Raw genomic sequence first — 57671 nt, 5'->3', positions numbered from 1 at the left:
TTGGCAATATCATGAAAAATAGCTGCCCAACGAAGCCATAGTTTTGTAGAATGCTGTACCAGGTTGTCCAACACAGCAAGTGTATGAAGAAAATTATCTTTATGGGAATGGCATCCAATTTGTTCTTTCCCTGAAAGCTTTTGCAATTCTGGTAGTACAATGGATAGCAGATTGGCATCGAATAAAAGTTTAAATCCATAAGCAGGCCTATCGGTAGCCATCATTTTATGTAACTCTTCGGAGATACGTTCCTGCGCCACAATACCCAATCGATCGCCAGCAGCCGTCATGGCGGCGCGTGTTTCTGGTGTGATGGTAAAATGCAACTGAGCCGCCAAGCGAATGGCACGCATGATGCGCAAAGGGTCATCGGAAAAGGTTTGCCTGGGATCACAAGGGGTTCTAATCAGCCGATCTACCAAGTCTTGCTGTCCGTTAAAGGGATCTAATAACTGACCATATGTTGCTTTATTTAGGGAAATAGCCATTGCATTAATGGTAAAATCCCGGCGCATTTGATCATCAGAGAGTGTACCAGTGGATACACTGGGATTGCGAGAATCCAACAAGTAAGATTCTTTTCTAGCACCTACAAACTCCACCACCCATCCATTCCACTGCAACATGGCGGTACCAAAACTTTTAAATAGGCTAACTGAAACACCTTTATCTTGTGCTACAGCCTGTGCTAGCACCATGCCATCTCCTACACAGACAATATCAATATCTTTAGAAACACGCCCCAACAATAGATCTCGCACAAATCCCCCTACTACATAGGTCTCTAGTTGAAGCGCATCGGCCATCTCACCGATCTCACGTAAGATTAAATGATTGGCTATCCCCGCTAATGGCACCATAACCTCCTTACTTTTTATACTTTTCAAGATGCTAATTTTTTTATTACGTTCCCTAACAGTACACACAACTAAGCAGCAGAGGGCAAGCTGCCCGCTGCTGCTATATCTACCGCTTCTTTTTCCTCGTAAAAGACTTCTTCTATAGATTCGGCTACCTTGTCTATCACCTCTTGATTATTGAGTTCAGAAAATTTACGTTTTATTGCAACTCCTACTTTATTGCCATGACAGGCACCATATACTTTGATACGTTTAAAATTTTTCGTAGCCAACCCTTCTGCATGTTGTGTAGCAACAGGCAGTAACATATCATGCTCACATTGTGCATCGCCTCCAATCAGCTCTGCATAAGTAGCATTGAGTTGAGCCAATTCGTGGGACAGAATAGAAGATGGGAGTGGCGCAAAAAGCTTAGAAAAATCGGTCAACACACCAGCAATAGCGGTAATAGGCAGATCGATTTCTTTGAGAGCTGATGGAATATAGTCACGAATAAAATAGTGACCTGGATCTAAATTTGCAGCTCCTAGATATTTTTTTTCCATGATGTATGGAACTAATTTTTCATATAGCCAAGGCCATGAATTTGCGAATCCTGGCATAACTTTAAAAAAATATCCCCTTACAGCCTTGCTATACCCTTTCTTTATACGATTTAAAGTTGTTTCTATCTTGTCAAATTGTTCCTTAAACTTTTTGATATTTTTGATATAGTTCATTATTGGTGCGCCTTTCCAAGGGGTACCAATAGTAACCAATTTATCTATAAAGATTTCATCTTCGCTCTCCAAACGGCTACCATATTCTTTAGCAAGGGTAAAAGCGCGTAGCCCCCCTTGGCTATGGCCTACTAATACAATATGGCTACCGCGGGGAACTCTTTTTTTAATCTCTTCATAAGCCCGTTTAGCCTGCTCCTGGATAGAGAACTCGAGAGTAGGAGAAGGCTCCAAGTGACCCTGTTTATTAGGGTCTTTATTGACACATTTTAAAGCCAGTATCTTAGCATCTGGAAATTTTTTTTGTAGGTCTGCCTTCATTTTCTCAAAATCATAAGAGAGTCTATGTAGTCCATGAAGAAACAAAATTACCTGCAGAACCTCTGGCACTTTAGCAACACGCCCTGAATTATTTACTTTTTTTGTAGATGGTTCAAAATCATCTGAATCATTTATATTTGATACATCCGTTGGTGCTTGTTTATTGACTTTTTGAGAGAGACACATGCCTTTTAACGGAGCTTGTGGAGCCAATAGAGATCCTTGACTTGAACTAGAGGGTTTTTCATTTTTATTCTGGCTTCCAGAACAATTTCCATAAACACAACCCATATTTAGGGCGAAATAAAGAATGAAACCAGATCGGTAAATGCAAATAAGGAACTTACGAAGGCCTATGGTATGGTGCATGCTGGTAAACCTGCTATAAATAAAGTAAAGATGGTTGATCCAATAAAATGATGTAATAGCTCCCCAACTGGGCAAATATAGCACTTTTGATCTATTTTAGAAAAATTTTGGGTTGCTAATCTGTCATAGCTATCTTGAAGCCGTTGCAGTAAGCATTTATTCTTTACTATAAAACTTGTCTTTTATTTTAAGAATAAACTACAAAAAGGTTCAATTCTATTGATTTTTAGGTATTTATGCTTAAAACTTTTGTACAGCTTCAGCAGAAACGCTACAAAAAAGTGTACTGGGATAGTAAGCCTATCTTACCACAAGATAGCACCTACCTAAAATGGAAAAGAAAAAGTATCTATTCACGTCACTGGTTAATAATGAATTGTATTCCACTTTTTTCTTGATAAAAAAGTGGACAAAAAATCAAGCCCTCGGCAAAAAGTTCCGGAAGCCACCCCTTACAGATGGAAAAACAGAAGTCGCCCGCTGCGCGGGCTTCAAAGGAATCTGTTTTTCCCAATCATCTGCAAGGGGTGGCTTCTATTTCGAAACTTTTTACAGGGGCATTTTATCACTATGGCCATAGTGTTGAACAGATACAAGAAAAATGTCTCGCTTCTGTTGAAATGATCACACATCCTGTTTGCTAAGAGGAATCGCTATCAAAAAAACTAACAGAAAGCGCTAATTCCTCTGCAAAGCTCCAAAGTTGATTATTCAAGTTTATACAAGGCTCTTTATCTTTTTCCATTTTTTGCATAAGCCTATATCGCTGCATTTCAAATTCTATTAGCCTAGACCAATACGAACTAGTTGAAACTGAATTATTCGATTGACTTTTACCATTTAAATCCATGCATATATAATTAATCGCAGCACCTAAATAGCTTTCAGGACTAGGGGCTAAACTTGATACTACCAAACCATTTCCTCCTTTGCCTTTTATACCAATTTCGCGCTCAGCCAACACTATATGTTTGCCTTGGCTACCAGCACTATTATTATTTGCATCAAATCCATTAAATATCATATATATACTGCTTAACTGCTCCTTAGTAAGGCCAATAACATGCCCTAACACTAGAGGAATGCAAGCAGGGTATTCTATAGAAGCAAAAACAACCACCTTATAATTTTGCGCTAAAAGATGCGCAATCAGAGACTTAAAGCCCTCTAGATCATGAACACCCTGCCTGATGCGCTCTAATCCTGCTTTAGGATATTGACCCTCCAGAACAACAACATCGTTACTAAGCGCTGTTTCATTACAAAGAGCTATCGCATGATAACAATCACTATTAGAATGTTTATTACCAGACATGATGATGGGAGATGTCTTGGCCCCATCACCTTTTATACATTTTTCTAGACCAGCTTTCCCTTTCTCAAATAAGGCATACAAATCAATACAGCATACTTTTGTATATTCTTGATGCCCTTGCTCAGCTTGTTCTTTAATCCCTCTCTCTGAGCCATCTTGATGCCGTGGCAGACTATTGCTATTACCCATAGGCAATTCACTACTTAAAATAGTACATTGGATAAACTGAGTTATAGATACCAACTTTAACACCAACACTTTTATATATTTCTTACCCATAGCTATATCAGTTAAAAGATAAAAACAGATAGAGTCGAATAAAGCTATCCTTTCTTATGAGTTATGGAATAAAGCATATAAAAGCAAGATGCATGTGCAATACACACTACACTAGCGTAGTATGATTGTTTATATTACGGTACAATTAATCTATTGACTATGATGCAGAAAATTTTCTATTGACCATAGAGGGGATACGACTGATTGGAATGGCCTTGCATCAAAGGTGGGCTAGCACATTGTGTGTGGCTAGCATGGAGGCGATGTTATCCAATATTTTAATTGCAGTTTTAGCAATTTTCAACTCTGAATGCTACCTATAATACACTAAAATATGCTAAATTTCAATTTGCTTTTACAGTTCTTAAATTCTTGTGCAAGGACTTTAGCCGCATCGGCACCTATATTATTGCTATCAAGCTTAATCTCCCTAACTTGCGTCTCCTTTAACCCCTTTGCAAGGGCTCTAGCACCAACAACTCCTATGTTATTATTATAAAGACTAATCTTTGTAATCTGCGTATGCTTTAATCCTTGTGCAAGCGTCCTAGCACCAGCATTCCCTATATAATTACTACCAAGGTCAAGCTCTGTAATTTGAGTATCCTTGAGCGCTGGTGCAAGTATCATAGCGCCAGTATCCCCTATATCATTGTGACTAAGGCAAAGTTCTGTAATGTGAGTATCCTTGAGCACTGGTGCAAGTGCTATAGCGCCAGCATCCCCTATATAATTGCCAGTAAGGTTAAGCTCTGTAATTTGAGTATCCTTGAGCACTGGTGCAAGTGCTATAGCGCCAACCTCTCCTATTACATTATCAGTCAGGTCAAGTGTTGTAATTGGAATATCCTTTAGTACTTGTGCAAGTGCCACAGCTCCAGCCTCTCCTATTACATTGCGGCGAAGGTTAATCTTCCTAATTTGAGTATCTTTGAGCACTGATGCAAGTGCCCTAACACCAGGGTCTCCTATCCTATTACCATCAAGGTCAAGCTTTATAATTTGAGTATCCTTTAACCCTTTGGCAAGGGCCTTAGCGCCAGCTGCTCCTATAAAATTATTAGCAAGGATAAATTCCCTAACTTGCGTATCCTTTAATCCCTCCACCAAGGCCTTAACACCAGTATCTCCTATTCCATTTTTATCAAGGTCAAGCTTTATAATTTGAGTATCCTTTAATCCTTGCGCAAGGGCTTTAGCGCCAGCATTTCCTATGTGATTATCAGTCAAATTAACCCTTGTAATTCGGGTACCTTTTAACCCTCTTGTAAGTACCCGAACCCTAGCAGGCCCTACATCAGGATGGCTAAGATCAAGTGTTATCACTAACCCTTTTGCAGATTGCACATCAGAATAGTGCCATTCATAAATACCAACTTCTGTAATTTGTGTATCCTTTAATCCTTGCACAAGGGCCTTAGCGCCAACAGCTCCCACCTTAGTTTTACCAAGGTTAAGTGTTGTAACCTGTGTACCTTGGAGTCCTTGTGCAAGGGCCTTAGCACCAAGGTCTCCTACATTGGTGTTACTGAGGTCAAGTGTTGTAACTTGGGTATCTTTCAGTCCTTGTGCCAGTGCCTCAGCACCAGCATCTCCTATGTTGGTATGACTCAGGTTCAAGGTTGTAATTTTGGTATCTTTCAACAGTTGTGCAAGTGCCTTCGCGCCAGCGGCTCCTATCTTATTGCGGCTCAGATCAAGCTCTGTAACTTGCGTATCCTTCAATCCTTGTGCAAGAGCCCTAACGCCAACTTCTCCAATGTGATTGATACTCAGGTCAAGCTTTGTAATTTGCGTATCCTTTAATCCTTGGGCAAGAAAACTAGCTCCAGCGTCTCCCATATGATTGCCATTCAAGGCAAGCGTTCTAACTTGCGTACCCTTTAATCCTTGTATAAGAAGATTAACTCCAGCAGCCTCCATAGAATTACCACTCAGGTCAAGGGTTGTAATTTTTGTATCTTTCAACACTGCTGCAAGCGCCTCAGCGCCAGCAGCATGTATGAGATTAGAATCAAGGTTAAGTGTGGTAACGTGCGAGCCCTTTAATCCTTCTGCCAGTGCCTTCGCGCCAGCGTCTCCTATGCTCGTACAATATAGTTCAAGGGTTGTAATTTTTGTATCTTTCAACACTGCTGCAAGCGCCTCAGCGCCAGCATCTCCTACAAACTCGCAAGCAAACACAAGCTTTGTAATTTGGGTACCCTTTAGCCCCTGCGCAAGGGCCTCAACTTCAGCGACTTTTATACGCCCTTTAAAAAAAGTAAGTTCTGTAATGGTAGGATCATTTTTTAATGCTTCTAGCTTATCCTGTATAGCAGGAAGCGATATGCTAAGAAAAAATGTGTGTAAAAACAGAGGGATTGTTAACATACAAAATAGTGCTTAATGCTTATGCTAAGCATATATAAAAAAAATGCCATACAGTGAACGATCACTGCATGGCAAAAAAAAATAAAAAGATGGCAACTACCTACTCTCCCGCGTATTACCGAAGTACCATCGGCGCTGCTGGGCTTAACTGCTCTGTTCGGAATGGGAAGAGGTGCACACCAGCGCTTTCGTCGCCTTTATTTTTAATACTATAATTTTATAGGTTGATAGATCAACCATTTACCACCCTAAAACAAGAGTGTAATTGACTACTGTAAAAGCAAAATCAAGAAAAAAACAAGAAACATTCGGGTAATTAGTATTGCTCAGCTTTGCCATTTCTGACTTTACACCTGCAACCTATCAAGGTCATCATCTTTAACCACCCTTATTGAAGTCTCATCTTGAGGCGAGTTTCGTGCTTAGATGCTTTCAGCACTTATCTCTTATAAACGTAGCTACTCAGCAGTGCAACTGACGTCACAACTGATACACCAGAGGTTTACCCAACCCGGTCCTCTCGTACTAAGGTCAGCCCCTCTCAAACTTCTAACGCCCGCAATAGATAGAAACCGAACTGTCTCACGACGTTCTGAACCCAGCTCGCGTGCCACTTTAATGGGCGAACAGCCCAACCCTTGGAACGTGCTTCAGCTCCAGGTTGTGACGAGCCGACATCGAGGTGCCAAACCTCCCCGTCGATATGAGCTCTTGGGGGAGATCAGCCTGTTATCCCCAGAGTACCTTTTATCCTTTTAGCGATGGCCCTTCCATTCGGAACCACCGGATCACTATATCCGTCTTTCGACTCTGCTCGACTTGTTTGTCTCACAGTCAAGCACCCTTATGCTATTGCACTCTACGTACGATTACCATCCGTACTGAGGGTACCTTTGAAAGCCTCCGTTACTTTTTAGGAGGCGACCGTCCCAGTCAAACTACCCACCAAACACTGTCTCCTTCTTCAAAAGGATTAGATAACACATAAATAAAGGGTGGTATTTCAACGACGACTGCTTACGCAGTCTCCCACCTATCCTACACATTATCTACATATTATCAATGTTAAGCTATAGTAAAGGTTCATGGGGTCTTTTCGTCCCATTGCGGGTAGACGGTATCTTCACCGCCACTCCAATTTCACCGAGCTCGTGGCTGAGACAGCGCCCAGATCGTTACACCATTCGTGCAGGTCGGAACTTACCCGACAAGGAATTTCGCTACCTTAGGACCGTCAAGGTTACGGCCGCCGTTTACTGGGGCTTCTATTCAGTGCTTTAGCCTTGCGGCTTAACACCTCCTATTAACCTTCCAGCACCGGGCAGGTATCAGACCTTATACTTCATCTTTCGATTTTGCAAAGTCCTGTGTTTTTGGTAAACAGTCGCCTGGGCCTTTTCACTGCGGCCTATTGACCCTCCTAAAAGAATCAATGAGGCACCCTTTCTCCCGAAGTTACAGGGCTATTTTGCCGAGTTCCTTGGCCACGAATCACTCGAACACCTTAGGATATTCTCCTCAACTACCTGTGTTGGTTTGCGGTACGGTTAGCTAGCACCTAACAATTAGAGGCTTTTCTTGGAAGTATGCTTAGGGTCATTATCTACGCTCCCGAGGGATTGTAGTACTATCACCTTCGACAAGCATGGTGGATTTGCCTGCCATGCCTATATCTACGGGCTTTAACCTTCTAATTCGTCAGAAGGCAGACCTTTCACTCCTTCGTCCCCCCTTCTCTATTACTAGCTAGTATCGGAATATTAACCGATCTTCCATCGCTTACGCCGTTCGGCTTCAGCTTAGGGTCCGACTAACCCATGGATGACAACCATCGCCATGGAAACCTTAGTCTTACGGTGTAATGGTTTCTCACCATTATTTTGGTTACTCATGCCTACATTTTCTTTTCTAATTAATCCACCAAGCATCACTACTTAGCTTCAGCTCAATTAGAATGCTCTCCTACCCCTTGCTACCTAAAGCAGCAAGGCCATAGCTTCGGTAATATACTTAATGCCCGTTCATCATCGACGCTTTGTCGCTCGATCAGTGAGCTGTTACGCACTCTTCAAATGAATGGCTGCTTCCAAGCCAACATCCTGACTGTCTAAGCAACTAAACCTTCTTAGTTCAACTTAGTATATATTTAGGGACCTTAGCTGATGGTCTGGGTTCTTTCCCTCTCGGATTAGGACCTTAACGCCCTAACCCTCACTCCTAAGCAAAACTGATAGTATTCGGAGTTCGTCTGGACACGGTAGGTTACCCCCCTAGTCCTATCGGTAGCTCTACCCCTATCAGTATACACTTAAGGCTGTTCCTAAAAACATTTCGGAGAGTACGAGCTATCTGCCGGTTTGATTAGCCTTTCACTCCTACCCACAGCTCATCCAAGGACGTTACAATATCCACTGGTTCGGTCCTCCACGTTGTTTTACCAACGCTTCAACCTGGCCATGGGTAGATCACCGGCTTTCGCGTCTAACTCCTCTGACTAAAACGCCCTATTCAGACTCGCTTTCGCTTCGGCTTTTCCTTTCAAAAGGATTTACCTTGCCAGAAAAGATTAACTCATAGGCTCATTATACAAAAGGCACGCCGTCATTTCATGCTATAATCAAAGCTATAATAATACTTGCGTATACATTATACTTTACAAAAAAACTCCGACTGCTTGTAAGCGTATGGTTTCAGGAACTATTTCACTCCCTTATTCAGGGTACTTTTCACCTTTCCCTCACGGTACTTGTTCACTATCGGTCTCTTAGGAGTATTTAGCCTTACCGGATGGTGCCGGCAGATTCAGTCAGCCTTTCACCGGGACTGACCTACTCAGGATACTAACTAAACAAATACTAATTACCTTGACAGGGCTTTCACCTTCTATGGCTTATTTTTCCAAAATAATTTAAGTTTTTAATATAAGTTTATAATGCTAGTCCTACAACCCCACAGCAGCCGAAACTGCTATGGTTTGGGCTAATCCACGTTCGCTCACCACTACTTATGGAATCACTATTTGTTTTCTCTTCCTCTGGGTACTTAGATGTTTCAGTTCTCCAGGTTTGCCTCTCTTCATTAATTTAAAGAGATACCCTGCATAAGCAGGGTGGGTTTCCCCATTCAGAAATTTGCGGATCAAATCGTACAACCAATCCCCGCAACTTATCGCAGTTTATCACGTCTTTCATCGCCTCTAAGAGCCAAGGCATCCTCCATACGCCCTTAATTATTTCTTACTCGCTCTTGAAATGGAAATATGCTGAATCCCTAAAAGGGACCCGCCTACCCTATTTTGCTTTTACAATAAGTCAAAGAACATCTTTCGAAACCTAACGTAGCATTACTTAAGACCTTAGCACCTTTATGCTAACGCCTTCAGTGCTTTGCTCTCTTCTACGCTGAATCGTACTACAAAGGTATAGCTTTTTTTTTAAACCGCAAATATTTTTTCAAATAAATGATCAAAGAAATAGGTAGCCTACCTTGTGCTTGTTTAAGCAGCTGTTGCTTTTTCTCAAGCTAAGGCCATGGGGTGGCGTAAACAAAGCAATAAAGCACTTGCTCACAACCAGGAATTGGCATAAATTCGATGGTTAATTGAAAGCGTGTTTTTTTACTTGAAAAAGAAATCAACGCCAGAATAAAACTGTTAAAAAATGCTAGAATCTAAACATGTTGTATTGGTTGATCATAAAGATAACATACTGGGTATACAAAATAAATTAGAGGCACATCACGCCCATACGCCTTTGCATAGAGGAGTCTGTGTATTCCTCTTTGACCATAACAAAAGATTACTATTACAAAGAAGAAGCAGCCTAAAAAAAACCTGGCCATTGTTTTGGTCTAATAGTTTCTGCGGACATCCTCAAATTACTGAAACATATGAGCAAGCCGTACACAGGCATAGTCAATTTGAGCTAGGCATTAGCCTACAAGCGCTCTATCATGTAGCTGATTATTGTTATCAATGCACCATGAAAGGTAGTAATATAATGGAATATGAAATATGTCCTATTTATATAGCACAATCAGATGAAACAATCACCATAAACAAAGCAGAAATAGAAGAGGTACGGCTCCTAGAATGGTCTGAATCTATTAACTTCTTAAATGCACACCTAGCAAACTTTACACCATGGTGCATAGAAGCATTCGATATAGTAAAAAGTTCTAAGCTTTTACAAAAAATTATAGAGATATGAAGCTGCTGAATCTTACATACCATATAGACAACTCAAGCCAATGAAACAATATTTAAGCTTACTGCAACATATTTTAGTAGAGGGAATTGACAAAGAAGATAGGACGGGAACCGGCACCAAGAGTATTTTTGGCCACCAGATGCGGTTTAACTTAGATGAGGGATTCCCATTGCTTACCACTAAAAAAGTACACCTCCATTCCATTATTCATGAGTTGCTCTGGTTTTTAAAGGGAGATACAAACATAGCTTATTTACAGCAACATGGGGTTACCATATGGAATGAGTGGGCTACTAAAGAGGGTGAACTAGGCCCTATTTACGGGCACCAGTGGAGGAGCTGGCCTACAGCAACAGGGGAAAAAATTGATCAAATAAGCACCATTATAGAGGAAATCAAAACACGCCCTGACTCACGCAGGCTATTGGTCAGTGCATGGAATGTAGGTGAAATTCCTAAAATGGCTTTGCCACCTTGCCATGCTTTTTTTCAATTTTACGTAGCAAATGGCAAACTATCCTGCCAATTCTACCAACGTAGTGCCGATGTTTTTCTAGGGGTTCCTTTTAATATTGCATCTTACGCGCTGTTAACCATGATGATGGCTCAAGTATGTCAGCTAAAGCCTGGTACACTGATTCATACGCTAGGGGATGCTCACTTATACTATAACCACTTAGAGCAGGCAAATTTGCAACTCAAACGCATACCCTACGCACTGCCAACCATGCAACTCTGCAACCGGGTAACAGATTTGTTTGATTTTACTTATGAGGATTTTACATTGCTTAATTATATGCATCATCCAGCTATTAAAGCCGCTATTGCAGTATAATGATCTACCTTTTGTATCTATTCACGTCACTGGTTAATAATGAATTGTATTTCACTTTTTTATTGATAAAGAAGTGGACAAAAAATCAAGCCCTCGGTAAAAAGTTGGGGCATTTTACTACTATGGCCATAGCGCTGAACGCATACAATGGCTAACCCATGACCAGCCCCGCATCTCCTTCGATGAAAAATGGCGCCCTAGTAAAACACTAGCACCTGAGCGATATATTTTTCATCGGATTAGAAAATCGTTTGTTTGAAGCCCGCTTGCGGGCTGAGTTCACGATTTTCCCGATGAAAAAGATATCGATTCAGCTATTTAGTCGGCCCTGAAATATTATATATTTATTTGTTTATGAATATAAAAAACCGTATATTATAGTATATATAATAACCATTTTTAGAGTTTTTTTGTATAAAACCTTGCAAAATAGGGATGAAATCTAAGAGGATAAATCATTCTTGTGGTAGGCTTTTTGAGCAACGCTTATCTGGGATTCTTAATCCCCAACACGCCTTATTTCAGTTAGCTGATTCCATTCCTTGGCAATCCTTAGAATCAGATTTAGACCGCAGCTTTAGCTATGGACCCGGTCAACCTCCTTTACCTATTCGTTTGATTGTAGGCCTACTCATTATCAGTCATATGTACCAAGTTTCTGATGAGCAAGTAGTTGCTAGATGGGTAGAAAATCCTTATTGGCAATACCTTTGTGGCTATGATTATTTTCAGATTAAGGCAGCTTGTCACCCTAGTTCATTAACTCGTTGGCGTCAAAGATTGGGAGCAGAAGGTCTTAATAAGATCTTATCGATGACTATACAATTAGCCATTAAAAAAAAGTAGTCTGCCCAAAAGAACTTGAAAAAGTGATATCCGACACTACTGTAATGGAGAAAAATATTCGCTATCCAACTGATTCTTCGTTGCTTAATAAGGCTAGACAAAAACTAGTGGCTATAGCTAAGAAAACAGGCGTTAAACTCCGTCAAACCTACCAACGTCTAGGGCCAGCTATCAAACGTAAAGTAGATGGCTATGCACATGCTAAACAGTTTAAACGTTTAGCCAAAGGCGTTAAAACATTAAAAAACTATCTTGGTCGGGTGGTAAGAGATGTAGAACGCTCTATACAATCGTGTGATGAAGCAATACGCACCCAGTTTAGACATCTGCTTTCTATAAGTAAAAGGATTATTAACCAATCAAAAAAAAGTAAAAATAAAGTCTATAGTATCCATGAACCTGCTGTTTACTGCGTAAGTAAAGGTAAGGCTTTAAATCCCTATGAGTATGGTTGTAAGGTGCAATTTACGCTCACCCATAAACAAGGCTTGATTGTATCAACGGAAGCTTTACATCCTAATGAATATGATGGACATACCTTGCATAGAAGTTTATTACAAGCAGAAAAACTATCTGGTACTCAGGTAAAACACGTCTTCGTAGACAGGGGTTACAGAGGTCATAATATACCTAATAGTCAATGTAATATATTTATAAGCGGCTCTAAAAGAGGTATAACGCCTAGTCTCAAAAAAGCACTAAAAAGAAGATCTGCTATTGAACCACATATTGGTCATATGAAATCTGATGGTAAATTAGCGGTTAACTACTTGAAAGGAATATTGGGAGACAAACTCAATGCTATTCTATGTGCTATTAGCCATAATCTACGCCTTATTACAAGAAAAACATTCCTAATACCCACCTAATCAGGTAAAATAAAACCTATAGCACTAAGATGCTTTATCCTGAACTAACGTATACAGATACCAGGATTAGAATAGATACAGAACATGAAAAAATTGAAATGGGGCAGGTGATTATTTTTTTAATAAATAACTTGAAGTATGAATACTTCAGGGCCGACTATTTACTATCGGGCCAGACTTTTTATCGAAGGAGATAAGGGGCCCAGCTACAAGCATGAATAGATACAAGCCCTTTGTCGCATTAAGAAAATTTATACCTTCATGATTAGCTGAAAGCTACCATCATTAACAGGAACAATCTGACTAATGGTATTATAAATAATTGGATCATTAATGCTTCCATGTCCAAATCTATTCGTTTTAAACACTGGAATAGACAAAGTAGATGCAAATTGATTAAGCATTATCATCATATCCTTATGATCAGACCCGCAACTACCAAATACTATAGCCTTTACATCTTTTAATAAACCAGCTTGCTCAAAATGGAGTAACGTGCGATCCAATTGATAAGGTTTTATTTGCGTATCTTCTAAAAAAAGAATTTTACCGGCTGTTTGTATTTGCCAACTTGTACCAATGCCTGTTTGGAGCACTGTTATATTACCACCTGTAAGTTTGCCGTTCAGGGGACTATTGGACCGAGCTGCCGAATTCATTGCAGCTAGTTGACTAACAGTAACCTGTTTGACTTTTCCGGAAATAATCTCAGCTATCTTTGTGAAATTAGCACGATTTTTATCACTTCTAAGCATTTCAATCATGCCACTGCCATGAATGGTTTTCCAGCCCCATTCTTGGGTCAGGAAAATATGGAGCGCAGTTATATCACTATATCCTATAAAAAATTTCTTTCTAGTAGGTATTGTTAATTTCTGTAAAGCAGGTATAAGCTTAGCAGAGCCATATCCTCCACGCAATGTCCATATTACATGATTGGGATCATCAAACAATGCATCCTTTAAGTATTTAAATCTTCCTGCATCACTATTAGAATGAAAAGGAGAATGCCTTCCATCAAAGCACCCCTTTGGTATATGTAATTTGAATGAAGCAATACTTTTCAAAACAGTTAACTCACCTTTATTGAGGCCTGAAGCAGGCGCAACGATTGTAATGGGTATGTTCTTCAATAATTCAATAAACTTCAAATTATTTTTTTCAAATTCTACACTTGAAAAGTTAGATAGCAAAAAGAAAATAGTTAATATGAAGCATCTAGGCATAATGGTCAATATTTAAATTTATTGAGGAAGACTTCTAAAAATGATAACTTACGGATAAACAACATTCAGGACACAGCCTATGAAAACTATGTCTTCAAAATCGATCCAACCATGTGCAAGCACAACAGATAGCCCCATAATCTACTATACCTATATAATAACTCAAATCGGTAAGCTATTATTAATAGCTAGCAATGGTAAGCTAATTGGGCTTTATATCGAAGGACAAAAGCATTTTCCTGTTATACAACGCTATTGGCAATATAATGAACATATAGCCGTCTTTACCAACACAAAGATACAACTGGATGGCTATTTCACCTTAGAAAGGATTTCGTTTCATATTGATTATAAGTTATATGGGAGCGATTTTCAAATAAATGTATGGAAAAGATTGGCTGCAATCCCCTATGGAAAGACATTAACCTATAAAACATTTTCCTCTTTAGCAGCTTATCCAAATGCAATCAGAGCAGTAGCTTCAGCTATCGGTAAAAATCCTTTGTCTATTATACTTCCTTGTCATAGGGTAATTAGAAGTGATGGGTCGCTAGGGGGATATGCTGCAGGACTAGATGTTAAAAAAAGATTGCTCACATTAGAGCACATGCAATAAAGCAGGCCATTGCTTTGGGCAATTATTTTGTATCTTATTTTTATATAGTGATAGATAAGTTTACGTTAAACAGTTGGCACAAGATAAAAAGATGAAAATTGGTTTGCTTGCAGATACCCATGGGTGGTTGGATCCTAAAATTTTTGATCACTTTGAAAAATGTGACGAGGTATGGCATGCAGGAGACATTGGTGACCCTGAATTGCTCACCGCATTTGATCGTTTCAACCATTTTAGAGCAGTATATGGCAATATTGATGACTGTACAATAAGACAAAAATACCCTGAGTTTCAAGAATTCAAATGTGAACAAGTGCATATATGGCTCATACATATAACTGGTTATCCGCCTTTATACACTCCACAGGTACGTGCCAAGTTGAGCAAAGCACAACCTGATATTTTGGTGGGTGGCCACTCACATATCTTGCGGGTAATGTATGATATAAAACGACCTCCTCTGCTTTACCTTAACCCTGGTGCCGCTGGACGCCATGGTTCTCATTATATGCGTACCTTATTGCGTTTTGAAATAGACAACAAAAAGATTAGCAATATAGAGGTTATAGAGTTAGGAATCAGGGGAGCACTAATAAACAATAACTAACCATTTAGGATGATGCAATTTATTGACACCCATGCACATGTATATGACCTTACATTACCACTGGTTTTAGAAAACGCACAAAAACATCATATCAAAAAAATCTATATGCCCAATATAGATGAAGAAACCATCGGAGGGCTGATGGAAGTAGCAGGAAGATACCCTTCTTGCCTACCCATGATGGGCATCCACCCTTGCCACATCAAACAAAACTTTTCCAAACAGTTATACTTAGTAGAACAATGGCTTGACAAAGCTGCGTTTATAGCAGTGGGTGAAATTGGTATAGACCTATATCATGATACTACTTTATTTGCAGCACAACAGGAAGCATTTAAGATTCAACTTGATTTAGCCAAGCGCCACCATCTGCCTCTATCCATTCATTGCAGAAATGCTTTTAGGGAAGTTATTGAAGTATTGGAAAAAGAACAGGACGGTAGTCTAAGAGGAGTGATTCACTGCTTCACAGGCAGCTTACAAGAAGCAAAAAAATGTATAGCACTGGGTTTTTTGCTAGGGATTGGTGGGATTATTACGATACCTAAAAATGGGTTAGCCGAAACAGTAGCCGCTATAGATCTCAAACATTTGGTCTTAGAAACAGACAGTCCGTATTTAACGCCAGTACCTTTTCGGGGAAAACCCAACGAGCCAAGCTACCTACGTTATACAGCAGAAACAGTTGCAGCAATAAAAGGAGTAACCTTAGCAGAAGTGGCATCCATCACCACACAAAATGCTGAAACAATCTTTGAGCCAACGCTCAACCAGCTTCCATTGTAGTTTTTATTATTGATAACCAAGGAAATTTAACGCATCTATTCACATCACTGGTTAATAATGAATTGTATTCCACTTTTTCCTTGATAAAAAAGTGGGCAAAAAATCAAGCCCTCGGTAAAAAGTGGGAGACCTTTTTTGTATCTATTCACGTCACTGGTTAATAATGAATTGTATTCCACTTTTTTCTTGATAAAAAAGTGGACAAAAAATCAAGCCCTCGGTAAAAAGTTGGGGGACCTCACCCCTTACAGATGGAAAAACAGAAGTCGCCCGCTGCGCGGGCTTCAAAGGAATCTGTTTTTCCTAATCATCTGCAAGGGATGAGGCCTATTTCCCCACTTTTTACAGGGGCATTTTTCTACTATGGACATAGCGTTAAACGCATACGCTACGTTTGGCTGAAAAAACAAGTGGCTAGTCCATTACCAGCCCCCGCGTCTCCTTCGATAAAAAAATGGCGCTCTAGTAAAACACTAACACCTGAGCGATATCTTTTTCAGCGGATTAGAAAATCGTCTGTTTGAAGCCCGCTTGCGGGCTGAGTTCACGATTTTCCCGCTGAAAAATGTATCGATTCAGCTATTTACTATCGGGCCAGACTTTTTATCGAAGGAGATAAGGCGGCCAGCCAGAGGCGTGAATGGATACTTTTTTACATGGAGCATTGGTATACGCAGCACTTATGGCCACCGATAAAAGATTTGGCGCGCAGTAAAGGCAATGAAACAATCTATTGTTCAGCTATTTACTATCGGGACAGACTTTTTATCGAAGGAGATAAGGGGCCCAGCTACAGGCGTGTAATGAAGTTCTTTAAAAAACTAGAAGAAATGCGTTTTCAACCACAGTGCTGAGTAAAAAATAAGACAAATTCCTTAAGTTGACGCCATTGGTTGAACACATACTGCTTTTTGAGAAAAACAATACCCATAGTAACGAATGGATACCTTGAAATGTAGGTAAATTAATTGAAAGATATTTGGATATCGAGAGATTGTTATTAAACAAGAGAAAATGAAATAGGGAAAATACTTTCCCCTACTCTTGCTTTAAAAACCGCTTGATTTTACTACTTTTTTTCCAGCATCATATGCCTTAGGGCATGTTTTTTTAGCAAAATTTTTGAGCCTTCTCCAGAAACTGACTTTATTTTTCATTGTCTGCATAAGATTAACATTTGCCTTTAGTTTACGCAAACTATCTGCTCCATTTGCAGCTGCTGCAGCTGCAGCAGCACTACCCGCTACACCAGCGGCTGCAATGCTACCCGCTTTCAAACCACTACCTTTCCCTCCAGCTCCACCACTCACTGATCCAGCAGCCACATTATTTTTTGTAGATCCAGCCGCACCACTGCCCACGCCATGACTACTACCACTTGTGCCAGCTTTACTGGAATGGCCACCTACTTCTGCAGGAGGAGTAGTCCGACCAGACTGCCCTGAACCACTAGTTAGTGATCCACCACTTGCAGCACTTCCAGATTGACTTGCCCCTAGAGCCGGCCCATGACCTCCTCCCCCAACGCCCCCCCCACTGCCACCAGGTCCATTACCCGCAACACCGCCTTTTAAGCTATTACCAGAAGGACCAGCACCAGGGTTAGCACTATAACTAGCAGAACGACCAGTACCAGCGTCATAACCAGCATCATAATTGCTCGAAGGAGCCGCGCCAACAGTGGAGAGACCTCCACCAGAAGGTGTAGCACCCGTGCTGGCACTATAAACCGCTCCCCCAGTGCCATTCGACCCATGATAGATGGCATCAGGACCTCCATCGTAGGCACCAGGTGGTGCACCGCTATAGGCGCCACTCATACCATTAGGCGTTGGGGCAAAAGCCTCCTGGTTAGATGTAGCTTGACTAGCAGCCACCTTACGACTTGCAGTTGCATTGGCACCAGATGGCTTGGTATAGTTACTGTCTACACCTGCAGCAGCTTTTCCCTTACCTAAAGGAACCAGCTCCTCTAATACAGATATATGCGCCTCTGCTCTAACCAGTGTACCATCTACTTGAAACATAGAATAAACGATGTCTAGCGCTACCAACCTGCCTTTAAAATCAATCTGCCCCCAAATCACACGAATGTAATTAGGGGCATTATTCTTTTTATGGACACTATAGGCAACATCTTGTAACTGCTTGACCTGTTCCATTACAGCAATGGCATTGCTACCAGGCATAATCCCTGTATTATCAAACAACAGACTAAAGGAGAGTAGTTTTGGAGGAGAACCACGGTATTTAAGCAAGTTAGCACCCGACATTCCTTCAGGCACATGGTAGGACACTGCACTTTTAATCGCTAAATTTTCTGGATTAATAGATGTAATAAATTCCCCTGTAAAAGAGGAAAATTTATTGTCACTACATGCTTTAATAACTAGTTTACTAACTTTACTCATAACTATAGAAAGAAGTTTATTTTACCTTGCTTCCCGGTCTTCCAATAGGCGTAAAAAATCTCGTTCTAACGCCAATTTTTGCTGCTCCGTAGGGTGCATTGCAAAATTACTTGGCAAGTTTTTAGCATTGTCCACTTGGTTATTGGGTTCACAAACTTTAAGCTGGATCAGCAGCTCTTTAATTACAACAGACATAATTAATAAAATTAATTTTGTAGACCAAGCAGATGAAGCATTATCGATATTACTTTGTCCGTACAAGCCTAGAATAGCCAATCGTAATGGTTTCCCCTATTCCAAGATCTGTTTGACCATTTAACTGGAATGGCGTAATGGCTATGCCCTTTGGATAGACATCCTCTATCTTCCACTGTGCCAGAATCTTGCCTTCCTTGTTAAGGACCAAAATATGGGCTTGTGTAAGCTTAAAAAGGCCTTTATCAATGGCCTCCTCGCACCAAACGGTCATTTTCGTTTTACCCTCTATTAATGGCCTAGTCAAGATTAAATCAGTAGTCTCACATGCATTGGCTCTATAATAGGGCCTATTAGCTCCTCCAGGCAGATAGGGCTCCATATTCAAAGAATTATTTAACCCTTCTATCTTATAGAAATATTCAGGGGAACTACCATCTGTTACACCCAATACCTCTACTTGAAAAGAATGCGAGTGGACTAAATTAAAATCAGCCATAAAATCAGCACAAGGTTAAAAACATCATATGATTACTTTTTATCTCGCTATACTAATCCTTGTAAAGTAAAGCGTATACGAACATACCCCTTTTCACCTGTAGTTTCGTTCTTCCTATCCAAAAACAAGCTTACGCTTTGTACGATCACATCATTTAGCGTTTTTTTTGTATCTATTGATCCGTCTTTTTTATGTACACAAAGGGTAAATGGTTCTGGATTATACTTATCCCCAGACACTTCTTTAACCAAATCATGTGCTTTTGATAACAAATCTTTGCTCGTTATACGGGGTAAGAAATCTACGGTGAAAGTTGCAATTTTTGGAGCACTGCGTTGATTATAACGAAGTGGTGCAGAGGATGCCGTATCATATACGGTTGCCTGGGTCGATGTTTTTTGATTTGGTATACCAACAACCAAAACACTACAAGTTTTACTATCAAAACCTGCTTTATTAAAGTGTTTATAATCAATAGTTACTCTTTGCATAATATCTTTCTGTGAAATTCTAGTTAGTTAAACTACTTAATATATTCTAAAAACTCAATCATAAATGCAGTACGCTATTGTTTAATCACAAAGCTAACTGGATCATAAACAGCAAGTTCAGCTGTCACTACAGGTATTTGAGTTTCAGGATCTACATCCTCGCTCTTCTCACAAACATACCCTTGGAATTGTATATGTGCGAATGGCTTATCATCATTGGTTGCAAAACTAAAAAGCATATTTTCCACATATTTTTTAGGATCATTTTCCTTACTGGCATCTAAGTTTTTTTCTACTTTTTTAATATCATCATCAAATTTTCCATCTGGTGTTTTAAGTATAGAAACTTTAATATCAGCCTTTTGTCGAATCTCTCCTCCTTTACATATAGCATAAGCAGACTTACCTTGTGCATTAACTGATCTAATATACTCGGATCCATTTTCTATGGTAACTGCTATATGGTAGTCCGTTATACTAACCTTTGAGGAGCCCAAATTAAAATGGACTATAGCAGGTACTAATAAGTTATCAGCCATGGTTATTTCAGTTTTAAATATTTTTCAAATTATAAGCAATAATCTTTAATAAATATAGGGGGGAAAATACCCCCTATATACACACAGGTGCATGTTTAACCATCTGCACCCATTTTTTGTTCAAAGGTGATCACAATAAACTCAGCTGGTCTAGGAGCCGATACTTTTACTGAAATACGCATGATGCCTTCATTTACATCATCTTGAGACATGGTCTCACCCAACCCACAAAGTACGGTGAATGCCTCTGCAGGACTTGCACCTACTAAAGCACCTTGCCGCCAAAGATTGGTTAGGAAGTTGGAAATCATGCCCTGTACAACTGCCCAAGTAACAGGAACATTTGGCCTAAACACAACCGAAAATGCTGCATTTTTGATAGATTGCTCAATCAGAATAAACAACCTTCTGACGTTAATATACCGCCATTCTGGACTATTGCCAGCCAAGGTTCTCGCTCCCCAAACGACTGCAGCACCCGCTCCTTTAAAGGTCCGAATGGCATTGATCGATTTCCCGCTAATACCATCTACATTCAGTGCTTCTTGCTCTTCATGGGTAATTTTAACCATCGGCTCCACCACAGAGTTTAAGTTTTGATTGGCTGGTGCAATCCATACCCCTCTGGCTTTATCTGTTCTGGTGTAAAGTCCAGCCATAGCTGGAGCAGCTGGAAGAATATTTAACCGATCTGCAATAGTTTTACGCAGCAATTTGTACTCCTTACTGGTATTCTTTAGCCCAGCATCCCAATAGACTTTCTCTTTCTCTGTAGAAGCGCTCATTAGATTAGAGAGCATTGCTTTGTGCTCTTCTTGTAATACACCCTTGAGCGACTCTAGATCAAAATTTCTATAATCAATACTATTCAATGGGATAATGTTTGTTTTAACCCATGGATAATAGGCGGCACCATAACTCAAATTATCTAATCCAATATATTCACGAAACCTGTTGACATATTTATTTTTATCCTCTATAGATAATTCCTTGTTGCCACCCCATATATCAAATAATGCGACTTTATTCAGATACTTGCCACAATGTGCCAACCCATAGGTCTGCACCGCATAGTAAGAGGCATCTTCTTCATCTAGTAAGAGTGAGTCTGGCATTAACAACATAGTGGGCACCTCTTCTCCAGCTAGCGTATCTATACCTTGTTTGAATACATCTGGTGTAATTTCTAACTGTACATTTGGATCACCATATTGACCAACAGAGACAATAAAACAATCTGCACCACCATTATCAAAGAATAGCTTCAAGCTATTATATAGATAAAATGTAGAGTTTGCACTCTGCTCCATGAGATAAGATTTGCCATTCATCACCAAATCTTTATCCCCACTGGTTACCTCCTTAATGGTATAGACAGGGACTGCTGGTCCTCCAAAAAACAACTCATATTCAGAAAGTGAAGAGATCTGAACCGGCTTCATATGAAACGACTTCCCATTAATTTCAGCCCTTTCAGTGAAACCTATAAAAGCAGGAACTGCAGTTGATACTTGAACCACGGCGTTGGCACCCGTATCCTTCTCGACGATGTACACGCCGGGAGTTTTTAAATTTTCAGCCATTTTATTTGATTTTATGAATTATATAACAGTTAAAATTAAGTTTAAACTAAACATATACAACTATATCACTATAGTGTTTCTTTTTATTAACCTTATCCTTTTTGAGCGAATCAAAAGTAGGATAAGGCAATTTCTCTAATAATATGGTTGCACCTTTTTCGCCACCAAGTTTACAAAGTGAAAAAGAACGATCATATTGATCACAAAGCTCCATGGGCATGGTAGATTCTGCACAATAGGTATTAGGAAACTCTGTAGAAACCTTTACTTTGCCAAAGTAAGAGGCATCTCCTTTAGAGAGAATACCCAAAGATCCACCAAGCCGCTTGTTGGTATCTACTAAATAATATCTCCAAAAAGTGGAGCGGTTTTGAACCTTAATGGTATAGGTAATAGGCTCAACAAAAAGAGGCTCTTTTTGCTTGGATATCGCTTGGCCTAAATGGTTAAGATCTATATCAATCAGCGCAAAAACATTCCCACCTGGCCCGGTAGGGTAATGGGCTACTTCCTCAATCTTAACCAAATCAACACTACCCATAAAGGGTTTGCTGTGCAGCCAATTATGATGGTGTGCATGCCAATTATACAAATGGTAGACTTGGCCTGTTGAATAACCAGACTCTAATTCCAAAAGATTCAATGCTTGGCTATTCTTTAATGTCATCACAAAAGAAAGGGTAATGCCATCTGCCTTTTTTTGAAACAACTCCAACGGATGATCATAATCCTGCGAAAGCCATATCAGCTCTATGCCATCTAGGTGACGCAACATGCGCACCCTGCGTGCAGCCATCCAGGAAGCGGTAGACCTGGTTGGTTCTATATCGAAATCATTGCAGGCATTATTAGACTTATAGTAATTATTTGAAATAGTTATTCGAAATAATTTTGTGGTAAATGCCATAACGATTACCTTTCACGTGATGAAAATGCTGATACTACCTTTAAACCCATCGTAGCATCTCCTATAAATATCAGCCCCACCTTATAGAGTAAAGAAGGACTATAAGGAGCATGTAAGCTTTCCCAAAGCATGGCCTTCTCTGGTGGAGTCATTTTAACCAACTCGACAGAAAAACTCTCAATCCCTATTTCCTGTAAAATAGGCGTATTAGAGCCATCAAAGTGTGATTTAGTTTGAAAAAATGCTGCCACATAAGCAAGTAATTCTAAATTTTTTAACAGGTCAGATGGCTTATAGTCAATAGAAAACAAAAAATAAAGATTAAATGCTTCTGGCACTTTGCGTACAATAAAACCATCGCCCTGTGGCACATACTGCGTAGGATTGCTGCACAATTCTACAGAAGTGATATCCACCAATCGCATCATAATGCCTTTCGAGGACTTGCTTTCTGCTTGCGAATTGCCCAGAATCGCCAAGGATATAGCCGGCCCCTTTACATTCGCCTTAGATTGAATGTATTGATTCGCCTCAGATAATATAGTACTAGTGCAATGATGTAGCATTGTTAGCCGCTTTATTGCCCCTCTTTCGAAACGTGATTGCCAATGGCAATTTTAAAACCAGTCTATACCCTTCAAAGTAGAGCGGAGCATGCTGCAACGCTCGACCATACTGCTCTCCAAAATTGCCCCCTACAAATAGCTTTCGAAAGCGGGGTGTTATTATTTTAATGATCTGTACCCGTAGGCCCATTTATTGGGTTTACGAGGTTGGCTACTCCTTGCATCGATCCACTTAAATGAGCCAAGAGGCTTTATTGCCTAATATATTACATTTTTAAATCACTTGTTCACTCAAACTCTTAAAGAGTTATCATTTTTAGCTTAAAAGTCATAAAAAAACATTTACAACCATAGACCTTCTGCAAAAACTATTTGTGATCAGCAATTTTATATCCTTTATGTTCACTTTATGTTCACCATTCGATAGGTTCACAAACTACCATAACCTGGTTATCAGCTATTGAGGTAAAACCACTACTGACTGAAACGGACGATGATGTTGCTCCAACCGTATAAGTGATCTTCCCTGCTGTTAAACTACTGACAACAGGAGCATGATTGGGAAGCACCTGAAATGGACCAAGTGTACCTGGCAACATTACACTATGCACCTCTCCATTAAAAAGTTTACCAGTAGGCGATATGATCGATAAGTTCATCCTTGGCTTATTTACTATTTAGCAGACAGTCATCTACAGCCTAAACAGTTGATTTCTTTTCTGCTGCTTATGGGCGAAAGGTAATCAAAAGGTTTTTTAAAAACAAATGCAACTAAAGGCTCAATGGCGTCAACTTAAGGAATGAATGTTATTAACTATTAAACAGAATAGCATTTTTGCGAATGTATTATTTAATATACCACCCTATTTTTAGCCGCTTAGAAAAGATTGGGCACAGAATAAAAATAATAAAAAGATCTATTTTGCATCGAAAAAAACAGAAATCGCCCACTGCATGAGCTTCAAACAAGCTATTTTTCTGATCCACTGAAAAGCAGCGTACTCAAAGACCCAAGTTTTACTGAAGCACCGCATTCCTTTATCGGAGCACACAATAGCTTTTATTACCACAATGGTGAACATACGACATACTATACCATAACTTTATTGCAATAGATAGGCAATGTTTTTATATAGTTTTAATAACTACCGAACAGGAAAATGAGCAGCAGCGCCTCGCTGCAAACGTTGAATATGCGCACAAAAATCAACAGCAATGTAAGCAGCAGAGACAAAATGAGTAGCAGCAGCAACGGCAGCAACAACATCAGGATCAACACAACCGGCAGCAACCTCACGACGAGCAAGAGAAGCCTCATGACAAGCAACAGCATGAGCAGAGACAACAGCAGCATAACCGTCATCAACAGCAGCAGAAGCAGCATTGGCAGATTCAGTGTAGTTACGAAGAGAAGCAAGACGACGGGCGTTATTAGCAGGAGCAGAAGAAGCACTAAGGATATTAAAGCAGCAACGAATACACACTCTAGCAGCACGTGCAACACGACAAGCACCCTCAAAAGCAGCAAGAGAAGCATTAGCAGCACGGACAGAAGAGGCATAAGCAGCAGCAACCGAGGCAGAGGCAGAAGCAGCACGAGCATCAGCAGCAGCAGTCTCAGCAGCATTAGAAGCATCACGGGCAGCATCAGCAGCATGACGAATACCAGCAGCAACAGTAGCAGCAATAGAAACAGAATCAGTAGCAGCAGCACGAGCAACAGCAACAGAAGCAACAGAACGCATACTAGCAGTACAAGTAGCAGCACAAGCAGCAGCAGCAGCAGCATTTTCAGCACTAGCAAGATAATGATGAGTAGCAGCAACAAAATGAGCAGCATCAGCAGCAAAATCATGAGCAGTAGCAGCAGCAGCACGAGCATTAGCAGCAGCACGGGCAACTTGAGCAAAAGCAGTAACATAGCCAGCAGTATAAGCAACATAAGCAGCACGAGCAGCAGCAGCATAAGCAGCAGCAACAGCAGTATAAGCAGAAACAGCACGAGCAACAGCAGCAGCAGCAACAGCACATTTAGAAGCAGCACGAACGTAAAGAGCGGGTGCAACAATATTATCCCCAAAAGCACGTGCAACAGTAGTATCAGCACGGGCAATATCAGCACGGGCATCAGCATTAGCATGGCTAGCAGCAACCTTCTGAGCAGCAGCAATAGTGTCAGCCTCCTGCTGAGCAGCACTGGTAGCATCACGAGCAGTTTTAGCTTGATCATCAGCAGCAGTTCTAACACCAGCAGCAGAATGAAAAGCAGTAGTCAAATCATCAGCAACAACAGAGGGGGCAGCATCAATAGCGGAACAAAAATTGGAAATAAATTTATCGGTAGAAAGGGAGATTAAATCAGCAGCACGTCTAAGGTATGCATGAGAATCAGTAGCAGACATAGAATCAGCATTGCAACCCCTACTAGGATCATTAAGCATGGTATGGACCTTCAAACAAAACGATGGGGGGCCAGGAGCTATATCTTGCTTAACGCCAGTGTTACAGCTACACAATATTAGCAGCCACAGTAGCAAAACTTTCTTATGTTCCATGCCTTTCTTAGATATATGCTTAGCATTGCAAGAACTACAAAATAGCTTACAACCAACTTTTTTCTATACTATTATTTGCATGTTTCAAATAATATGCTAAATAATAAACACACTTAAAATTTAACAATATTAATCGAAAATAAATAGCCATATAGATATTTATTTTAAAAATTATGTTAGTAAGCAAAAAACAGCACCTATCAATTGCCCAACACAACAACCAACCTTTATAGGATTATTTTTTGATTTTAAGCTGATTTTATAAATAGGGTGAATCGTGATAGAAAGGATAAAGTTAGGAAAGTGTATGGGCTTAGGTTGCTTAAGCGCTATAAAGGGTCGTTGCTTATTAAGATTTTGTAACTAGGCCTCTTTTAAAACTTGATTTTAACAGCTTATTAAAGGCTTACTTGTATGTGGCATATACAGCTGAATAGGCTAGAATGCTGGATTGTACTTCTGGTACATTGCGCACTGCAAATAGATTTCGAAAGAGGCCTAATGGACATTCTGATTGAATGTTTACTTACGAAAGTACTTGTCTCGTACGTAATGGAACAACAAATAATTCATTGCAATCATATATAGTACTATTGCAATGGCAAAACCAGTTTTAAATGATATCATAGCAAAAATAATAAAGCGTTGTATTAAAAAGAAACAACCACATTAATCTACAATTATTGCCGAAACAATCCAAAGAAAATGATGGGATACTACATGATGCTATGGCAGATGGCATCTTATAGGGTCCAATATAGCCAACCTTAAATACGCTTTTCTTGTCTTAAACGGTTCCATTCTCGAATAAATAAACCTGTTCTTAGAGAGTTACCTGAAATAACAATCTCCTGCAGGTTGCATGTTTCAAGAATGATCTTAATAAGGCTGGCGGATAGTGGAATGAGCTTTAAGAAAACAGGCTCAATAGCAAGCTTGCTTTTCCAAACATCTACAGGAGTTGTTAGTATAACTTGATAAATTTTAAAAAATTGTTCTGTAGAAACCCTTTTTATGCCACTATTTATTTCAATAGCTGGCAGGTTGTAGTGGCAGTTATACAACATCAATAAGGTACGGAAGGCGCCAGAACTACCAATGAGTTGGCTAGGCTTGTAGCGATTCATTTCAACAAAAAGAGGGGGTAAAATGCTGCGGTAATAGTCTTCTAAAAGGGCTACTTGCCTGGGTGTAATAGGGTCACTATAGGTAAATTGAGCAGCAACACGCCGTATACCCAGTGCAAAACTTCTTTCCCATAATGGTTTTACATGATTAAAGATAATGCACTCAACGCTCCCACCTCCTATATCCATAATTAAACCATGGCCATCTGTTAATGCAAAGCAGGCGCTAATGCCATGATAAATTAAAGTAGCCTCCTCTACACCAGAAATGATCTCTACTTCAATATCGGTTGCAAAACGAATGGCTTCAATGATATCCACTGCATTGGGCGCATCTCGCAAGAGGCTTGTAGCCTTGGCAACAATAAAGCTAATACCATCCATATCCAGCTTTTTTTTAATGGCTACTAGGGCATCTACAATGTTTTTTTGCTCTTCTAATGAGATATGCATCACATACAAGGGCTGTTGCACCATAGCTTTTGTAATTTTTTCTTCATAAAGCACTGTATACTTTTCCTGGTCAACTGCCCCAACTAAAACATTTATAACATTAGTACCTAAATCAATAACAGCTAATTTTGACATATCATTAAAATTAAAAGGCTGTTTATTGTATGGAACACAATACAACTAAACAACTATCTTCTTTTCTAAGAAAAAGATACTCCATTTTAGGTATAATGTAACATCAGGTATTAATTTATTTGCTATTTTCCCATATCCTGGAATGGCATAGTTCAATACTCGATTACCATCATTTTGCGTGCAATGGAGAAGATAGGCGACCCCAAACTGCATCCCTCCATAAAGCTGCGCCACTAATTTGTACTCAGACTCCCCGATACACTTTATCCAACCTGCTACCAAAGGTTTAGAGGTAAGGGGTGTAGCTTCATTACAAAAGGTGGTAAGGTTAAAGCGGCTCTGTCCATAAGCGATACCAAAATAAGCATTGGTCAATGGATTGAGATGCATTACATATAGCAGGGCTGCTGCACCATAGCTACCTTGTGACCTATATAATGCATTACCATGGATGCGCTCTTTAGGTTGATCAGATAGATAGCCAAGCGCAACAGATAACTGTAGAGGAGCACGGAAATGGAGATCCACGCCTCCGCCATAACGCTTTTGTCCATTGGGCCACATATTCCGTAAGAGTGTCAACCAGTTTACTCTTACGCCAACCTGCTGTACAAGAGGGGTATAGCTAGGTGCCAACATGGGTTTAGGAACAAAAAAAAGCTGCATAAGGTCTATAACATTACTATGTGCGATTTTGACCAATGGCAAAGCCTCCTGTGGAGGCTGCAAACCGTCTGCATCTAAGGGTGCTTTTGCTGCTTCCAGAGCAGGGTCTACTTTTTCTAGGCATATTGCTTTCGAAAGAGGTCTATCATGTGGATTTGCCCCAATAACGGCAACACTCAGCCATGTATGGACAACGATCATGCATAAGACGCTTATTTTTAGTGGGTATTCCATAGTTACAATATCAATATACGTATGTCTAAACTTAGCCATGACACTTATCTCCGAGCATGGCCATAACCCATCTTTCTTTTTGATGCATATCCTTATATAAGCCTATGTGCTTAAAGTTTGCACAACATAGTAAATCTACAACCTTTTCACCTAATGCTTCATTAATTTCTAAGCAGAGTGTACCATTTAGGCTCAAATGGCACGCTGCAAGTTGAATGATCCGTCTATAGAATAGAAGCGGGTCGGCATCATCTACAAACAAAGCTAATGAGGGTTCATAATCTAGGACATTTGCATGCATGAAGGCCTTTTCTTGCATACGCACATAGGGCGGATTGCTAACAATTAATGACCAATGGGATCGAGGAAGTGGATCGGCTAGAATATCAGCTTCTATAAAATGGACTGCTACACCTAACTGGGCGGCATTATATGCAGCAATTGCCAACGCCTCTTTGCTTATATCCATTGCATCTACTACCGCTTGTGGAAACCGCTGTTTGAGTGTAATAGCAATGCAACCACTACCGGTTCCTATATCTAGAATAGAAGTAGGATAGGCAAGCTGGTTCATTAAAAATGTAACCCATTCTTCTGTTTCTGGCCGTGGAATAAGCACTTCCGGTGTTACTTTAAAAAGGTTTCCAGCAAAATAGGTGGTGCCAATAACATACTGAATGGGCTCATGCTTTTTTAATCTACTGATTGCATCCAAAAGCTTTTGCTGCATAGCAGGTGAAATTTTGCACAATGGATTTAAGATATAGTCTGCTCCATCTACTTGCAAATAAGCATCCAACAATTGTTGAATCATCGCACGGCATGCTAACTTGTTTGGTATGGCCACCGCTAGCGCCTGACACAATAGATCTGATAACACTCGAAGGGGTATGACCACTTCAGAGGTTGCTGCATTAGAAAGTAGATTCATTAGATTTTTACCATATACATTGCCAGATTGCTAAAAGCTGCTTACGCCTTTTATGCCACCCTGCTGGTTACTTTTTCGAACTTGTAGTGAAAGTACATATAAGCAGGCTACTTTCAAAGAAACCAAGTATAGTATTAAAAACAGTTAAAATTAACAAGCCTAAATTGCTTTTTTAAATATTTTTTTATAAAATTGTGGGTTGTATTTTTTATTTAGCAAACCACTTAGCCATTATGTTGATGCATAGGCACAATCAATCTACTCTGGTGGCCCACGAAGAGGGCGAAACAGCTATTCTAGTAGCCCTGGTTACGCCCCAGCAACCTTGTACCAAAACAGAAGAATACCTTACAGAGCTGGCCTTTTTGGCAGATACTTGGGGATTAAAAATTGTTAAAAAATTTATGCAAAGGTTAGATTATCCCCATGGGGCTACCTTTGTAGGTAAGGGAAAGGTAGAAGAAATAGCTGCTTTTATAAAAACAGAAAAGGTTGATTACGCTATTTTTGATGATGAGCTTTCTCCCTCGCAAGTACGCAACCTAGAAAAATTACTATCTTGTCAGATATTGGATAGAAGCTTATTGATCTTGAATATTTTTTCCATGCGTGCCCAAACCAAACAGGCTAGAACACAAGTGGAGCTGGCACAGTATCAATATTTATTACCAAGGCTTACCAGAATGTGGACCCACCTTTCCAGTCAAAAGGGGGGCAGTGCGGGTATGCGTGGCCCTGGGGAGAAAGAACTAGAAACAGATAAAAGAATTATTCAAAGCAAAATTACCAAGCTGCGTGAAAAATTAGCAAATATTGCACAACAATGTGTAACCAGACGCAAAGGACGGAGTGATCTGATACGTGTTGCATTGGTAGGATACACCAATGTAGGCAAGTCTACTTTGATGCAGCTGCTATCCAAATCAGATATCTTAGCGGACAATAAGTTATTTGCAACTATAGATGCTACTGTACGTAAGGTAGTATTAAATGGGCACCCTTTCTTACTGACCGATACGGTAGGGTTTATTCGAAAATTGCCCCACACATTGGTAGCGTGTTTTAAATCTACACTAGAAGAAATTAAAGAAGCAGATTTATTATTACATGTAATAGATGCAGCACATGATGGTTTTCAAGAGCAAATAGGTGTAGTCAATCAGACTTTAATAGAAATAGGTGCAGAAAATCTACCAAGAATCTTGGTATTTAACAAGATAGACATCATCAAACAAAATAAAGAACATATACCAAGAGGTATACACACCACAGATACCCCATTAGAAGTTGCCTTACGAACAGGCACATATAGCCATACTGTTGATGATTATACTGCAGTTTTTATCTCCGCAACAAAAGGCCTCCAGATAGATCTTTTAAAAGAAACTATTACCAAAGCAATAGAGCAAATTCAAGCAAACAGGTATATAAAAGCCAGTTATTAACATTGCTTTGGCCCGCTACTCTAAGTGTTTATATTTCCAATGTGCTGCCTCCCCATGCTCTGCTATATAATCCATTCGCTCTGTGCGTACTTGCATTTCTAACCTTCCATACTGACAGGTTTCAAAGGTAAGATGGAGCGATTCATAACTACTATCCCTTGGTGTACTAACCCAATCTCTCATAATAGTGCAGACTGGGCTATAGAGGTCACTAACAATGCTAAGCACCCTCCAGCAAGCTATCTTTTCTTCTTGTAACGTTTTACCATCCATACCTGTTAAAATGATTCTAATAGCAGCAAGGTCATGTATTTGATCCACATCAACCTTTAATCTTTGCACTTTATTCCAAATAGAATAAATAGATTTAATCCGTTTTTTTAATATAAAATCAATACCATGTGCTTGCACTGCTGAATAGACTTCCTCAGCAATAAGATTTAACTTTTGTTGCCTTTGACACTTGGTCATACCAAGCTTAGCCGTAATAGAGTAATAACTAAGGGTATCTGTATGCTTTAACCAAAAATCTGCCAATTTAGCTTGAATGCTATATAACCGCATTCTATGCGAAAGTGGAATGTAAACACATTTTAGATCCAGTAAGAGCTTTCGGCTAGAGTTGTAGATCAATTCTGAATCTAAACTCACTAATGAGACACCGCTAGCGTTTACGCGAATGATGTCACAAATTTGTAGCAAAATTGCTAAAATACGGGGAGCGGATACATCAGGTGCATGATGAGAAGCTAGCATCGCACCACGACGCAACTTGGAACGCTTTAATCCATTAAGTTCAACCAGTATAGAAACTATTTTTAAGCCAAAACGCCTTTGAATCGCTTCTTTCCGCATCAAGCCTTTTAAGAAGGGTGGCGCTAAGATTGCAGCAATGGCAGTAGAAAGTCCCAAAGACATCTCCGTAGCAGCAATAGTCGCTACCTGAATAGATGCCCTTAGAGCAGCCTTGAATGCTTTTGAACTTGTCGGCCCTGCAAAGCTTTCTGTCCATGCACAAGCTTCCTGTATTTTTGACCAGGTATGCTGCATATCCTCTGCTCTTCCAGAGACTGCTCTTACAAGCTGATGTAGGTTCCAATCATTCAGGTCAAGCATTTCATTTCTTTTCATGACTCTATACAATCAAAAGTTTTTACATAAACCAACACCATAAGCGATGGTGTTTGGCTGATGCCTCACTTCAAGTAAGGCTTACCCCTCTTCAAAGTTACAACTTTATAAATTTGTACGGCACACAAGAGAAGAAGAAATACTTCAATTTTGGGAACCCTCTAAAACGAGTGAATGATAATTTTAAACAAAGTTTATTAGAATTACAAAAAAATAAAGATGAAGAAGACAGTACTTCATAGTACCTAGGGCCGGAATCGAACCGGCACGATATCACTATCATTGGTTTTTGAGACCAACGCGTCTACCAATTCCGCCACCTAGGCAATAAAAAACAGCAGCTATCCAAATAAAAAAAGAGCCTGATAGTGCAATATATAAAGATCTATTCTAAAGTGAACAGATAAGAGGTCGCGAGTGGGATCGAACCACCGTAAGAGGTTTTGCAGACCTCTGCCTAACCACTCGGCCACGCGACCCAACAGTATTCAAGCAACTATTCTTGATCTTCTGCTTTTGTATTTTGCTCTAGTTTTTCCTTCAAATCAGCAAAAGCTTCAAATCCTCTAGCAGATGGTGCTTTGTCTGCTTTTGCGCCTCCTTTCGTTTTACCCTCAGCTTTGACCTCGATTTCTGGATTAAATAGAACTTGATGGGACAAAATGATTTTTTTATCTCCTTTAGAAAACTTGATGACTTGTAAATCCAACTCTTCTCCAACTTCTGCTTCTCCCCCATCTGATTTCATTAAATGCTGTTGCGGAACATGGCCTTCTATACCATGCGCCAATTCAACCACAGCACCACGACCTGGAGTTTTTTTCAGAATGGTGCCTTTATGTAGCGTACCTATTTGAAAAATCTTTTCACAAGCATCCCATAGGTTTTCTTGCTTTAAGCCTAGTGAAAGGCGTCTATTTTCCCGATTAATGCCTAGTACAATCACTTCTAACTTTTCGCCCAACTTGAGTACGTCAGCCGGGTGTGCCACCCGCTTGGTACCAGAAAGACGCGAAACATGCAACAGCCCCTCAATACCAGGTTCTAGCTCTATAAAAGCACCAAAATGGGTTAAATTGCGGACAACACCTTCATGGGTGGCTCCTACTGCATAGGTAGATAAGAATGCCTCTTGTTCCCATGGATCTCCCGTTAATTGCTTAATACCCAAGGATATTTTATGGTTTTTCCGATCCAACGACAATATGCAGGTATCAATGGTATCACCTACTTTGTAGTATTCATTGATGTCGCGCAAGTACTGAGACCATGAAATATCTAAAACATAGACAAAGCCCTCAATACCAGGCATCAACTCTATAAAAAGACCATAATCGGCAATATTGGTTATGGTTCCCTTAATAGTAGATCCTACCTGCATGGTTTCTGGAAGAGCATCCCATGGATGATCTTGAAGCTGCTTCATACCCAAAGAAATACGCTTCTTATCTTCATTAAAGCCAATGACCACCACACGTACCTTTTCGCCAAGTGTGAAGAGTTCCTCTGGATGGTTTACCCTACTCCAGGACATATCTAACTTATGGAGCAAACCGTCTACTCCGCCCAAATCAATAAAAGCACCAAACTTGGTAATGTTCTTTACATATCCCTCTAGAATTTGACCTTTTTCAAGCTTGCTCATGATTTCGAGCTTCTGCCCTTCTAGCTTCTTTTCAGTAAGCGCTTTATGCGAAACGACCACATTATCATTGGCATGGTTGATTTTAATGACCACTACATCAATGGTCTTGCCTACAAAAATATCAAAATCTAAAACAGGTCTTATATCAATTTGTGAACCTGGCAAAAAGGTTTCAACACCACAAACCTCTACAATCAATCCTCCCTTGGTTCTGCGTTTGACAAGTCCTTCTAGCACCTCCCCATGCTCCAATGCATGTTGAATTTTCTCCCAGGCCCTTACCAATTTTGCTTTTTTACGAGAAAGTACCAATTGACCTTTGGCATTTTCTGTTTCTTCTATATATACTTCGACCTCATCTCCAGGTTGTAATTCAGGCAGATCCCTAAACTCAGAAGCAGCAATTAGCCCATCGGATTTGTATCCAACCCCTACAACTACATCTTTATTGGTGATGCTTATCACCGATCCCTTTACTACTTCATACTGATTAATAGCGCTTAAGGTAGCTCCATATATTGCAGCGATATCTACTCTTTCTTGATCTGTATATGCACTGCCTAATTTACCAGCCTTGTCATATTGATCCCAGTTGAAAACTCCTTCTGTTGCATTCATAAGGACGCGGTATTGACTTTATTACTTAAAAAACAGCATTAAACTATTCGTTTTGATACTGCTTTACGTGATTAAAAAATGAAATTAACTATACAACCTCTATGTAAGCGGCATGCGTTACGCACCAACCTTGGCTTACAAGCTATAAAGTTACGAAAAAAATATAAAGACCAATCATCTGGGTTGGGATACTTTGTCGAGTAAATACTTTTTGTTTACATTGTTATCAACAGGGGGCTGCCAAAAAGTATCCATACAGGATCCAACTATAGATCCCCAAATATCTCCAGCTGGCCCGGCAACCCATGAACCCACACATCTACCAATAGTATTACAATTGACACAACTACGTAACCCATCTAGTAGTAGTTTGCACAAACTACAACCCGCATAAGCATACTGCTGCTCCTGCTCATCAATGGAGTGAGGCTGTTTCTGCTTACCCACATTAAAACCTATAATTTGAGATAATAGCTTCTCGCAACAATGTTTAATCTGAGAGCCACCATAAGCGCCAAAAGTAAATACAGCCGAAGCAAAAAGCGAAAATACCCACCCAGGTAGTACCTGGTTAAGGCCTAGGTATGACCATACATATGGAACCATAAAATATCCAGAAATATATGAAAACCAATTAGAAAAAGTAACGAAATTACCTTCGAAGGTATCACAAGCCCGAGACACGTCACATAGGGATATATAATACAACCGAGAAAAAAAGCTAGATAGGCATGTATAACAAACCTGAGGCAAAAAACAGGGCTGCTTATCTTGCCGACTAGGATAGTGATATAGCCCTTCAGTATTGGCATTATCATGATTTATCTTATTGCACCCACACTGGTCCACCACATCCCCTTGTCCAAGCAGGCCAGTATTATTCCTAACACCGCTACACCCACCTAATAGCGATATAGATAAGAACAACAAAAATCGTATAGCATTACCTTTTAAACTACTATATCTGGCGATAAGCCAATTTATTGAATTTTTTATTATGCTTGTATTTTTTATCATAAATTTATGCTGAATAAAGCATATGCATACTTGTATCTATTATCTATCCAAGCCAATACTTAAAGCTGTGCGTACTACAAGGATAGTGCTACCTAAACGGCCTAAAATATCAGGAAGCCACCTCATTATCTACATCGGGCTCGGCATTCCTATGCTTAGCCATGCATATATTTTAGGATATCCTTAACATGATTAATAGAGTAAGTAACATAAGAGGTAGAGGTAGCATATATAATAGCATTATAAATATTATCGCAAATCTGCTGCGTAACATTCCCAATGGATGATCTACTATGTATTGCATCAGGTGAAATATTGCTAAAAGCATGGTCAGCAACAGAGGCCACCAGAGAGGCACCATTACTAAAAACAGAAATACCAGATGCTTTTTCAACACAGCTTCCAGCAACACCTATAACACTCCTACCAATATTACCAGCAGCATGCCACCGCTTACTGGTAGCCTTACGAACCATCATTAAATGACGCCTGAAATCAGGGCCAGAGCAGTAAGCACAGACAACCTTGCTACACTCTCTTACTATCTGTTTACAGAAATCTTTACCAATAAACCGTGGTATATAATACACTATCATAGAATCAGCAGACATACCAAGCATATGAATCAAAGCATGTATCAAAACATCTCTTAAAAGGCTAGCTGTATAACTTTCAAATGAAGCTACATACATGTCCTTAACACACCCTAACAACACCATAAAATCTAAATGCTTATGCATGCCAGCACCAGCATTAGGTGCCTTATAAGCAACCTCATAAGGCTCAGTTAAACTATTCAAGAAATCAGGGTCAACAAAGCACCGGTACACAAATCCCCTAAAATGCGCCAGTTGTTTCTTACAAGAAGCCGTAAGAGCATCACGAAAAAGCCCATAAAGACTATCCGCCAACTTTTGATGCGTATAATCAAACAAACAGTCAGGGGTAGAACGAGATGAAGGAAAGTGGCAGTCAAAAAAATAAGCCAGCAATGACTTAACAAGATCACCTTCGAGTTTAGATAGACATGATTTTTTAACAAATATCAATAGAGGTGAATTTTTGACAAACGAGATAAAACCATCATTGCCATTATTACCAGACTGAGGAGCCAAAGGCATTTGTTGTGTTTGCGTATAGGCTGGCACTTTATCCTGGTTTGTATGCACTACTTGAGCCGCTTCAAACGACTTGCAACCCAAGCGGGCGCTTGTCAGGCCATTGCATCCAGTTAATATCAATACTAGAAAATAAAAAACAAAGTGTGTTATATTGTTGTTTGTTTTCATTTTATTAATTACATTTAGTTGAATAATGATAGGCTAAAGTTTATTGCTAAGCTGAAGGCGATTCAATGCTTATTAATAAAGCCTATCCATGGTATCTGTTCAGGAAACAAAAACAGTTTAAAGGGTGAATGTTATGGATCGTTACAGGGACATTTTACTACTATGACCATAACCTTGAATGCATACTCAAATTTTTTATCGGCAGCCATCAGCAAGAGACCATACTAACGGGCTATACACACAGCTACAGTACAGTGTACTCCTTAACTTAAGGCTGTTGGTTGAATGAAACAAGCCTTGCGTAAAAGGGGCATAAAAGCAGACCTAGAGAAGTGGAATTACCTAATTGTATCCATTCATCACTATGGCTACGTTTTTCTGAAAAAGAAATAGGCTAACCCATTACCAGCCCCGCATCTCCTTCGATAAAAAAATGGCGCTCTAGTAAAAGACTAACACGTGAGCGATTATTGTTCAACGGATTAGAAAATCGCCTGTTTGAAGCCCGCTTGCGGGCTGAGTTCACGATTTTCCCGCTGAACAATATATCGATTCAGCTATTTACTATCGGGCCAGACTTTTTATCGAAGGAGATAAGGCGGCTAGCCAGAGGCGTGAATAGATACCTACTTTCTCACTCCAACTTTTTGGAATATCTTTTTTAGGCAGTGTTATGAGAAGGATAAAAGGTATGAACGAAAATTATTGACCGCCATCCTCAGCATCATAATAAACACCACACTCTTCGTCATCCTCATCAGTATCGATGCCACTATCAGGATCACCTTTAGGCTGATTACTAGAAGATTCATTGACTTTAAATGTAATCACGGTCAAACCCTCTTCGGTCTCCTTACCAAAATCATAACTCGAAATATCAGGAGTCGCAACATCAGGAACCTTAGTCCAATAGTTATAAAAGGAAGAAGCAAGAGATGTAATGCCATAACAAACATTAGCCACAACCCACCCAAGACTATTGAAAACATAGGGTGTAGCCAGTATTACACCACGAGTAGCTCCACTAAAAGTATGCTTACCAATAGGGGCCAGAATAGCACTACCATAATACGCACCTTTGCTAGAACCATCCTCTATACTTTTCACAATGGAGCCACTGCTACCAACAGCACACACCCCACCTCCCATAGCACCAACTCCTCCCCCAACTGCACCTCCCAAAACACCTCCAACTACCTCACCAAGGTAGCCAGCAATATCAACAGAAATATTAGCTATGGAAGGATTGTTACTTACTGCACTTTCCCCTCCTACAATTTGCCCTACGGCATCAGTAGTAGATTTTTTAGGTGTGAGTGTATCATTTTTTATGTCATTGACAGATTGTAAACCCTGAGGTGTTTCACTTTTGTTTGATAACTCCCCCTGCTTAATGAACCCAATCTGCCTAGCACCACTGCATCCAGCCAACCCTAGTGCAGGAAGGTAAAGAACACTTATAAATAGATACTTTTTAAGGTTTTTGCTCATTTTTATTTAAATTATTCATTTAACTGGCACATGACGCCAAGCCTATTATAGATTACCGCCCCCAATTCTTAAATCTCTATCCATTGATTAAGCTCCAGGGAAATAAGAAACCCAAATTTAGATAATTTTTCTGAGCTATCCAATTTATTTTAACGCACTTCCAACTTTTCCGTTACGCTATTTCGCTTCTAGCAGCGCCTGTTTATCAAAAATCTTCATAAGTTTCTCTTTCAGATCTACCGCTTTAAAACAATTGGCAAAACCATTGGCTTCTGTTTGAAAGCCATTTTCATCTGGGTTTTCAGCAGCATTGACACAAGTTACCAACATGCCCAATGCTAGGTCTGCATTGTTGGCAATAGAGGTAAGCCACTTTTTAGCTTTTTTAAGCATTTCTTCCTTATAGCTGACCACTTCACTCACCAGGCCCATACGCTCTGCATCTTCTGCACCAATACGCTTACCAGTCATGAGGTATTCTAGTGCTTTGGTCTTTCCTAATAACTGCGTCAACCGCTGGGTGCCGCCAAAACCAGGAATAACTCCATAGGCAATTTCTGGAAAAGCAAAAATCGCATTCTCAGAAGCAAATCGAAAATGGCAAGCCAATGCCAGCTCAAAACCAGCACCAAATGCATAACCATTCACAGCAGCTAAAATAGGCTTAGGACAATTTTCTATAAAAGCCAATACCTCTTGGCCATTTTCTGCAAACTTTCTTGCATTCAATTCACTTAACTTGAGTAACTCAGAAACCTCCGCTCCTAAAGAGAAAATTTCTTCTCCTTCTCCAGTAATGATTACGCCTTCTATGGCATCATCGTCATATACTTCTTGAATGACATTACGCAATTCAATAAGCCTTTTATCTGTTAAAGTAAAAGATTTTGAACCGGATTTAAAAGTAATGGTCAAAATACCATCTTCTAGACTACTTTGTAATGATTCTGTTTTTTCCATGCTGGATGCAAATTTGTTTTATAGCTTAATTAACCAACCGGTATGCAATAGGCACATTGCACTTTTTCTATCTAAGCAGCTGTATGTTCCATCTATTTTATTCCAAAGCTAAAAACCATACTACCCAAATATAAAGGATATTTAAATTTAAATAGTGCAACTTTTTTTGAATAGTAGCCTGCATCCTATTTTAACCATTAAAGGTGAATCACTTCTCCATAAGCAGCAGCCACTGCTTCCATAATGGCTTCTGACATAGTCGGGTGGGGATGGGTACTATTTTGAATTTCATATGCAGTAGTTTCCAACTTACGTGCCACAACTACTTCTGCAATCATTTCTGTGACATGGGCACCCACCATATGTGCACCAAGCCATTCCCCATACTGGGCATCAAAAATTACTTTTACAAACCCTTCTGGCGTACCAGCTGCATGTGCTTTGCCAGAAGCAACAAATGGGAAGATGCCTACTTTAATATCATAACCGGCTTCTTTTGCAGATTTTTCTGTATAACCTACGGAAGCTACTTCAGGTTGTGCATAGGTGCAAGCGGGTAGATTCTTGTAATCCAATGGCTCTGGTGTAAGACCTGCTATTTTTTCTACACAAATAATCCCTTCTGCCGAGGCTACATGGGCTAAAGCGGGCCCTTTGACAAGGTCTCCAATCGCATAAACCCCATTACAACTGGTCCTATAATAGGGATCTACCGCAACCTTACCTGCTTCCATAAGAATTCCATTCTCTTCTAAACCAATATTTTCTATATTAGGCTGTACACCAACGGCAGCAAGGACCAAATCGCTTCGAATCTGTAGATCGCCTGATTGGGTAGCAATATGTACTATAGGGGAAGCTTGCACCACCTCTACTTTGGTAACTTCTGCAGCCGTATAGACCTGCATACCTTTTTGAGTAAAAGATTTGAGGATTTGTTTGGATACATCTTCATCTTCAAGGGGCAATAAATAGGGGCTACACTCCACCAAAGTCACTTTGGTGCCTATTGTATGGTAAAAGTAGGCAAATTCACATCCAATCGCACCGCCTCCTACAATCACGATAGAGGCTGGTTGAGTCGTGCGTGCAAGTGCTTCTCGGTAGCCTATAACATGGGACCCATCAATAGGGAGATGCGGCAACTGACGGCTTCTTGCACCAGTGGCTAAGATAATATGTTGCGCACGGTAAAGGTGGGTAGCACCGGTTGGTGTGGTAACGGAAGCAGTACCATTGGGAAGCAGCTTGCCACGCCCTTCTAAAACAGTAATTTTATGCTTTTTAAAAAGATGGTGAATGCCCTTGCTCATAGTAGCTGCAACATCCCGACTCCGCTGCATCATGGCTTTAAAATTAGGTCTAACTTGAGCTACTTCAATACCATAAGCTGCAGCATGGTTCAAATAATCCAATACCTGAGCACTTTTTAACAATGATTTTGTAGGAATACAACCCCAGTTTAGGCAAACACCACCCAACGCTTCTTGTTCTATAACAGCGACTTGCATACCTAACTGAGCAGCCCTAATAGCAGCAACATACCCACCTGGACCACTTCCAATTACAATAAGATCATATTCCTGAGACATAAATTAGTTGTTTACTTCCGGTCTCTTTTGAAACTCGATTGCTAAAGAGGCCTACTATATATAAAAAAAACTACAACTTGCGATATGCTAGACAATTATAGTTAAAAAGCAACTAATGTACTACACCCAGTTGCTCCTTTATCGTATGAATGGCCTGATTCTTTTCTGCCATAATCATCAGCAAGTCAAAAGCAGTAATGACTGTATCACCTCTGGGAATAACATATACGCCATTGCGTTTTATAAGGACAATCAATACATTTTCTGGAAAGCTTAATTGTACTATTTTTTTACCAATAGCAGGGGAATCTTCTGGAATCATCACCTCTATTAATGCACTGTCTACTTCTTGAGACAACTGAATGGTAGGTTCATGTTTTTCCACTTTGGGTGCTTCTAGTTGTAGCCACTTGGCAAGGGGCGAAAGTGTGGTGCCTTGAAATAAGATAGAAGTAAGCACAATAAAAAAAACAATATGGTAGATCACATCTGCTTGATGAATATTATCCAGCAATGGATAAGTAGCAAACACAATCGGAACCGCCCCTCTAAGACCTACCCAAGAGACAAAAATCTTATGGTTTAAGTTTAATGTTTTAGAAAAAAACAAGGAAATAAAAACACTCAGCGGCCGGGCTACAAACATTAAAAAGATGGAAAGCAATAGGCCAATCCCAGCTATAGGTATGAGCTTAGCAGGATACACCAACAGCCCAAGCATAATAAACATAATGATTTGCATCAACCAAGAAATGCCTTGACAAAATTGAATAATACTTTTTTTATGTGGGAAATCTTTATTCCCTAAAATCAATCCTACAAGATAAACGGCAAGAAAGGCATTGCCATGCAAAAAATGTGTAGCTGAATAGGTAAAAATAACAACAGCCAGCATCAAGCCGGGGTAAAGCGAACGGTTGGCAAGACGCAAGTTGTCCAACAGTAAAAGCATGATTTTACCGACTAAAAAACCAGCTAGCCCTCCTACAACCATCTCTTGAATAAAGATAAAAATAGCTGACATGGGGCTAATGGCCTGTTTGGTAATGAGTAATGTTTTAAACAAAAACATTAAAAACCAAGCCATTGTATCGTTACTTCCAGATTCTAGCTCTAATAGAGGACTGAGATTGGCCTTGAGGTGCATGTTTTTAGCGCGAATAATTGCAAAGACAGCAGCTGCATCTGTAGAAGCAACAATTGAGCCCATCAGGAGCCCTTCTAATAAAGTAAATTGTATGCTACCCCCCCAGAGGGCTGTAATGCCCCAAATAAATAGCCCTACACTAAAGGTAGTAATTAAAATACCTACAGTGGCCAACAATATACCATTCCAAAGAATGGGGCGTATATGCTTATACTCGGTTTCTATACCCCCTGTAAAAAGAATCAAACTCAGGGTAATAGCACCCAATAATTGAGCAGCTATGGGATTATGAAAATCAATATTGCCCAATTTTTCATGACCTGCCGCCATGCCTACCAACAAAAAAATAATCAATGCTGGAATACCCAATCTGGTAGACAGCTTGGTAATCACAATACTGAGAAAAAGTAAAAAAGAGCCGGCAATAAGTAAGCTTTCTGGAACTATATGCATCGATTTCTATGTTAAAACATAAGACCTTCTGCAAAACCTATTTCTAATGGCAATTTTGGTGTCGAAGCTTGTCTATACTCCTCAAATACATCTAGTATGCTGCGGTGCTCGACTACGCTTCTCCTAAAAATTGCTGATCACAAATAGATTTTGCAGAAGGTCTATATAAGCAAGTTCCATACAACTGGCATATGATTGGTATGCTAGATGATGGTCTTTGTAAGTAAGGTAAATTTACGTAAAATTAGTTCATCAGACCTCTTTTGAAAGTCGATTTCTAATGGCTTTAAAAGATATCTAATAGAAAAGAATGATATAAATGCCTTAGCATGCTTAACTTTGTAATAATTTTTTTAACCTTATTTCAAGCTTAGCTTAGCACAAGCAAATAGGTTACGCCAAGGCATCTTATGCGTTATTTTATATATATATCCTATTTTGGTAAAGCCTATAGTGGCTGGCAGATTCAAAAAAATGCAGTTGCGGTGCAACAGGTAATAGAAATGGCGCTTGGCAAGCTGCTAGCTACTGCAGTGGTTGTTTCAGGCAGCAGTCGAACAGATAAAGGGGTCCATGCAGTGCAACAGGTAGCCCATTTTGATCTCGTCACACCAATAGATCCTACCCATTTAGCCTACAAGATGAATAGGATTTTGCCATCTGATATCAGCATTAGCGCCATTCGGCCAGTAATAGCGGATGCCCATGCCCGTTTTGATGCAAGCCATCGTAAATATGCCTATACCATCGTTACAGAAAAAGATCCCTTTTATAGAGACAAAGCAGTCTGGTTGCGCCGCATGCCACCGCTTACCTTATTGAACCAGATAGCAGCTATGTTTACCGGGAAAGCTGATTTTGAATTTTTCAGTAAGGTAACCGATGCAACAAAGGGTTTTATGTGTAATGTAGAGGAGGCTTTTTGGCTGCAGACAGATTACAAGGTTGTTTTTTACATAAAAGCAAATCGTTTTTTGCGAGGTATGGTGCGAGCGATTGTAGGGATGATCCTGAAAGTAGCAACTGGTCAAATGGATGTAACCACGTTAACACAACTCATTAGACACAAACCTGAGGTCCGTCCAACACTTACTTTAATGCCACCACACGGCTTAACATTAATGGAAGTAGGGTACCCAGAAGCCTTATTTATACAATAAAATGCATTATAATCAAGATCCTATTGTTGCACTAGCTACACCACAAGGTGTTGGTGCCATTGCCGTAGTGCGCCTATCTGGAAAGGGGGTCATTGAAATGGTCAACCAACTATTTTGTGGAAGTGATTTAACCCAACAAGCCTCCCATACGATCCATTTTGGCCTCATAAAACAGGGAGATGTTACAATTGATGAGGTATTGGTTTCCATTTTTATTGCGCCCCACTCCTTTACTAAAGAAGATGCTGTGGAAATTTCTTGTCATGGTGCACCTTTTATTGTCGAACAATTGATCCAATTGCTTGTAGCACAAGGTGTTCGCATAGCGGAGCCGGGTGAATTTACCAAAAGGGCGTTTTTAAATGGACGGTTTGATTTAGCTCAAGCAGAAGCGGTAGCTGATTTGATTGCAGCCGATAGCAAACTAGCCCATCAAACTGCGCTGCATCAAATGCGCGGTGGCTTTTCTTTAGAACTACAAACTTTGCGTAAAGCATTATGCCACTTTGCAGCAATGTTGGCACTAGAACTAGATTTTGCAGAAGAGGATGTTGCCTTCTTAGACAGAAAGGATTTAAAAATCTTAGCTGGTGCATTGATTGAAAACTTAACGCCACTTATAGATAGTTTTAGCCTAGGCAATGCTATCAAACAGGGGGTTTCTGTTGTGATTGTGGGCAAGCCCAATGTGGGTAAATCAACCTTATTGAACCAACTATTACAAGAAGAACGGGCCATTGTTTCGCCTATAGCAGGTACTACACGAGATGCCATTGAGGGAACATTACACTTAGGGGGCATACGGTTTAGGTTTGTGGATACAGCTGGTTTACGGGAAAAGACATTAGATTCCATAGAAGCAATAGGCATTGAACGCACCAAGCAGCAACTCAGCAAAGCCTGTGTAGTGCTCTACCTAGTTGACCTCTCCCATATGACCTTGAAACAAGCAGAAGAAGATTTAGTTGCATTGGGTTTGGAAGGCTTGCCGCTACTTAAAATTGGCAATAAAATAGATCTTGCGCCAGCTGCTGCGCTAGAAAATTTTAAAGATTATTTGCTGATTGCCGCACAAGCTGGTAGGGGGATCGCAGAACTTAAAGGTAAACTTTTGGAATTAGTAGCGCAAAAACCTACCGATGGGTCAGCCACTATTATAATCAATATACGCCATTGCGACCGATTGCAAAAAAGTAAAGAAGCATTAGAAGCTGTGGTTACAGGACTTGGGGAAGAACGGTCCAATGAGTTACTGGTAGTGGATATAAACCGTGCCCTACAGGCATTGGGTGAAATTACGGGAGAGATTACGACAGAAGAGATTTTAGGAGAAATTTTTTCTAAATTTTGTATTGGGAAATAATAGTATCTATTCACGCCTGTGGCTGGTCCCCTTATCTCCTTCGATAAAATGGAGTATTGGTATACGCAGCACTTATGGCCACCGATAAAAGATTTGACGCGCAGTAAAGGCAATGAAACAATCTATTGTTCAGCGGAAAAAACAGAACTTGCCCACTAATGTGGGCTTCAAACAGGCTGTACTTTGGTTTTTAGCTAATTTAATTGCTTCTTTAAATGTTTTTTGTGTCAAATCAAGTTTTTTGTCAATGAAAGCATAGTAAAACCACCCTTCCTCCCCCTATTTTCTATTTTAGTCTGCAAGAATCCTATTGTATAATTCAAAAACCTTGTATATATTAATTTTTTAACACTACAACAACACATTTCGTCATTTTACATACCCATGACCTTAATCGTCCTGTTTTGGATATTATATAAATTTGCCTTAGTTTTTATTTTTTCTTGCACTGGAAATCAAACAAAAAAGACTTTACACATATTCCGAACAAGTTATATATTGGATCAGCAAATAAGCAATAAAGCAGCATCAAATCTCCCTGCTGGCAAACGAGCTAGAGTAGCGCTACAAAATTTTTCTTTGGGCGAAGAGGGATCAAGCCAAAATAAAAAAAGGAAACCATCTGAGTATCCACTACCGCCTGATCTAATCCTCAATAAAGAAAGCGCAACTGTTCAAATATCATCAAGCATACGCAATAATCATGTTACCGCTACTGGTACGGAGGTGGTTGCTCCAGCTAATTTGAATAAAAGTCAAAATATATCTGCTCAAGACAGTACAATAAAAAACAGACTAAAACATACAATCAACAATGATACTAGTCTCCATAGTACTCCAGACAAGGATACAAAAGAGTGGTTAGACAGTTTGCCCAATACAAAATTTTTTAAATGGTTAAAACGGGAAATAAATAATGCGCCAAATAGCCAATTATGTAAAAAAATAATAGCCCAACTTATTGCTTTGCGCAAATTGAAGGTGCCCTCTACGTTCACCAGTAGTATATACGAAAAATGCACGGATCTAGAACGCTATGGAAATTTCCTGAATAAAGTTTTGGTAAAATATGAGCCGTCCGGGTATGCACTAACACCTAAACTACAGAAGATATTGCAACATGGTATTAAGCTGCGCAATCTATCCAGTATGTTAGGTGGCGCTGGTCATAAATCCCCTGAAGCATTTGAAGCGTTAATCAATACGCTAAGCGATGAGAATATGCTGGACAAGCTTAAAAAATTAAAAGACTTAGGCTTTGAAGTAAGCAGTCTATCCAGTATGGTACATCACTCGCGTCATAAATCCGCTGAAACTTTTGAAGCGTTGACTAATAAGCTAACCAATCAGAAAAATCGGAACAAGCTTAAAAAGTTAAAAGCATTAGGCTTTGAAGCAAGCAATCTATCCAGTATGTTAAATGGCGCTGGTAAAAAATCCGCTGAAGCGTTTGAAACGTTACTCAATAAGTTAACCGATCGGAAAAATCGGAAAAAGCTTAAAAAGTTAAAAGCATTAGGCTTTGAACCAAGCAATCTATCCAGTATGGTAAATGGCGCTGGTCATAAATCCCCTGAAGCATTTGAGCAGTTAATCAATAAGCTAAGCGATGAGAATATACTGACCAATCTTAAAAAGTTAAAAGCATTAGGGTTTGAAGTAAGCAATCTATCCAGTATGGTAAGTGGCGCTGGTCATAAATCCGCTGAAGCGTTTGAAGCGTTAATTCATAAGCTAAGCGATGAGAATATACGGGACAATCTTAAAAAATTAAAAGACTTAGGCTTTGAAGTAAGCAATCTATCCAGTATGGTAAATGGCGCTGGTCATAAATCCCCTGAAGCATTTGAGCAGTTAATCAATAAGCTAACCAATAAAGAGAGCTTCTCTAAGCTTGAAACATTACAAGCACAAGGTATTCAGTGTGGTCATTTATCTGCCCTGGTAAGAGGATCAGGTATGAAAGCATTTGATGCATTAAACGATGTAATCAACATACTAACCAACGACAAATATCTTGACACCATAAAAAAGGTTTCTGCTGCTATCTATACCACCCCAGATGTAATCAATAAAAATGATGAAATTTTGGTAAGTAGCAAGGCAAGTAAGCTGCTAAAAGCTATAGGAGATTTGAGAAAACAACCATCTATTAATGACCCAAGCGAACATAGACAATTCAAGAAGTTTTTAACAGATTGCTATGCTAAAGGTAACCATGTAGAGGATAGTCTTTTGGAAGTACAAAAAGTCTCTAATGATGACCCTAGGAAAAGTTTGCATGGACAAGATAAAGTAGTAGCTAAAAAAAAGATAACCAAAGGTACTATACTAGGTATTTATACCGGTATATTGCTATGTGAGGAAGACCCTATCGATCATGCAATTGAGTTTGCTTATTTAGCTACAAAAGGCATTTATGGGGTAAATAAACTAAATAGTTATAGTTTTGGTATCGACCTTGATACATCTGTCCCACTCTATCTGAGTGCATGCGGAAGAGGGAATATCTTAGCCAAGATTAATGCCAATCAGACTTATGATGCTCAATCTAATGACCATCAAGCCAATAAACCCAATGTGTTAGCCTTATGGAGTAGTTATGATGGGGTGACACCATTTATATTGTTTTCTGCAACGCAGGATATTCCAGCTAACACAGAACTGTTATTGGATTATGGTCAACTATACTGGTCTGATCATAATGGTAATGATGATGTGTCTAATCCAGATGCCAATGCCTATAGGTCTTGCTTAGCGCAAAAAAAACATTACGTAGGGCAAAGCAACAGTATAATGGTACTGAAATTGTTTAACAAACACAACCCTGACTTATATCAAAAATTAGTAGAATATATAGAAACACCGTGCTTTAGTGCATTAGAAGGTAAAGATAGAATGATAGAATGCAGAAAAATTGATGATGCCAACACAATAGATTATCGTATATACAAACTGCCAGGAGAAGCAGCTATAGGGAAACCATCTCAAGATTATTACTCAATTGACTGGCATCCATCCGTTGGATTGGATGCATTGAACAAATATACTTATCTATTCACGCCTGTGGATCGGCCCATTATCTCCAAAAATATTAGCCCTCCCTCTTATTAAAACTTATTTAAAATCCTAAAAATAGATATTACAAAAAATGATAGGCTCTTTTAGGCTATTTTCTTTTTATAAACTTTTTATTATTTGACAAATTGTACGTAGCTTAGCGGAAGTTTCTCTCTAAGCACGTGGTGCATTGGTAGGCTTATTCAATTTAAGCAGTGCCCAGAGGGAACCATTTAACAAGGCTTAATTTCATTTATTTTATATGCTGCTTATAGGCTTAGCGATACTGTTACTCGCTTCTTTTTTGGGATCTCGGTTACAAGGCATGAGTTTGAGCATGCTGGGCGGGTTGGGTGTATGGTTATTTATGGTGTTTTTAAATGCAACGCCAGCAGATCCTCCTTTTCAAATCGTGCTTTGTATTGCTGCAGTAGTTGCAGCAGTGGGCACCATAGAGGCTGCAGGTGGGTTGAGCTATCTGGTGCAACTGGCTGAGTTATGTATTCGAAAACACCCACGTAGCATTATATATATTAGCCCTATGGTAACCTATGCGATTACCTTTTTGGGTGGTACCAACCATATTGCTTATTCTATTCTTCCTGTTATTGCAGAGGTTTCTAAAGAAGTAGGCATTAGACCAGAGCGCCCTTTATCACTTTCTGTTATTGCCGCTTTGCACGGTGCGCTTGCTAGTCCTATTTCTTCTATAATGGTTATTTTAAGCGGGTTTTTAAAGCTTTCTGGCATAGAAATTGTTACCATTTTTAAGATTATCATTCCTTCAACCATTGGTGGATTACTCATGGCAACATTTGTAACCAGCCTATTGGGTAAAGAGATGCCCGAGGGCTCAACGGCAACAGAAACAACAGCAACAGCTATGCCCTCTACCCTACTGCCACGTGGTGCTGGGACGGCAAAGCTTTCGATTGTTTGTTTCTTGCTAGGTGGCTTGGCTACTGTTTTAATAGATTCTGTGCAATCTTTACGCCCTTCTTGGGAAATAAATGGCTTAAAAACGCTCCTGCCCTCTGCATACATTATGCCTCTTGTAATGTTATCTACCGCTGCATCTATTATGTTGTTGTGCCGGATTGCACCCAAGGCTATTACCCAGGGTAAGGCCTTTACTGCTGGCGTACAAGGGATGTTCTCTATTTTAGGTATTGCTTGGCTAAGTAGTACATTTGTGCAGAGTAATAAGCCAGTTTTACTGGAGTTCATATCAACTTACCTTTCTGCACCCTGGCAATTTTCTATTATTCTACTCAGTATGGCTGCTATTATAGGTAGCTCTGCTACTACAATTCAGGCGGTATTTCCATTGGGTATCGCTTTAGGAATTCCCCCTAAAATATTATTGGCTTCTGCAGCAGCTGTAAATGGCGTCTTTATTATTCCAATTTATCCAACCATGTTGGCGGCTATGCATTTAGATACTACAGGTACAACCCGAATTGGCAAGTTCCTTTTTAACCATAGTTTTATGTTGCCAGGCTTGGTTTCAATCGCTGGTGCCATTGGCATCGGCTTCTTACTGGTTTATATCGGTGGTTTATAATCGCTTCTCATATTTAATACATACATACAATGATTACAATTGGATGGCTGATGCTCCTATTGCTGCTTATAATAGGTTTACGCTTAGGTGGGGTCTCGATTGGTCTATTGAGCGGATTGGGCTTAGGACTGTTAACTTTTTCAGTCCAACCTACAGCTCCCCCTAATGACTTAATGCTCTTACAGACCACCTGGTTTCTTCTAATGTCCACATTAGAAGCCGCTGGTTTTTTTTATCTCCTGCAAACCAAACTCAGGGCCTGTATAGAACAGGTCCATTATCATTATGGGTTTTTGATTGCGCTGTTTTGCTATGGATTGGTCTTTTTAACAGGAGATAAAAAATGGCTACAGCCATCTCTATGCGATCAAAATGGGCTCCATAGCGACAAAGCACGGCTATTTGTTCCTATCACCATTGCTGCGCATATGGCGCTACTGGCAAGTCCTTTATCTATTTCAGGCATACCGCTCATAGTGGTGGCAAGAAATAGTGGATTTCCTACTCTAGCTTTGATAGGGGTCATAGTTGCCACCACAGTCGGCCTCACAATGGTCAGTAGCTTGCTGGCCAGCCTTATGCCCAATAAATGGCTGATACCACTATGTAAAGAAGCTCAGAACCCTCCTCAAGGTAATGATGAGCAGGTAGCCACTGTACCAACAGGTAAAATGAAAGGGCTCTTTGTGCTTTTACTACTGGCTGCACTACTATTTTTAGTTATCAAACCTGAATCCAATAGATATACTGAACTAAGTGGCAAGATTTACCCGGTTAGATTTCCTATATTTTTTGCACTGGTAATGCTTTCTATTGCAGCTGTAGTCATGTTGGGATTGCAGATAAAGCCAGCTAAGATTTTACAAACCCATCGATTTAAACTAGGCATTCAGCAGTTTTTTATCTTTTTAGGATTAACTTGGCTATTAGATAGTTTAATAAGCCATGACAAAGCTTATTTAATAAAAATGGTGGGTGGTGGCAAGGCCAATTATGGCTGCTATCTATTAACAGCATTGTATATGCTCTTAATAGATTTGCCTATTGTCATTTGGCTTTTTAGTGCGTTACTGATAGAGCAGCATTGCGGTATTGTACCACTAGCCCTATCGTTCGTTATAGTGCATAGCTTAGCGCCTATAAGATGGTGGGTCACCAGTATGGTACAGGCATATAAAAATACAGGGAATTTTAGAAAGCAATAAAAATGGATATAAACAAGCTATTTGGACAAATGGACCAGGTCCGAGAAAAAATGGAAGCGGTCAAAAAGCAACTGGATCAACTTACTGTAACCAAAGAAACAGGCGCTGGACTGGTTCAGGTAACCGCGCGTGGCGATAAAAAAATCCTTGCTGTTTCAATAGATGAGACGCTATTTAATCAAACAAATCGAAAAATGGTACAAGATCTTATAGTTGGTGCAGCCAACCTAGCCTTGGAAGAAGTAGACCATAAAGTCCAAGAAGTGATACAGCAACAAGCAGGAACGCTATAAAGCATCCCCTAATGACCCACCTGCCAAGTGTAGCCATTGTAGTATTAAACTACAATGGACTGCCCCTATTAAAGGCATACTTACCTACCCTACTACGCTATAGCAATCGCTATAACATAATAGTAGTGGATAATGGCTCTACAGATGGCTCTGTAACTTATCTAAGGAGTCATTTCCCAACAGTGACCTGTATGGTACATGGTGCAAATTATGGGGTTGCAAAAGGGTATAATCTAGCCCTAAAACAGATTCAAGCCACCTATTATCTATTATTGAATAATGATCTCCTGGTTACAAACCACTGGCTAGAACCGTTACTAGCCCTTATGGAGGAAGATCCTGCTATTGGGTTTTGCCAACCTAAAATACTTTCTCTCAGGAAACCAGATCACTTTGACTATGCTGGCGCAGCTGGTGGGTTTATAGATGACTATGGCTATCCCTTTTGTCGAGGAAGGATCTTTCATCGCATTGAAAAAGATAGCGGACAATACAACGATACACGAGCTGTCTTTTGGGCCAGCGGGGCTTGTCTATTGGTACGTGCCAAAGCTTTCCATAGTCTAGGTGGATTCGATGAGCTTTTTTTTGCACATTTTGAGGAAATTGATCTTTGCTGGCGTGCCCAGCTTGCTGGTTGGAAGGTCTATTATTGCGGAAGCAGTAGGGTATACCATCTAGGAGGGGCTACCCTACCCTACAATAGCCCTACTAAAACCTACTTAAACTTTAGAAATAGGTTATATATGTTGTACAAGTATCACCCAAACCATCTGATATATCCGATCAAAAACCTATGCTTGGATCTATTAGCTATGCTTCGAATGTTGGTACTGGGTAAGTTTGCCCATAGCTGGGCTATTATAAAAGCCCAAATAGATTTTTTTAAGCTAAAAAACACACACATAACAAAAGCTGCTGCAGCCGATTTGCCCAATAGCTATAAGGGGAGTATTCTTGTTGACTTTTTTATTAAAAATAAGAAATGCTTTTCTGAACTTGCTACCCATAGGTTTACTAGGTAAACGAAAAGAAAATGAAGGTATAACAGTCAAGATTCGATACAGCTGGTATAGAATAAAGGATTTAGTAAAATCCTATATAATTCACTGATAACCATAATCATTTATTTATAGGTCGTCTATTCAAATTAATTTATATGAACCAAATCAAAACAGTTTTTATTCATATTGGTTATCAGATCTAAAAAATAATCCAATCCAGAACGACTCAGGTTACCAAATATTTTAATATAATTACAAATTATTTTTTTGTAGCATTTTTATTGAAACCGCACAGTTTTATGAGATTCTATTTTTCTGTTATATTGATCTTTTTTTTCTATGCCATGTTCTATGCTGGATTATGCACGCAATCAACCAAAAAGAACAAAAATCATAGGATAAGTAACGCAATGACACCTACTGACAGCAACGCAAACAACGCATACAAGAGCCACCTGCCACCAGCCAACAAAATAAACATACAACCAAGCTGTATACAAAAAAACAAGGAACCTCAAATAGAAAATAGGCAAGCGTGCGCGCCAGGAAAACCATCGATGAACCCACAAAATGTCATATTAACTCAAGAGATGCTCGCCCAAGTAGAACAAGCCTTTAATACCTCAACTGGCACACTGATTACCAATGTAGAAAGCATACCCATTATGCAGCAAGATCTAATCCGGTTACAAGGGTTGACTTGGCTCAATGACAATATAATAAACGCATATATGCAGCTGATTAACAGACGATCAGAAGAAAAAGAAAACCACTTACAACCAAGGGTTTGTGCATTCAATACCTTTTTTTTACAATCACTTTCCAAAAGTGGCTATTCAAAAGTGAAAAAATGGACTAAAGGTAAGAATATATTTTCCTATGACATGGTGCTTATCCCTGTTCATCTAACAAACCATTGGTGTTTAGCAGTTATTGATTTTCGTAGCAAGACTATAAAGTATTATGATTCGCTAGGAGGAGAAAATTGGGATTGCCTAAAAACGTTGCTAGACTACCTTAGTCAAGAAATAACCGACAAACAACAAGGGAAACTGAACCAAGATGAGTGGCGGCTTAAATGCTTGAAAGACCTACCGCAGCAGAAGAATCATAGTGATTGTGGTGTATTTGTATGCAAATTTGCTGACTACGTAGCGCGGGATGCACCAATCAATTTCACCCAACACGACATGCCTTACTTCCGTAAGCGTATAGCTATCGAAATACTCAATGGAAAACTTATGGAAAACTAATATTATGGTTGGTTTTTTCTAATCTAGTTTTAAATCTCAAAACCACAGTTATGCTACCATTTAACGACTACGATTTTGTATACTTTATAGGGATTGGTGGCATAGGCATGAGTGCCTTGGCGCAATTATTTGCTAAACAAGGTTACCAAGTTTTTGGGTATGATCAATCTCCATCTGCTATAGTGTCACAGCTTAGAAAAGAGGGTATTCTGATAGCTTGCGAAGATAGGCTAGAGGCTATTCCTGACATTATTTGCAACCACCCCAGCCAAACCCTAGTGATTTATACACCTGCTATCCCGGCCGATAGCCCTATTTTAAACTATTTTAAAGAGGTTGGTTACAAGATCCAATCACGTGCAGAAATCCTAGGAACCATTTCCAAGCAATTTGTTACGATAGCAGTGGCAGGTACACATGGCAAAACAACTACTTCAGCTATGATCGCCCATATCCTCCATCAAAGCGACCTGCCCATGGTCGCCTTTGTAGGTGGTATGATGCAACTATATGATACCAACTTATTATATAACCATTCATTAGATAACGTACAATTCATGGTAGCAGAAGCCGACGAGTTTAATAGATCCTTTCTCCACCTAAAGCCAACCTTTAGCATTGTAACCGCTGCAGATGCAGATCACCCAGAGACCTACACAACAGCAGCCCAAATGGAAGCTAGTTTTAGAGAATTTGTCTGTCAAAATCAGAAAAATGTACTCATACAACATAGGGCTGCAGATCAGTTAAAAATAGCAACCCATTATAATATGCCTGTTCTAACTTATGGGTTAGAACAAGGAAATATTATAGCAGACAATATATCCATTACCCCCCATCAAAGTACTTTTGACTACCTAGGAACTGATACAACCATTGCTAATATAGTTTTACCTATAGCCGGACTGTATAACATTGAAAATGCATTAGCAGCCATCACTATCTGCTTGGAAGTTGGCCTAACAGCAAGCCAAATACAAACTGCTATGGCCAGTTTTCCCGGTATAAAAAGGCGCTTTTCCTTTGTTTGCAGCCATGTGCAATACTTGCTTATAGATGATTATGCCCACCATCCCGTAGAAATTAGCGCTTTACTACACTCAGTAAAAAAGCTCTACCCTAGTAGTAGGATAACAGCCATTTTTCAGCCCCATCTTTTTTCACGCACCAAGGCCTTTTACAAAACATTTGCTGCCAGCTTAAGCCTAGCAGATCAGGTGTTTATACTACCTATCTATCCGGCCAGAGAAGCGCCCATGGCAGGTATTACTGCACAATTGATTTTTGACGAGCTTACCTGTAGCAGAAAAGCCTTGGTGACAATGGGTGATTTACTGACAGAACTAGCATCTGATGCAACGATGCAAGGACATCAGGTCATCCTTACTATTGGTGCAGGCGATATAGGAGCAGCAGTTTCAACCATAGCAGCTGGCTTGCAACAGATTTTTGACAAGGTTCCGTAAAGCTTGAGTTTTTAGAAACTTTTTGTACCAGTACTTGCTTTTTTGCAACTTTATTGATCAATAAAGTTGATATAGTTCTTTTAAAGAACTATATTTATCGTTTAGTACTAGACCCGTTGCAAAATACTTAAAGCGCCCCCCTGGGCAAAGGGGTAGTTTAGCATATACAACAGCAACTGAATAGCCCTCTTTGGAAGCCTATTTTGTGAGGTGCAATCTTAATGCAACCCAGGTTGCGTTTATCTACCTATGCCATACTGCGTGCTCCTTTGGCTTAAGCACCGGATCAACGGGCAAATTACCAGCAAAAGCAGCGTTTCGCAAAACATCTAGTAAGCAACTTTGAACCAAATCATCTATGACTATGCAACATAATACACTTCTTTATCGCTTTTTTTTTGATCCACTTGCACATGGTATAGCTTGTATGATTGTAGCCTACCTAGTGGCACCTGCTCAATTTGTAAAAGTAGTCTATCAAGAAACAGGGGAATCGTATGCCTCTATTGTGACAAGGTGCATACGTACTAGAAATTTTAAATTATTCTTTTCCGGAGCGCATATCTACGCACTGCGACAGTTTATCGCCGCCTTAGCCTTTGGCATTTCACAATGGCTTTTTCTTTGTTCTACTGGCTATTATGCAATAACTAATTTTACGTTATTGGTCATATGGGAATGTTTTTTAGCAGGAATAGTAGAAACCGCGGTGACCATATATAGCGAAACAAAAGAAATTGCTGCCAATAAAGGCCCTTTAATGAAACGCAAGGAAAGGGTTATGGACATTGTGACCCCCATTCTTTTAAGGAATATACTAAGTGGCTCTGCATCTATATTAGCTTATGAATTTACAAAAGATATAAGTGGAATAGGCGCCAACATGGTTGTAAGCGCTTTATTGGGCATAGCTGTATCGGCTTTAACTATGCCATTTGACCTGATCGCCACACAAAATTGTGGATCAGAAGTACGCATGACTTGGATCGGTCGATTGAAGCATAATATTACAGTAGAAAAAAAGTTTTTTGCAATCTTTAATGGATTAACCATGCGCATTTTGCAAATTGTTCCCTATTCTATTGCCCATAGTCTTGTAATGCTTTTCTTGGGGCAATCCTAAAGTTGTTATACCCTACTTTTTTGCTTGATAAAAAGTAGCAAACCATCAAGCCCTGTGTAAAAAGTTGCAGCAAGCAGAACTTATGTATACGTTCAACACTATGGCCATAGCAGTAAAATGCCCCTGTAAAAAGTTGGGAAACAGCCCCCACCCCTTACAGATGATTAGGAAAAACAGATTCCTTTGAAGCCCGCACAGCGGGCGACTTCTGTTTTTCCATCTGTAAGGGGTGGGGGCGCCAACTTTTTGCCGAGGGCTTGATTTTTTGTCCACTTTTTTATCAAGAAAAAAGTGGAATAAAATTCATTATTAACCAGTGACGTGCACAAATACGAACGCATAGTTTGGAAAATAGGTCTAATACACTACAAATCAATATGCAACAAATAACCCTTCTACTAAAAAAATGGCATCCTATACACTGGCCCATTAAAGGCAGTGCACTGCATAAATTTTTTTCTATGGCCACCTTGATGTTTCTGATTCTACTGAATCAAAATTTAATCCGTGGCATAAAAGATGGGCTTGTGGTAACCTTAATAGGCGCAGAAGTATTGAGCTTTATTAAGCTATTTGTCGAAATGCCGGCAGGTGTTCTGTTTGTAGTGATTTATACCATCTTATGTAATAAACACACCACAGAAACCATTTTTAGAGCCGTTATAGTTTTTTTTCTCTTTTTTTTTATACTATTCGGCTTTTTTTTATTTCCCTATCAAACGCTATTACATCCAGATCCCTGTAGAGTAGATGGCTACATTACACTTTATCCCCATTTTAAATGGTTTTTCGTAATGTGGGGAAAATGGACATTAATACTCTTCTACATGCTAGGTGAACTGTGGCCTATGATTGTCTTTACCCTATTGTATTGGCAATTGGCCAATAAAATCACTAGCACAGAAGAAGCCAGTCGGTTTTACTTCTTTTTTAACTTGATTGGACAAGCCAACCTGCTGATTTCTGGCAGTATCATGGTCTACTTTTCTCGTACCGATCATTTTTTATTACGCTTTATAGGTAAGTATAAAATAGAAGCAGCTCCAAAAATAGCTACACTTATGGTCGTGATTGCATTTTTATGTTTCTTGATCCTACTTTTGCATAAATATATTGAAAAGTATATTATGTACAGCGCAACGGAATCGGTCAGAACAACCACTACACTACAGCTGGGGTTATATAAAAGTTTTAGAATGATTTCCAGTTCTAAATATCTCGCATTCATTTGTATATTAATGATCTCTTACTCTATGGTTGTGCACTTAATAGAGGGGCTTTGGTTTTATGAAACCAGTCTTTTTTACAAGCAAGATCCTACTAGTTTTATCACGTACCAAGGCAAGGTCCTATTTTGGACAGGTGTTTGTACATTAATTTGTTCTTGTTTTGGCAACATAGTGATTCGGAAATTAAATTGGTTAGGTGCAGCGTTAATCACGCCTGTTACCACACTGATAGTGGGAGGCTCTTTTTTCCTGCTGATCATTGCTATGCACTACCATTTTGTATCAGATACGGTAATGGGTATACCTATTTTAACTGCTATTGTAGCCATTGGTGGGCTGCAAAACGTATTGGCTAAGGGAACCAAATATTGTTTTTTTGATGTAACCAAGGAGATGGTCTATATTCCTTTAGACAGTGAAATGGGCACAAAGGGGAAAGCAGCAGTGGATATATTAGGTGGCAAAATAGGCAAATCTGCAGGCGCTATTTTACAAGTGATCTGTTATACTATTTTTGCTGCTGCACAACCCAGTCAATTGGCGCCATTTTTAATGGTAATGTTTTTTTTAATTTGCATCATTTGGATTACAGCCGTTGGCATGCTATCCAAAAGGTACCATGCCTTAATCAGTAAGGCAGAC

At 39.6% G+C, this 57671-nt stretch carries 46 protein-coding genes, 2 tRNA genes, 2 rRNA genes and 1 pseudogene (2 of these 51 cut by a window edge); 20 read left to right on the top strand and 31 right to left on the bottom strand.

Annotated elements, in window-relative coordinates; translation table 11 throughout:
• Both AAHM81_RS03445 and AAHM81_RS03440 read right to left on the bottom strand, forming a co-directional pair.
• Nucleotides 1-860 carry the 5' portion of a CCA tRNA nucleotidyltransferase gene (locus AAHM81_RS03445; RefSeq protein ID WP_342265111.1) on the bottom strand. 538 nt of this gene lie to the left of the window's left edge, so 860 of the gene's 1398 nt are visible here — the first part of the coding sequence; its start codon is at nucleotides 858-860; the stop codon falls past the left edge of the window.
• A gap of 68 nt (nucleotides 861-928) precedes the next feature.
• A complete protein-coding gene (locus AAHM81_RS03440) occupies nucleotides 929-2191 on the bottom strand; it encodes an alpha/beta hydrolase (protein WP_342265110.1) in 1263 nt (420 codons plus the stop codon).
• 536 nt (nucleotides 2192-2727) lie between these two features.
• On the opposite strand from AAHM81_RS03440, the gene AAHM81_RS03435 reads away from it, so the two are divergent.
• Nucleotides 2728-2913 (top strand): hypothetical protein, encoded by a 186-nt coding sequence (locus tag AAHM81_RS03435; RefSeq protein ID WP_342265109.1) that lies wholly within the window; start codon nucleotides 2728-2730, stop codon nucleotides 2911-2913.
• On the opposite strand, the gene AAHM81_RS03430 is transcribed toward AAHM81_RS03435, so the two are convergent.
• The 4 genes from AAHM81_RS03430 to AAHM81_RS03415 form a co-directional block, all read right to left on the bottom strand.
• Nucleotides 2910-3863 carry a hypothetical protein gene (locus AAHM81_RS03430; RefSeq protein WP_342265108.1) on the bottom strand — a complete coding sequence of 318 codons (954 nt, stop codon included), beginning with the start codon at nucleotides 3861-3863 and terminating at the stop codon, nucleotides 2910-2912. The genes AAHM81_RS03435 and AAHM81_RS03430 overlap by 4 nt on opposite strands.
• A 327-nt stretch (nucleotides 3864-4190) precedes the next feature.
• Nucleotides 4191-6236 (bottom strand): hypothetical protein, encoded by a 2046-nt coding sequence (locus AAHM81_RS03425; protein WP_342265107.1) that lies wholly within the window; start codon nucleotides 6234-6236, stop codon nucleotides 4191-4193.
• Nucleotides 6237-6323: 87 nt separating this feature from the next.
• Nucleotides 6324-6435: ribosomal RNA gene (gene rrf / locus AAHM81_RS03420) — 5S ribosomal RNA — on the bottom strand.
• 97 nt (nucleotides 6436-6532) lie between these two features.
• Nucleotides 6533-9475: ribosomal RNA gene (locus tag AAHM81_RS03415) — 23S ribosomal RNA — on the bottom strand.
• A gap of 420 nt (nucleotides 9476-9895) precedes the next feature.
• On the opposite strand from AAHM81_RS03415, the gene idi reads away from it, so the two are divergent.
• The 3 genes and pseudogenes from idi to AAHM81_RS03400 all read left to right on the top strand — a co-directional run.
• Nucleotides 9896-10444, top strand: a complete 549-nt coding sequence (gene idi / locus AAHM81_RS03410; protein ID WP_342265106.1) for an isopentenyl-diphosphate Delta-isomerase — start codon at nucleotides 9896-9898, stop codon at nucleotides 10442-10444.
• Nucleotides 10445-10484: 40 nt separating this feature from the next.
• The gene (locus AAHM81_RS03405; protein WP_342265105.1) at nucleotides 10485-11279 is read left to right on the top strand and encodes a thymidylate synthase; all 795 of its coding nucleotides are present in this window, start codon (nucleotides 10485-10487) and stop codon (nucleotides 11277-11279) included.
• Nucleotides 11280-11714: 435 nt separating this feature from the next.
• Nucleotides 11715-12982: pseudogene (locus tag AAHM81_RS03400) on the top strand (IS5 family transposase); the annotation flags it as partial.
• Nucleotides 12983-13245: 263 nt separating this feature from the next.
• On the opposite strand, the gene AAHM81_RS03395 reads toward AAHM81_RS03400, so the two are convergent.
• Nucleotides 13246-14220, bottom strand: coding sequence for an LD-carboxypeptidase (locus AAHM81_RS03395; protein WP_342265104.1), 975 nt, complete (start codon nucleotides 14218-14220; stop codon nucleotides 13246-13248).
• 88 nt (nucleotides 14221-14308) lie between these two features.
• Between AAHM81_RS03395 and AAHM81_RS03390 the strand changes: the two genes are divergently transcribed.
• The 4 genes from AAHM81_RS03390 to AAHM81_RS03375 all read left to right on the top strand — a co-directional run bounded on the left by AAHM81_RS03390 (nucleotide 14309) and on the right by AAHM81_RS03375 (nucleotide 16753).
• Nucleotides 14309-14836, top strand: a complete 528-nt coding sequence (locus tag AAHM81_RS03390; RefSeq protein WP_342265103.1) for a methylated-DNA--[protein]-cysteine S-methyltransferase — start codon at nucleotides 14309-14311, stop codon at nucleotides 14834-14836.
• Between the two features lie 73 nt (nucleotides 14837-14909).
• Nucleotides 14910-15443, top strand: a complete 534-nt coding sequence (locus tag AAHM81_RS03385; RefSeq protein ID WP_342265102.1) for a metallophosphoesterase family protein — start codon at nucleotides 14910-14912, stop codon at nucleotides 15441-15443.
• Between the two features lie 9 nt (nucleotides 15444-15452).
• Nucleotides 15453-16229 carry a TatD family hydrolase gene (locus AAHM81_RS03380; protein WP_342265101.1) on the top strand — a complete coding sequence of 259 codons (777 nt, stop codon included), beginning with the start codon at nucleotides 15453-15455 and terminating at the stop codon, nucleotides 16227-16229.
• Nucleotides 16230-16480: 251 nt separating this feature from the next.
• Nucleotides 16481-16753: a hypothetical protein gene (locus AAHM81_RS03375; protein ID WP_342264990.1), complete on the top strand. Its 273-nt coding sequence runs from the start codon at nucleotides 16481-16483 to the stop codon at nucleotides 16751-16753.
• Nucleotides 16754-17278: 525 nt separating this feature from the next.
• On the opposite strand, the gene AAHM81_RS03370 is transcribed toward AAHM81_RS03375, so the two are convergent.
• The 14 genes from AAHM81_RS03370 to prmC all read right to left on the bottom strand — a co-directional run bounded on the left by AAHM81_RS03370 (nucleotide 17279) and on the right by prmC (nucleotide 29521).
• Nucleotides 17279-18640: a hypothetical protein gene (locus AAHM81_RS03370; protein WP_342265100.1), complete on the bottom strand. Its 1362-nt coding sequence runs from the start codon at nucleotides 18638-18640 to the stop codon at nucleotides 17279-17281.
• 21 nt (nucleotides 18641-18661) lie between these two features.
• Nucleotides 18662-18835 carry a hypothetical protein gene (locus tag AAHM81_RS03365; protein ID WP_342265099.1) on the bottom strand — a complete coding sequence of 58 codons (174 nt, stop codon included), beginning with the start codon at nucleotides 18833-18835 and terminating at the stop codon, nucleotides 18662-18664.
• A 49-nt stretch (nucleotides 18836-18884) separates the two neighbouring features.
• Nucleotides 18885-19334, bottom strand: coding sequence for a phage tail protein (locus AAHM81_RS03360; RefSeq protein WP_342265098.1), 450 nt, complete (start codon nucleotides 19332-19334; stop codon nucleotides 18885-18887).
• Between the two features lie 47 nt (nucleotides 19335-19381).
• A complete protein-coding gene (locus AAHM81_RS03355) occupies nucleotides 19382-19825 on the bottom strand; it encodes a hypothetical protein (protein ID WP_342265097.1) in 444 nt (147 codons plus the stop codon).
• A 74-nt stretch (nucleotides 19826-19899) separates the two neighbouring features.
• A complete protein-coding gene (locus tag AAHM81_RS03350; protein ID WP_342265096.1) occupies nucleotides 19900-20364 on the bottom strand; it encodes a hypothetical protein in 465 nt (154 codons plus the stop codon).
• A 95-nt stretch (nucleotides 20365-20459) separates the two neighbouring features.
• The gene (locus tag AAHM81_RS03345) at nucleotides 20460-21947 is read right to left on the bottom strand and encodes a phage tail sheath family protein (RefSeq protein WP_342265095.1); all 1488 of its coding nucleotides are present in this window, start codon (nucleotides 21945-21947) and stop codon (nucleotides 20460-20462) included.
• Between the two features lie 46 nt (nucleotides 21948-21993).
• Nucleotides 21994-22854 carry a hypothetical protein gene (locus AAHM81_RS03340; protein ID WP_342265094.1) on the bottom strand — a complete coding sequence of 287 codons (861 nt, stop codon included), beginning with the start codon at nucleotides 22852-22854 and terminating at the stop codon, nucleotides 21994-21996.
• A 5-nt stretch (nucleotides 22855-22859) separates the two neighbouring features.
• Nucleotides 22860-23420 carry a DUF4255 domain-containing protein gene (locus tag AAHM81_RS03335; protein ID WP_342265093.1) on the bottom strand — a complete coding sequence of 187 codons (561 nt, stop codon included), beginning with the start codon at nucleotides 23418-23420 and terminating at the stop codon, nucleotides 22860-22862.
• Entirely contained in the window at nucleotides 23401-23610 is a 210-nt protein-coding gene (locus AAHM81_RS03330; RefSeq protein ID WP_342265092.1) for a hypothetical protein, read from the bottom strand. The genes AAHM81_RS03335 and AAHM81_RS03330 overlap by 20 nt, the downstream gene beginning before the upstream one ends.
• A 223-nt stretch (nucleotides 23611-23833) precedes the next feature.
• The gene (locus AAHM81_RS03325; protein WP_342265091.1) at nucleotides 23834-24079 is read right to left on the bottom strand and encodes a F0F1 ATP synthase subunit epsilon; all 246 of its coding nucleotides are present in this window, start codon (nucleotides 24077-24079) and stop codon (nucleotides 23834-23836) included.
• 486 nt (nucleotides 24080-24565) lie between these two features.
• Nucleotides 24566-25975, bottom strand: coding sequence for a hypothetical protein (locus AAHM81_RS03320; protein WP_342265090.1), 1410 nt, complete (start codon nucleotides 25973-25975; stop codon nucleotides 24566-24568).
• A gap of 767 nt (nucleotides 25976-26742) precedes the next feature.
• The gene (locus AAHM81_RS03315) at nucleotides 26743-27690 is read right to left on the bottom strand and encodes a hypothetical protein (protein WP_342265089.1); all 948 of its coding nucleotides are present in this window, start codon (nucleotides 27688-27690) and stop codon (nucleotides 26743-26745) included.
• Between the two features lie 45 nt (nucleotides 27691-27735).
• Nucleotides 27736-28629 carry a hypothetical protein gene (locus AAHM81_RS03310; RefSeq protein WP_342265088.1) on the bottom strand — a complete coding sequence of 298 codons (894 nt, stop codon included), beginning with the start codon at nucleotides 28627-28629 and terminating at the stop codon, nucleotides 27736-27738.
• Nucleotides 28622-29521 (bottom strand): peptide chain release factor N(5)-glutamine methyltransferase, encoded by a 900-nt coding sequence (gene prmC, locus AAHM81_RS03305; RefSeq protein WP_342265087.1) that lies wholly within the window; start codon nucleotides 29519-29521, stop codon nucleotides 28622-28624. The genes AAHM81_RS03310 and prmC overlap by 8 nt, the downstream gene beginning before the upstream one ends.
• Before the next feature lie 194 nt (nucleotides 29522-29715).
• Between prmC and hflX the strand changes: the two genes are divergently transcribed.
• Nucleotides 29716-30966 (top strand): GTPase HflX, encoded by a 1251-nt coding sequence (gene hflX / locus AAHM81_RS03300; protein ID WP_425286260.1) that lies wholly within the window; start codon nucleotides 29716-29718, stop codon nucleotides 30964-30966.
• A gap of 15 nt (nucleotides 30967-30981) precedes the next feature.
• Here hflX and AAHM81_RS03295 read toward each other — a convergent pair whose 3' ends face one another.
• From AAHM81_RS03295 to AAHM81_RS03250, 10 genes are all read right to left on the bottom strand, one after another.
• Nucleotides 30982-32097, bottom strand: a complete 1116-nt coding sequence (locus tag AAHM81_RS03295; protein ID WP_342265086.1) for a bifunctional (p)ppGpp synthetase/guanosine-3',5'-bis(diphosphate) 3'-pyrophosphohydrolase — start codon at nucleotides 32095-32097, stop codon at nucleotides 30982-30984.
• 242 nt (nucleotides 32098-32339) lie between these two features.
• Nucleotides 32340-32423, bottom strand: a tRNA-Leu gene (locus tag AAHM81_RS03290).
• 82 nt (nucleotides 32424-32505) lie between these two features.
• Nucleotides 32506-32576: transfer RNA gene (locus tag AAHM81_RS03285), tRNA-Cys, on the bottom strand.
• A gap of 17 nt (nucleotides 32577-32593) precedes the next feature.
• Nucleotides 32594-34360, bottom strand: coding sequence for a 30S ribosomal protein S1 (locus tag AAHM81_RS03280; protein WP_342265085.1), 1767 nt, complete (start codon nucleotides 34358-34360; stop codon nucleotides 32594-32596).
• A gap of 174 nt (nucleotides 34361-34534) precedes the next feature.
• The gene (locus AAHM81_RS03275; protein ID WP_342265084.1) at nucleotides 34535-34966 is read right to left on the bottom strand and encodes a hypothetical protein; all 432 of its coding nucleotides are present in this window, start codon (nucleotides 34964-34966) and stop codon (nucleotides 34535-34537) included.
• 566 nt (nucleotides 34967-35532) lie between these two features.
• Nucleotides 35533-36666, bottom strand: a complete 1134-nt coding sequence (locus AAHM81_RS03270) for a hypothetical protein (protein WP_342265083.1) — start codon at nucleotides 36664-36666, stop codon at nucleotides 35533-35535.
• Nucleotides 36667-37368: 702 nt separating this feature from the next.
• Complete coding sequence (locus AAHM81_RS03265; RefSeq protein WP_342265082.1) at nucleotides 37369-38157, bottom strand: hypothetical protein; 789 nt, start codon at nucleotides 38155-38157, stop codon at nucleotides 37369-37371.
• 177 nt (nucleotides 38158-38334) lie between these two features.
• A complete protein-coding gene (locus AAHM81_RS03260) occupies nucleotides 38335-39117 on the bottom strand; it encodes an enoyl-CoA hydratase/isomerase family protein (RefSeq protein ID WP_342265081.1) in 783 nt (260 codons plus the stop codon).
• Between the two features lie 197 nt (nucleotides 39118-39314).
• Nucleotides 39315-40709, bottom strand: a complete 1395-nt coding sequence (lpdA, locus tag AAHM81_RS03255) for a dihydrolipoyl dehydrogenase (RefSeq protein ID WP_342265080.1) — start codon at nucleotides 40707-40709, stop codon at nucleotides 39315-39317.
• Nucleotides 40710-40821: 112 nt separating this feature from the next.
• A complete protein-coding gene (locus AAHM81_RS03250) occupies nucleotides 40822-42309 on the bottom strand; it encodes a potassium/proton antiporter (protein WP_342265079.1) in 1488 nt (495 codons plus the stop codon).
• A 410-nt stretch (nucleotides 42310-42719) separates the two neighbouring features.
• Here AAHM81_RS03250 and truA point away from each other — a divergent pair, with 410 nt between their 5' ends.
• From truA to AAHM81_RS03195, 11 genes are all read left to right on the top strand, one after another.
• Nucleotides 42720-43469: a tRNA pseudouridine(38-40) synthase TruA gene (gene truA / locus AAHM81_RS03245; RefSeq protein ID WP_342265078.1), complete on the top strand. Its 750-nt coding sequence runs from the start codon at nucleotides 42720-42722 to the stop codon at nucleotides 43467-43469.
• A gap of 1 nt (nucleotide 43470) precedes the next feature.
• Nucleotides 43471-44832 carry a tRNA uridine-5-carboxymethylaminomethyl(34) synthesis GTPase MnmE gene (gene mnmE, locus AAHM81_RS03240; protein WP_342265077.1) on the top strand — a complete coding sequence of 454 codons (1362 nt, stop codon included), beginning with the start codon at nucleotides 43471-43473 and terminating at the stop codon, nucleotides 44830-44832.
• A 384-nt stretch (nucleotides 44833-45216) separates the two neighbouring features.
• Entirely contained in the window at nucleotides 45217-47946 is a 2730-nt protein-coding gene (locus tag AAHM81_RS03235) for an SET domain-containing protein-lysine N-methyltransferase (RefSeq protein ID WP_342265076.1), read from the top strand.
• 208 nt (nucleotides 47947-48154) lie between these two features.
• Nucleotides 48155-49456 (top strand): anaerobic C4-dicarboxylate transporter family protein, encoded by a 1302-nt coding sequence (locus tag AAHM81_RS03230; RefSeq protein ID WP_342265075.1) that lies wholly within the window; start codon nucleotides 48155-48157, stop codon nucleotides 49454-49456.
• Nucleotides 49457-49485: 29 nt separating this feature from the next.
• Nucleotides 49486-50661, top strand: a complete 1176-nt coding sequence (locus AAHM81_RS03225) for an anaerobic C4-dicarboxylate transporter family protein (RefSeq protein ID WP_342265074.1) — start codon at nucleotides 49486-49488, stop codon at nucleotides 50659-50661.
• A 2-nt stretch (nucleotides 50662-50663) separates the two neighbouring features.
• Nucleotides 50664-50954 carry a YbaB/EbfC family nucleoid-associated protein gene (locus AAHM81_RS03220; protein WP_342265073.1) on the top strand — a complete coding sequence of 97 codons (291 nt, stop codon included), beginning with the start codon at nucleotides 50664-50666 and terminating at the stop codon, nucleotides 50952-50954.
• A gap of 11 nt (nucleotides 50955-50965) precedes the next feature.
• On the top strand, nucleotides 50966-51979 hold the full coding sequence (locus AAHM81_RS03215; protein WP_342265072.1) for a glycosyltransferase family 2 protein: 1014 nt from the start codon (nucleotides 50966-50968) through the stop codon (nucleotides 51977-51979).
• Nucleotides 51980-52515: 536 nt separating this feature from the next.
• Nucleotides 52516-53211, top strand: a complete 696-nt coding sequence (locus AAHM81_RS03210; RefSeq protein ID WP_342265071.1) for a Ulp1 family isopeptidase — start codon at nucleotides 52516-52518, stop codon at nucleotides 53209-53211.
• 50 nt (nucleotides 53212-53261) lie between these two features.
• Nucleotides 53262-54677, top strand: coding sequence for a UDP-N-acetylmuramate--L-alanine ligase (gene murC, locus AAHM81_RS03205; protein WP_342265070.1), 1416 nt, complete (start codon nucleotides 53262-53264; stop codon nucleotides 54675-54677).
• Between the two features lie 364 nt (nucleotides 54678-55041).
• Nucleotides 55042-55800: a hypothetical protein gene (locus tag AAHM81_RS03200; protein WP_342265069.1), complete on the top strand. Its 759-nt coding sequence runs from the start codon at nucleotides 55042-55044 to the stop codon at nucleotides 55798-55800.
• Nucleotides 55801-56177: 377 nt separating this feature from the next.
• Nucleotides 56178-57671, top strand: the 5' portion of a protein-coding gene (locus AAHM81_RS03195; RefSeq protein ID WP_342265068.1) for an NTP/NDP exchange transporter. The gene runs 27 nt beyond the window's last position; 1494 of the gene's 1521 nt are visible here — the first part of the coding sequence; the start codon lies at nucleotides 56178-56180; its stop codon lies beyond the right edge, outside the window.

The sequence above is a fragment of the Cardinium endosymbiont of Philonthus spinipes genome (genome assembly GCF_964030745.1).
Taxonomy (GTDB): domain Bacteria; phylum Bacteroidota; class Bacteroidia; order Cytophagales; family Amoebophilaceae; genus Cardinium.
This window is presented reverse-complemented; position numbering and strand designations above follow the sequence as displayed.

Excerpts from the sequence above, each read along its gene's own strand:
- AAHM81_RS03375 (WP_342264990.1), top strand. The coding sequence starts at position 16,481 with ATGGAAAAACAGAAGTCGCCCGCTGCGCGGGCTTCAAAGGAATCTGTT.
- AAHM81_RS03230 (WP_342265075.1), top strand. The coding sequence starts at position 48,155 with ATGCTGCTTATAGGCTTAGCGATACTGTTACTCGCTTCTTTTTTGGGA.
- lpdA (WP_342265080.1), bottom strand. The coding sequence starts at position 40,709 with ATGTCTCAGGAATATGATCTTATTGTAATTGGAAGTGGTCCAGGTGGG.
- AAHM81_RS03215 (WP_342265072.1), top strand. The coding sequence starts at position 50,966 with ATGACCCACCTGCCAAGTGTAGCCATTGTAGTATTAAACTACAATGGA.
- AAHM81_RS03220 (WP_342265073.1), top strand. The coding sequence starts at position 50,664 with ATGGATATAAACAAGCTATTTGGACAAATGGACCAGGTCCGAGAAAAA.
- AAHM81_RS03390 (WP_342265103.1), top strand. The coding sequence starts at position 14,309 with ATGTCTTCAAAATCGATCCAACCATGTGCAAGCACAACAGATAGCCCC.
- AAHM81_RS03340 (WP_342265094.1), bottom strand. The coding sequence starts at position 22,854 with ATGGCATTTACCACAAAATTATTTCGAATAACTATTTCAAATAATTAC.
- AAHM81_RS03315 (WP_342265089.1), bottom strand. The coding sequence starts at position 27,690 with ATGTCAAAATTAGCTGTTATTGATTTAGGTACTAATGTTATAAATGTT.
- AAHM81_RS03405 (WP_342265105.1), top strand. The coding sequence starts at position 10,485 with ATGAAACAATATTTAAGCTTACTGCAACATATTTTAGTAGAGGGAATT.
- AAHM81_RS03310 (WP_342265088.1), bottom strand. The coding sequence starts at position 28,629 with ATGGCTAAGTTTAGACATACGTATATTGATATTGTAACTATGGAATAC.
- AAHM81_RS03335 (WP_342265093.1), bottom strand. The coding sequence starts at position 23,420 with ATGCTACATCATTGCACTAGTACTATATTATCTGAGGCGAATCAATAC.
- AAHM81_RS03235 (WP_342265076.1), top strand. The coding sequence starts at position 45,217 with ATGACCTTAATCGTCCTGTTTTGGATATTATATAAATTTGCCTTAGTT.
- AAHM81_RS03260 (WP_342265081.1), bottom strand. The coding sequence starts at position 39,117 with ATGGAAAAAACAGAATCATTACAAAGTAGTCTAGAAGATGGTATTTTG.
- AAHM81_RS03325 (WP_342265091.1), bottom strand. The coding sequence starts at position 24,079 with ATGAACTTATCGATCATATCGCCTACTGGTAAACTTTTTAATGGAGAG.
- AAHM81_RS03330 (WP_342265092.1), bottom strand. The coding sequence starts at position 23,610 with ATGGGCCTACGGGTACAGATCATTAAAATAATAACACCCCGCTTTCGA.
- AAHM81_RS03370 (WP_342265100.1), bottom strand. The coding sequence starts at position 18,640 with ATGAGTAAAGTTAGTAAACTAGTTATTAAAGCATGTAGTGACAATAAA.
- AAHM81_RS03270 (WP_342265083.1), bottom strand. The coding sequence starts at position 36,666 with ATGAAAACAAACAACAATATAACACACTTTGTTTTTTATTTTCTAGTA.
- AAHM81_RS03380 (WP_342265101.1), top strand. The coding sequence starts at position 15,453 with ATGATGCAATTTATTGACACCCATGCACATGTATATGACCTTACATTA.
- AAHM81_RS03440 (WP_342265110.1), bottom strand. The coding sequence starts at position 2,191 with ATGGGTTGTGTTTATGGAAATTGTTCTGGAAGCCAGAATAAAAATGAA.
- AAHM81_RS03265 (WP_342265082.1), bottom strand. The coding sequence starts at position 38,157 with ATGAGCAAAAACCTTAAAAAGTATCTATTTATAAGTGTTCTTTACCTT.
- AAHM81_RS03210 (WP_342265071.1), top strand. The coding sequence starts at position 52,516 with ATGAACCCACAAAATGTCATATTAACTCAAGAGATGCTCGCCCAAGTA.
- AAHM81_RS03350 (WP_342265096.1), bottom strand. The coding sequence starts at position 20,364 with ATGGCTGATAACTTATTAGTACCTGCTATAGTCCATTTTAATTTGGGC.
- AAHM81_RS03365 (WP_342265099.1), bottom strand. The coding sequence starts at position 18,835 with ATGTCTGTTGTAATTAAAGAGCTGCTGATCCAGCTTAAAGTTTGTGAA.
- AAHM81_RS03395 (WP_342265104.1), bottom strand. The coding sequence starts at position 14,220 with ATGCCTAGATGCTTCATATTAACTATTTTCTTTTTGCTATCTAACTTT.
- prmC (WP_342265087.1), bottom strand. The coding sequence starts at position 29,521 with ATGAATCTACTTTCTAATGCAGCAACCTCTGAAGTGGTCATACCCCTT.
- AAHM81_RS03280 (WP_342265085.1), bottom strand. The coding sequence starts at position 34,360 with ATGAATGCAACAGAAGGAGTTTTCAACTGGGATCAATATGACAAGGCT.
- AAHM81_RS03200 (WP_342265069.1), top strand. The coding sequence starts at position 55,042 with ATGCAACATAATACACTTCTTTATCGCTTTTTTTTTGATCCACTTGCA.
- AAHM81_RS03360 (WP_342265098.1), bottom strand. The coding sequence starts at position 19,334 with ATGGCTGATTTTAATTTAGTCCACTCGCATTCTTTTCAAGTAGAGGTA.
- idi (WP_342265106.1), top strand. The coding sequence starts at position 9,896 with ATGCTAGAATCTAAACATGTTGTATTGGTTGATCATAAAGATAACATA.
- AAHM81_RS03425 (WP_342265107.1), bottom strand. The coding sequence starts at position 6,236 with ATGTTAACAATCCCTCTGTTTTTACACACATTTTTTCTTAGCATATCG.
- mnmE (WP_342265077.1), top strand. The coding sequence starts at position 43,471 with ATGCATTATAATCAAGATCCTATTGTTGCACTAGCTACACCACAAGGT.
- AAHM81_RS03320 (WP_342265090.1), bottom strand. The coding sequence starts at position 25,975 with ATGGAACATAAGAAAGTTTTGCTACTGTGGCTGCTAATATTGTGTAGC.
- murC (WP_342265070.1), top strand. The coding sequence starts at position 53,262 with ATGCTACCATTTAACGACTACGATTTTGTATACTTTATAGGGATTGGT.
- AAHM81_RS03275 (WP_342265084.1), bottom strand. The coding sequence starts at position 34,966 with ATGGTTCCATATGTATGGTCATACCTAGGCCTTAACCAGGTACTACCT.
- AAHM81_RS03355 (WP_342265097.1), bottom strand. The coding sequence starts at position 19,825 with ATGCAAAGAGTAACTATTGATTATAAACACTTTAATAAAGCAGGTTTT.
- truA (WP_342265078.1), top strand. The coding sequence starts at position 42,720 with ATGCGTTATTTTATATATATATCCTATTTTGGTAAAGCCTATAGTGGC.
- AAHM81_RS03225 (WP_342265074.1), top strand. The coding sequence starts at position 49,486 with ATGATTACAATTGGATGGCTGATGCTCCTATTGCTGCTTATAATAGGT.
- AAHM81_RS03250 (WP_342265079.1), bottom strand. The coding sequence starts at position 42,309 with ATGCATATAGTTCCAGAAAGCTTACTTATTGCCGGCTCTTTTTTACTT.
- AAHM81_RS03430 (WP_342265108.1), bottom strand. The coding sequence starts at position 3,863 with ATGGGTAAGAAATATATAAAAGTGTTGGTGTTAAAGTTGGTATCTATA.
- AAHM81_RS03295 (WP_342265086.1), bottom strand. The coding sequence starts at position 32,097 with ATGAAAAGAAATGAAATGCTTGACCTGAATGATTGGAACCTACATCAG.
- AAHM81_RS03345 (WP_342265095.1), bottom strand. The coding sequence starts at position 21,947 with ATGGCTGAAAATTTAAAAACTCCCGGCGTGTACATCGTCGAGAAGGAT.
- AAHM81_RS03435 (WP_342265109.1), top strand. The coding sequence starts at position 2,728 with ATGGAAAAACAGAAGTCGCCCGCTGCGCGGGCTTCAAAGGAATCTGTT.